A 55379-nucleotide genomic window follows, 5' to 3' on the forward strand; every position below is an offset into this window, starting at 1 on the left:
CCGGGTGATCTGCTGTTCTTCAGCACCAACGGTCGCGGCCGCGTCAGCCATGCCGGCATCTACCTGGGTGACAACCAGTTCATCCACTCCAGCAGCCGCCGCAGCGGTGGCGTGCGCATCGACAGCCTCGGTGACCGCTACTGGAGCAAGACCTTCATCGAAGCCAAGCGTGCCTTGGCCATGGCGCCGACCAACATCGCGCGCAACTGATGGCAAAATGCTGTACCCTGCCACGGCGGCGATGCTTTGAAAAAAGCTCGCCGCCGTGCGTATTTACAGAAAGCGTCTAATCTAAACTCTCAACTCTTTTTGGCTGCGGCGCAGCAATCTCAGACAGGATGTTCTGGCCATGGTAAAGATGGCGCGCTTCGCATTTCTCTCCCTGGCAGCCTTGCTGGCTGCTTGCTCTAGCCGTGCCCCTGCGCCGGCCCCTGTGGTTCAACCGCAGGTCACGTATAGCCAGCCCAGCCCTTCGCCGATTGCCGATGACGTGTTGATCCGAGCCATCGGCCTGGTGGGTACGCCCTACCGTTGGGGTGGCAATACGCCGGACTCCGGCTTCGACTGCAGTGGCCTGATCAAGTACGTCTACCGTGATGCTGCCGGCATCAGCCTGCCGCGTTCGACGCGGGAGATGATCGTCATGCGCGCACCTACGGTGGATGCCCAGTCGCTGCAGTCCGGTGATCTGGTGTTCTTTGCTACCAGTGGTGGCTCGCAGGTCAGTCATGCCGGCATTTATGTCGGCGAAGGGCGCTTCGTGCATGCACCTTCGACGGGGGGGACCGTGCGCCTTGACTACCTCTCCAACAGTTATTGGGCCAAGGCCTACCTGCAAGCCAAGCGCGTGATTCCACAAGGGCACCTGGCACAGAACCCCTGATCCGCTCCTACAGGGAGCCGCGATCAGGTTGAGGCCGGTACGGGCCTGATGCCAGCCCCTGCCGTCACGCTTGCTTGAGCAGCAGTGCCACCCCCGGGAAATACTGCCCCAGCTCGTTGTGCAAGTTGCGGTAGGCATAGGGGAAGTACCAGGCGATGGCGCAGGCGGTGTGTTTCTGCAGGTCGTCGACTAGGTCTTGCAGCTCCTCGGGGCTGGCATGCTGGCCTGCCTTCCAAGGGCTGATGAACAGCGCCCCGGCCTTCAACTGGCTGGGGTAGGCCACCTGGTGGGCGAGGGCAGCGGTTTGCTGCAGGGCGGCCGCCATGTCCAGCCGGGCGATTTTGGGCCAGCGCTGGCTGACACTGAGGTATAGCGTGTCGTCGGCGCTGCTGATCGACAGGTCGCAGCGCCCTTCGCATTCGCCTTCGTCGCGTTGCTTCTTGCCGGCAAACTGTTGCAGCGCCGCCAATTCGGCCTGCCACGCTGCCGCCGCCAGTAGCCCTGTGTTGGCCGCGGCACCCTGCCAATACGGGGCTTCGGCATCACCGGCAAACTGGTTGAAGCGGTCGATGCAGTCGACCCAGCGCTCCAGCACCGGGCCGAGGAACTCCAGGCGTGAGTTGTTGATGATCTGGCCTCGCATGCTGCGCTCTCCTGTTGTGGTTGTGGTCGCGTTCAGCTGAAGGTGATGGCCAAGTGATATTGCTGTGTTCAGTGTGGCACACGCTGGCGAATTGGTCATTGTGGCGGACAATGCCTGTTTGGCGGGTATGGCGCCTGCTTCGATTGACGCTCTGGGTACAACCCTCTAACCTTCGCGCGTGTTTCAGGTGCCCTGCCAGCCCCGACTGGGCAGGGTGAAACTGGGAAGCCGGTGGGCGCCAGCATGGCGCGATTCCGGCGCTGCCCCCGCAACGGTAGGTGAGTAGAAGGCCGCGCAGGGCCACTGGATGCCAGCATCCGGGAAGGCGCGCAGGCTGGGCCGAGGCCCGCTCACAAGCCCGGAGACCGGCCTGTTACTGCCAACGGCATCACGGAGGGTGATGCGCGGTGCACCGTGGCGCCCTGCCATGGCCTCTGCGCGTACTCCGTTTGCCTGCTTATTAACTGTCACCGTGCGTAGCCACGGTGCCAGCCAGCGGAGAACCCTGATGAGCGAATCCACCGAACGTGACGAACGCCACCTGGCGCGCATGCAGCGCAAGAAGGCGGTCATCGACGAACGTATCGCCAATTCCCCCAACGAATGCGGCCTGTTGCTGGTGCTGACTGGCAATGGCAAGGGCAAGAGCAGCTCGGCCTTCGGCATGCTCGCGCGCGCGCTGGGCCATGGCATGCAGTGCGGTGTTGTGCAGTTCATCAAGGGCCGCAATAGCACTGGGGAGGAGTTGTTTTTCCGCCGCTTTCCTGAGCAGGTGCGTTACCACGTGATGGGCGAGGGCTTCACCTGGGAAACCCAGGACCGCCAGCGTGACATCGCCGCCGCCGAAGCCGCCTGGGCGGTGTCGCGCCAGCTGCTGCAAGACCCTGATGTGCAGTTTGTGGTGCTGGATGAGCTGAACATCGCCCTCAAGCACGGTTACCTCGACCTGGACCAGGTGCTTTCAGACATCCAGGCCCGCCCGCCGATGCAGCATGTGATCGTCACGGGCCGTGCGGCCAAGCCTGAAATGATCGAACTGGCCGATACCGTGACCGAGATGGGTATGCTCAAACACGCCTTCCAGGCCGGCATTCGCGCACAGAAGGGCGTCGAACTGTGAGTCAATCGCGCCATTGCCCCGCCGTGTTGATCGCGGCACCCGCCTCTGGCCAGGGCAAGACTACCGTCACCGCCGCGCTGGCCCGCTTGCACCGTAACCTCGGGCGCAAGGTGCGCGTATTCAAGTGTGGCCCGGATTTTCTTGACCCGATGATCCTGGAGCGCGCCAGTGGCGGGCCGGTGTACCAGCTGGACCTGTGGATGATCGGTGCCGAAGAAAGCCGTCGCCTGCTGTGGGACGCCGCAGGCGAGGCAGACCTGATCCTGATCGAAGGGGTGATGGGGCTGTTTGATGGCACCCCGTCCAGCGCCGACCTGGCGCGCCACTTCGGCGTGCCGGTGCTGGCGGTGATCGACGGCACGGCCATGGCCCAGACGTTCGGCGCATTGGCCCTGGGCCTGGCGCGCTACCAGGCCGACTTGCCGTTTGCCGGGGTGTTGGCCAACCGGGTGGGCAGCTTGCGCCATGCGCAACTGCTGGAAGGCAGCCTGACCGAGGGCTTGCGTTGGTACGGCGGCTTGTCGCGCGAGCGCGGCATCGAGTTGCCCAGCCGCCATCTCGGGCTGGTTCAGGCCAGCGAGCTGAACGACCTGGATGCCCGCCTGGATGCAGCCGCCGAGGCGCTTGGCGCCAGCTGCGACGCAGCCTTGCCACCACCGGTGAGCTTTGCCGAGCCCGAAACACAAGCGTGTGCTGCTTCGCTGGCAGGGGTGCGCATCGGCGTGGCACGCGACGAAGCGTTTGCCTTCACCTACGGGGCCAACCTCGACCTGCTGCGCAACCTCGGGGCGCAGCTGGAATTCTTCTCGCCGCTGCACGACCGCAAACTGCCGTCGGTGGATAGCCTGTACCTGCCGGGCGGCTACCCCGAGCTGCATCACCATGCCCTGGCCGCCAATGCGCCGATGTGCGAGGCAATCCGCGCCCATCATGCTCAGGGCAAACCCTTGCTGGCCGAGTGCGGCGGCATGCTGTACCTGCTCGATGCCTTGACCGACGTGGCCGGCGAGCGTGCCGAACTGCTGGGCCTGCTGCGGGGTGAGGCGACCATGCAGAAGCGCCTGGCGGCCCTGGCGCTGCAGGCGGTAGAGCTGCCGGAGGGCACCTTGCGTGGCCATACCTACCATCACTCGCTGACCAGCACCGAGCTGGAACCGATCGCCCGTGGCCTTAGCCCTAATGGCGGGCGTGGCAACGAAGCGGTGTATCGCTTGGGCCGGTTGACGGCCTCATACGTGCATTTCTACTTTCCCTCCAACCCGGATGCGGCGGCGGCGCTGTTGCGGCCATGAGCGAACATGCCTTCAGCGAGGTCGAGCGCGCCGCGATCTACCGGGCCATTGGCGAGCGTCGCGACATGCGCCATTTTGCCGGTGGCCAGGTGGCGCCAGAGCTGCTTGCCCGTTTGCTGGCCGCCGCGCATCAGGCGCCCAGTGTCGGGCTGATGCAGCCGTGGCGTTTTATCCGCATTACCCGGCGTGACCTGCGCGGGCGCATCCAGGCGTTGGTGGAGGCGGAGCGGGTACGCACCGCCGAGGCATTGGGCGAGCGCTCCGATGCCTTCATGAAGCTGAAGGTTGAAGGCATCAACGACTGCGCCGAGCTGCTGGTCGCGGCCTTGATGGATAACCGGGAACCGCACATTTTCGGCCGCCGCACGCTGCCGGAAATGGACCTGGCCTCGCTGGCCTGTGCCATCCAGAACCTGTGGCTGGCTGCGCGTGGCGAAGGGCTGGGCATGGGCTGGGTGTCGCTGTTCGAGCCGCAGGCTTTGGCCGCTTTGCTGGGCATGCCGGCGGGCGCCAAACCGGTGGCGGTGCTGTGCCTGGGGCCGGTCACCGAGTTTTACCCGGTGCCGATGCTGGTGCAGGAAAACTGGGCCGAAGCGCGGCCCTTGAGCGAAATGCTTTACGAGAACCAATGGGGAGAGCGTCAATGAGCGTGGCCTTGCTGACCGTGGCCGGGGTAGCCCTGGACGCTTTGCTGGGCGAGCCGCAGCGGCGCCACCCGTTGGTGGCTTTTGGCAACATGGCCAGTAACCTTGAGCGCCGCCTGAATGCAGGCGGGCGCGGCTGGCGCAGCCATGGCGTGAGCGCGTGGTTTCTGGCGGTGGTGCCGCTGACCCTGGTGGCGCTGGTCCTGTCGTGGCTGCCCTACATCGGCTGGCTGGTGGATGTGCTGGCGCTGTACTGCGCCGTGGGGCTGCGAAGCTTGGGCGAGCATGTGCTGCCGGTGGCCAACGCGTTGCGCCAAGGCAACCTGGAAGAGGCACGTCGGCGCGTCGGCTACCTGGTCAGCCGCGAAACCCGCGAACTGGACGAGCCGGCAGTGGCCCGGGCGGCCACCGAGTCGGTGCTGGAGAACGGCAGCGATGCGGTGTTCGCCGCGCTGTTCTGGTTTGTGGTGGCTGGCGCGCCGGGTGTGGTGCTGTATCGCCTGAGCAACACGCTGGATGCCATGTGGGGCTACCGTAACGAGCGCTTCGAACGTTTCGGCTGGTGCGCGGCGCGTATCGACGACGTGCTCAACTACCTTCCCGCAAGGCTGGTGGCGCTGACGTATGCGCTGCTGGGCAAGACCCGCCTGGCCTTGGCCTGCTGGCGCAAGCAGGGCCCTCTGTGGGACAGCCCTAACGCCGGCCCGGTGATGGCTGCAGGTGCCGGTGCACTGGGCGTGGAGCTCGGTGGCCCGGCGGTGTACCACGGCGAGCTTCATGAGCGGCCGCGCCTGGGCGAGGGGCCAGTGGCCGATGCCGACGCCATCGAGCGCGGTTGGGCCCTGGTGCAGCGGGGTGTGTGGTTGTGGCTGCTGTTGATCTGCCTGGGGGCTTACATCAATGCTTGAACACGGTGGCCGCCTGCTGCGCGCAGTGCAGCAGTACGGCATTCCTCGCGAGCAATGGCTCGACCTGTCCAGCGGCATCGCGCCCTGGCCATTCCCGATCCCGCCGATTCCTGCAGATGCGTGGGCGCGTCTACCGGAGGTCGAGGACGGCCTGGAAGACGCTGCACGCGCGTACTACGGTGCCAGCCAGCTGCTGCCGGTAGCGGGCTCTCAGGCTGCGATCCAGGCGTTGCCGCTGCTGCGCGCCGCAGGCCGGACAGGGGTGCTGACGCCATGTTATGCCGAACACCCGTACGCTTGGCAGCGGGCGGGGCATCAGTTGGTCGAGCTGGACGAGGCACAGGTTGACGCAGCGCTCGATAGCCTTGACGTGCTGGTGCTGGTCAACCCCAACAATCCGACCGGTCGGCGGGTGCCGCGTGAGACGCTGTTGGCTTGGCATGCGCGCCTGGCTGCGCGCGGTGGCTGGTTGCTGGTCGATGAGGCGTTCATGGACAACACCCCGGCAGACAGCGTGGTGGGCTGCGCGGGTCGCAAGGGCCTGATCGTGCTGCGTTCATTCGGCAAGTTCTTCGGTTTGGCCGGGGTGCGGCTGGGCTTCGTCGCCGCTGAGCGCAGCCTGCTGTTGCGTTTGGCCGAGTTGCTAGGCCCTTGGACCGTCAACGGCCCGACCCGGGTGCTGGCCCAGGCAAGCCTGGCAGACGAAGCTGCGCAGCGCATGCAGACTGAACGTTGCGCCGCTGCCAGCCAGCGCCTTGCCACCTTGTTGGCGAGCACTGGCCTGGCGCCAAGCGGCGGTTGTGACCTGTTCCAGTACGTGCGCAGCGAGCGTGCCGCGCCGTTGCATGACTTTCTCGCCCGTCGCGGCATCCTGGTGCGCCTGTTCGACCATCCCCCGGCCGTGCGCCTGGGGCTGCCCGAGTGTGCGGCCGACGAACAGCGCCTGGCCCAGGCGCTGGCCGACTATCAAAAGGAATCGGCATGACCACCCTCATGGTGCAAGGCACCACCTCCGACGCTGGCAAGAGCACGCTGGTGACCGCACTGTGCCGCTGGTTGTTGCGCCAGGGCGTCGCTGTGGTGCCGTTCAAACCGCAGAACATGGCGTTGAACAGCGCGGTAACCGCCGACGGCGGTGAAATCGGCCGGGCCCAGGCGGTGCAGGCCCAGGCGTGCCGGCTGGCGCCGCATACCGACATGAACCCGGTACTGCTCAAGCCCAACAGCGACACCGGTGCCCAGGTGATCATTCATGGCCGTGCGGTCACTAGCATGAATGCGGTGGCCTACCACGACTACAAGGCCATCGCCATGCAGGCGGTGCTGGCTTCGCACCAGCGGCTGAGTGCCGCCTGGCCGGTGGTCATGGTCGAAGGCGCCGGGTCACCGGCAGAGATCAACCTGCGGGCCGGCGACATCGCCAACATGGGCTTTGCCGAGGCCGTCGATTGCCCGGTGATCCTGGTCGCCGACATCAACCGCGGCGGCGTGTTCGCGCACCTTGTCGGCACGCTGGAATTGCTTTCGCCCAGTGAGCAGGCGCGGGTCCAGGGCTTTGTCATCAACCGCTTCCGTGGCGACATCGCCCTGTTGCAGCCGGGGCTGGACTGGCTGGAGCAACGCACCGGCAAGCCGGTGCTGGGCGTGTTGCCTTACGTCACCGATTTGCACCTGGAAGCCGAAGACGGCATCGATGTGCGCCAGGGCGCCAAAAGCGAGCGTGTGCTCAAGGTGATCGTGCCGGTATTGCCGCGCATCAGTAACCACACCGACTTCGACCCGCTGCGCCTGCACCCGCAGGTGGACCTGCAGTTCATCGGCCCGGGCCAGCCGATTCCGCCTGCCGACCTGATCATCCTGCCGGGCTCCAAGAGCGTGCGTGGCGACCTGGCGCAACTGCGCGAGCGCGGTTGGGACAAAGCGATCGAGCGGCACCTGCGCTACGGCGGCAAGCTGATCGGCATTTGTGGCGGCCTGCAGATGCTGGGCCGTGAAGTACATGACCCGCTAGGCCTCGAGGGCCCTGCCGGGTCGAGCCCGGGGCTTGGCCTGCTGGATTACACCACGGTGCTTGAGGCCGAGAAGCAGTTGCGCAACGTTGCCGGGGTGCTGAACTTTGAAGCGGCGCCGGTTGCCGGTTATGAGATTCATGCAGGCGTCACCACCGGCCCTGCGCTGGAACAGCCAGCCGTGCAACTGGCTGATGGTCGTTGTGATGGCGCGGTGAGCGATGATGGGCAGATCCTTGCCACCTACCTGCACGGCCTGTTCGAGGGCAGCCACTCGTGCGCCGCGCTGCTGCGCTGGGCCGGCCTGGAAGATGCCCAGACCATCGATTACGAAGCCCTGCGCGAGCGCGACATCGAGCGCCTGGCCGACCTGGTGGAAAAACACCTGGACACCGCGCGCTTGCGCCAGTTCTGTGGGGTGGCCTGACATGCGCAGCTTGATCCTCGGGGGCGCCCGCTCCGGCAAGAGCCGCCTCGCCGAACAGTTGGCCAGTGCCAGTGGCCTGCCAGTGACCTACATTGCCACCAGCCAGCCGCTGGACGGTGAAATGAACGAACGTGTGTTACTGCACCGCCAGCGCCGCCCGGACGACTGGGGGCTGATCGAAGAACCGCTGGCCCTGGCTGCTGTGCTGCGCGCCGAAGCGGCCGAAGGCCGTTGCCTGCTGGTGGACTGCCTGACCCTGTGGTTGACCAACCTGCTGATGCTTGAAGATGACCAGCGCCTGGCCAAGGAGCGAGATGCCTTGTTGGCCTGCCTTGAGCAGTTGCCTGGCACCCTGATTCTGGTCAGTAACGAAACCGGCCTGGGCGTCGTGCCCATGGGCGAGCTGACCCGGCGTTATGTCGACCTGGCCGGCTGGCTTCACCAGGCCGTGGCCGAACGTTGTCAGCGTGTGGTGCTGACCGTGGCCGGCCTGCCCTTAATGCTTAAAGGACCTGCACTATGACACAAGCCTGGTGGCGTGATGCCTGCCAACCTCTCGACAACGCCGCCATGGACCAGGCCCGCGCCCGTCAGCGGCAGTTGACCAAGCCTGCCGGTTCGCTTGGCCAGCTTGAGGGGCTGGCCATTCAGCTGGCCGGGCTGCAAGGGCGTGAAAGGCCGGTGCTGGATCAGGCCGCCATCACCGTTTTTGCCGGTGACCACGGTGTGGTCGAGGAGGGTATTTCAGCTTACCCGCAGGCGGTGACCGGGCAGATGCTGCGCAACTTCGTAGGGGGTGGTGCAGCGATCAGCGTGCTGGCGCGCGAGCTGCAGGCCAGTCTCGAAGTGGTCGACCTGGGCACCATCGACCCTGATCTGGCGTTGCCGGGCGTGCACCACTTGCGCCTTGGGGCCGGTACGGCCAACTTCGCCCGGCAGCCGGCAATGACCGAAGGCCAACTGCAAGCTGCGTTGCAGGCGGGCCGCGACAGCGCGCTGCGTGCGGCCGAACGGGGTGCGCAGCTGTTCATCGGTGGCGAGATGGGAATAGGCAACACCACGGCCGCCGCCGCCTTGGCCAGCGTGCTGCTGGGCTGCCCGCCTGCTGAACTGAGTGGCCCGGGCACGGGCCTGGACAGCGCGGGTGTGCGGCACAAGGCCGAAGTCATTGAGCACGCCCTGCGCTTGCACAAGTTGCAGGCTGCGGACCCGTTGCAAGCCTTGGGTTGCGTCGGTGGCTTTGAGATCGCTGCGTTGGCGGGCGCCTACATCGGTTGTGCGCAGGCGGGGATCGCCGTACTGGTGGACGGCTTCATTTGTAGCGTTGCCGCGCTGGCGGCGGTGCACCTTAATCCGCAGTGCCGCGCGTGGTTGCTGTTCGCTCACCAAGGCGCGGAACCCGGGCACAAGGCGTTGCTCGAGGCATTGCAGGCCGAACCGCTGCTGGCGCTGGGCCTTCGTTTGGGCGAGGGCAGTGGTGCTGCGCTGGCCGTGCCGCTGCTGCGCCTCGCCTGCGCGCTGCACGGGCAGATGGCGACGTTCGCCGAAGCTGCGGTGGCGGACCGCTCGGCATGATCCTCGACTTGTTGCGCCATGGCGAAACCGAACAGGGTGGCCTGCGCGGCAGCCTTGACGATGCGTTGACTGACAAGGGCTGGGCGCAGATGCGTGGTGCCGTGGCCGGGGCGGAGTCTTGGGAGGTGCTGGTCAGCTCGCCGCTGCAGCGCTGCGCCCGCTTTGCCGATGAACTGGGGGCGCAGTTGAATCTGCCGGTGCAACGAGAACCCGGCCTTCAGGAGCTGCATTTTGGCGACTGGGAGGGCCGAAGCGCCGCGCAGATCATGGAAGACCAGGCGGATGCTCTGGGGCGGTTCTGGGAGAACCCTTACGCCTTTACGCCGCCCAATGGCGAGCCAGTCGAGGCGTTTGCCGAGCGTGTGCTGGCTGCTGTCGAGCGGCTGAGCCGTCAGTATGCTGGCAAGCGTGTGCTGCTGGTCACCCATGGTGGTGTGATGCGGCTATTGCTGGCCCGAGCCCGTGGCTTGCCGAGGGCGCAGCTGCTGCAGGTTGAAGTGGGGCATGGTGCGCTGGTGCGGCTGGTACCGGGTGTCGATGGCCAGTGGGTCGAGGCGTGCTGAGATGTTGCCATTCTGGATTGCCTTGCAGTTTCTCAGCAGCCTGCCCGTAAGCCTGCCAGGCATGCCGGCGCAACGGGAAATGGGGCGTTCTCTGCTGTTCTACCCGCTGGTCGGGCTGCTGTTCGGCTTACTGCTGTGGCTGGCCAGCCATCTGCTGCAGGGTACGCCAGCGCCGCTGCATGCGGCTTTGCTGCTGACGGTGTGGGTATTGCTCAGTGGCGCCTTGCACCTGGATGGTCTGGCTGACAGCGCCGACGCCTGGTTGGGCGGTTTCGGCGACCGTGAGCGCACCCTGCAGATCATGAAAGACCCGCGCAGCGGGCCGATTGCCGTGGTCACCCTGGTGTTGGTGCTGCTGCTGAAATTTTGCGCCTTGTGGGTGCTGGTGGAGCAGGGCATCGGAGCGCAATTGCTGCTGGCGCCCTTGATTGGTCGGGCGGCAATGTTGGGTCTGTTCCTGGGTACCCCCTACGTGCGCTCGGGTGGCCTGGGCCAAGCCCTGGCCGATCATCTGCCGCGCCGTGAGGCCTCTTGGGCTTTGCTGGGCAGTGCGGTCATGTGCCTGGTCGCAGGTGGCTGGAGCGTGTGCTGGATACTGTTGCTGGCACTCGCTGTGTTTGCAGGGCTGCGGCAACTGATGTGCCGGCGCCTTGGCGGGACCACCGGGGACACCGCTGGCGCGATGCTGGAGTTGCTTGAGCTTGCTGTGGTGCTGGGTTTGGCCGTGAGGCTCTGAGCGATCGGTTGCTGTCACCTCGAAGGCGAAATTTCTTGCAACACCTATGACGCGGGTATATACACGTATCCATGCTGACCAGTGAATGCATCTGTACCCATCTACGTCGCGCTGCCCGTGGGGTGAGCCGGCATTACGACGAAGCGCTTGCCGGCTTCGGGGTCAATGTCGCCCAGTTTTCCCTGTTACGCCATCTGCAGCGGCTTGACCGCCCCAGCATCACGACCCTGGCCGAAGCGATGGGCCTGGAGCGCAGCACCCTGGGCCGCAACCTGCGGGTGCTTGAGGCCGAGGGGCTGTTGGCCCTGGTGGATGGCGATGACCAACGCAATCGTGTAGTGCTGCTCACCGAAGCGGGTAAGCAGCTATTGTGTGACGCCCATCCCGCCTGGGAGCAGGCTCAAACGGAGCTGGTGGAGCGACTGGGGGCAGGGCAGCGGGATGAGCTGGTGCGTTTGCTGGGCCAACTCGCCTGATTTGATACGACTATAAGCGGGTATATACCCGTAAAAACCTTGCGATGTGCTGGAGATAACGACAATGACTTCGGTGTGGCGAACCAGCGGTTGGGTATTGGCGGGGGCGGCGTTGATCCTGGCGCTTTCCTTGGGTGTGCGCCATGGCTTTGGCCTGTTCCTGGCGCCGATGAGCGCCGACTTTGGCTGGGGGCGTGAGGTGTTCGCCTTTGCCATTGCCTTGCAGAACCTGATCTGGGGGCTGGCGCAACCGTTCGCCGGTGCCTTGGCCGACCGTTTGGGCGCGGCGCGGGTGGTGATCATCGGCGGCATTCTCTACGCCGTTGGCTTGATACTCATGGGTATGGCCGACTCTGCCTGGTCGTTGTCGCTCAGTGCCGGCTTGCTGATAGGCATCAGCCTGTCCGGTACATCGTTCTCGGTCATCCTTGGCGTGGTCGGGCGTGCTGTGCCTGCCGAGAAGCGCAGTATGGCGATGGGGATCGCCAGCGCTGCCGGTTCGTTTGGCCAGTTCGCCATGCTGCCCGGCACCTTGGGCCTGATCCAGTGGTTGGGTTGGTCGGCGGCGTTGCTGGTGTTGGGCCTGATGGTGGCGTTTATCGTGCCCTTCGTCGGCCTGCTGCGCGACCGTCCGCTGGCCAGCCATGGCGCGGAGCAGACACTGGGCCAGGCACTGCGCGAGGCGTGCTCGCATTCCGGCTTCTGGTTGCTGGCGCTGGGCTTTTTCGTCTGCGGCTTCCAGGTGGTGTTCATTGGTGTACACCTGCCGGCCTACCTGGTGGACCAGCACCTGGCTGCGACCACCGGTACCACGGTGCTGGCGTTGGTCGGCCTGTTCAATATCGTGGGTACTTTCACCGCTGGCTGGCTGGGTGGTCGCATGTCCAAGCCGCGCCTGCTGACCGGGCTTTACTTGCTACGTGCGGTGGTGATCCTGCTGTTCCTGTGGGCGCCGGTGAGCGAGTTCAGTGCTTACCTGTTCGGCATCGCCATGGGCCTGCTGTGGCTGTCTACGGTGCCGCTGACCAATGGCACCGTGGCGACGGTGTTCGGGGTGCGCAACCTGTCCATGCTCGGCGGTATCGTCTTCCTGTTCCACCAGCTGGGCGCCTTCCTGGGGGGCTGGTTGGGTGGGGTGGTGTATGACCGCACTGGCAGCTACGACCTGGTCTGGCAGATTTCCATCCTGCTCAGCCTGCTGGCTGCCGCCCTTAACTGGCCGGTGCGCGAGCGTCCGGTTGCCCGCTTGCAGGCCCAGGCCGCATGAACCGCTACCTGGCCCGTGGGCTGCTGGCCCTTGCTGCTTTGGCGCTGTTGGTGCTGGTGTGGTGGGGCTGGCATCAGGGAGGGATGGCGTTGATGCAACTGGGCATGGGTGTTTGTTAGGCGCTACCCTGCAAGCTCAAGGATTGTCTTGTGGGAGTAACGAATCATGCGTGCACATTGGTTGATGGTGCCGGTGCTGGCCCTGCTTGCCAGCACATCGAGCTGGGCTGCCGATTGCCCGGCCGTGTTGCAGGGTAGCCTGCCGGAATTGCGTGGGAAGGGTCAGGTCGACCTGTGCCAGCGCTTTGCGGGCAAGCCGCTGGTGGTGGTCAACACCGCCAGCTATTGCGGTTTTGCGCCGCAGTTCGAGGGGCTTGAGGCGACGTACAAGGAGTATCACGAGCAAGGCCTGGAAATGCTGGGCGTGCCGTCCAATGACTTCAAGCAGGAAGACGCCGACAGCGAGAAGACCGCCAAGGTTTGCTATGCCAACTACGGTGTCACTTTCACCATGACCAAGACGCAGCCGGTACGGGGCAAGGATGCGATACCACTGTTCGCTGAGTTGGCCAGCCAGAGCAGTGCGCCGAAGTGGAATTTCTACAAGTACGTGGTGGACCGTAAGGGTAAGGTGATTGGCAATTTCTCCAGCTTGACCAAACCGGATGACCCGGCGTTCAGGGCTGCTATCGAGAAGGCCATCGCTTCGCAGCAGTGATGCGGTTTGCTGACTGTGCTTGATGCTGAGGGCTGATAGCGAGAAGCGAGAAGCGAAACAGCGCTGGTTCTTGTATTGCGCAAAGTCCATTTGCTTTGGCGCCGCGGACTCACCTTTTCGCCCTTACGGCGAGTCACTTTTTGTCAAACGCGACAAAAAGTAACCAAAAAACTCTGCGCTCCTGTCATCCGGCCCCTGCGCTGCGCTCCGGGGTTCCCTCACTCCGGCCTTGCTCCCGGGAGGACCGCGCTGCAGGCCCCATCCTGGGGCCCAGCGCTTGACGGGCATCCATGCCCGTCACCTCCCTCCGCAAGGCCTGCGTTCGGCCTCCTGAAGTCGCAAAGATCAAGATCAAGATCAAGATCAAGATCAAGATCAAGATCAAGATCAAGAGCGGGGAGTCCGTCTGGTTCTCGGGCTACTTCAATTCGCATGCACCGTAATTGCCACCAGCCGCACCACTACCGGCCTCACCATCAACACACATACAAACGCCACTGGCATTGCCAATTGATAGGCCTTCAGCACATTGCTCAGGTATTCCGGGTTAACCCCGGCATTGGCCGCTGTGATAACGAAGCACATCAGCAGTGCCATGATCGACGACATGTAAAAGGCGAAAACGTAAGGCGTGGCGCCCGGGTGTAATTTGCGTCGGTTGCGCGACTGGGACAGGTTGCTCATGCGAACTCCTGAAAGGTGAGTGGAGGCGCAGGTTAGCAATGCATGCGCCTGCACCTGTAGACCCGCAGGATTGAGTTCTTTATAAAGAGATCCTTACGAATCCAGGGGCTCAAATGGACCTGCTCAACACCATCCGCAGCTTCATCAAGGTTGTCGAAGCCGGCAGCATTGCGGCTGGCGCCCGCAATCTGGGGCTCAGTCCGGCAGCGGTCAGCCAGAACCTGGCTCGGCTGGAGGGCCACTTGCAGGTGCGACTGCTCAGCCGCACCACACGCAGCATGGCTGTGACACCCGCTGGCGCCCAGTATTACGAGCGTGTGAAGCACATCGAACGTGACTTGGCGCTGGCTGAACAGGCGGTCACTACCCCAGACAGCGAGCCCCAAGGGCGGCTCTGCATTGCCTCGACTTCCGCCTTCGGTCGCCACGTCCTGGCGCCGCTGATACCCGCCTTCAGTGCCCGCTACCCGTTGCTTTCGATAGAGTTGGTAACGACTGATCGCCGGGTGAATCATGCCCGTGAAGACGTCGACGTGAGCCTGCGGATTGCCCCTCAGCTGGAAGACCAGCTAATGGCCCGGCACATTGCGCGTATCCCGTTCATCTGCTGCGCCTCACCCGGTTACCTGCAAAGCGCCGGCGTACCCGTCACGCCTGAGGCCCTGCGCGAGCACCGCTGCCTGGTGTTTCGCTATCCGGTGGACGGGCGCTTTCTGCGCTGGGGCTTCATGCGCGACGGCCTGCGCTTCGAGGCGGAGTTCGGCAGCGTATTGATCAGCGATGACATCGATGCCCTGACCCAGATGGCCCTGCACGACGGTGGCATCACCCGCCTGGCCGAGTTCATCGTGCGGCCTCACCTGGCCTCCGGCGCGCTGGTGCCCTTGTTTGAATACAGCGACAGCGGCCAAGCCTACGCCCAGACCGAGCCAATGGATATCTACTTGTGCCTGGCCGACCGTTTTGCCATGACCACCAAGGTACGCGTGTTCATGGATTATCTGCGCGAGTGCCTGGGTGACAGTTGGCAGGTGCAGGCATGAAAAAACCGCCACGAGGGCGGTTTTTTGTGTGTCGCGTACGAATCAGAAGCGGTAGGTGAGCGAAGCACCGATACCGTGGGCGCTGTTCTCGTACTTGGCCTGGTAGCTGCCCTTGGTTGCACTCGCCAGATTGACCTTGGTGTCTTCTTCCCACAGGTAGGAATAGGCCACGTCGATGGTCATGTCGTCGTTCGGGCTCCAGCCAGCACCCAGGCTGAACACTTTGCGGTCGCCAGTCGGGATACGTGGCGAACGGTCGTGGTTGTTGGTCGGCGACTGGTCGACGGTGAAGCCGGTACGCAGTACCCACTCCTTGTTGACCTTGTAAGACGCACCAATGGCGTGGGCCCAGGTGTCATGCCAGTTCTGTTCTTCGGTGATGGTGCCGAATAGCGCACCAGCTGCACCGCCGGACAGTTGGGCAGGCAGATCGTTGTTTACAGTGATGTCTTTCAGCCTGCTCCAGCGTGTCCAAGTACTGCCGGCGTACAAAGTCCACTGATCATCAAGTTCATGCGTGACCGAAAGGTCGACAGATTCAGGGGTCTTGATTTTCAGCGATGCATCGAATTTGCTGCCGCTGAAAGACTGTAGCAGTGGTGTACTTACCCGGGTTTTACCCTCAAGTTTGTAGTCAACCATCGAGTGATAGGTCAAGCCGATACGGGTCCGGTCGGTGGCCTGAACCAAAACACCGATGTTATAGCCTACGGCGGTATCGTCACCTTTGATTTTAACTTCCCCGTCCCTACCGCCTAGTGCAGCTGGGGTTGCCAGGTTAGAGCCCAGCTCACCCTTGATGCGGTTGATGGTAGGGCCGAAGCCGATCGAGACCTTGTCGTTGAAGGCATAGCTGACAGTCGGCTGGAAGGTGACAACCTCGACGTGGCTCTTCTTGCCCCAGTAGCGTGCGGCGTCATCGCTGCCGTAGTCGGTTACCAGGCCGAACGGTACGTAAACACCGAAGCCGACGCTCCAGTGGTCGTCGATCGGCTTGACGTAGTAACCCATCGGTACGCCAACGAAAGGCACCATGTCACCATCGGTTTCCCCCCCGAGGTTGCTGCCCGGGCCCGAGATGTCGGACTTGGCGATGACGGCAGCGCCGCCCACGGTGAATTGTTCACGTTTGAGGCGGGACATGCCTGCCGGGTTGCCAAACACGGTGCTGGCATCTTCGGCAGAAGAAGAACGTCCCGCGAAACCTGTCCCCATGCTGCTGATGCTCTGTTCGTTGAGCGCGAAGCCGCTGGCGAGCAGTTGGCTGGAAGCAAGAGCAACGGCTACGCCGAGGGAGGTTTTGAGCATTACTTTTTTCATTATTAGAAAACTCCTTGGGATCTCCGGGGCGAAACGCTACCAACAAATCACGCGCCGCGCCATAGTCTCAATCGCAGAAGATAGAGCGGTTTTGTAGGACAATCCGACCACAATTCCCTTTTTTCCGGTAATTTTGTAGGGCGTGTCTTACGATGCCTGTGGCAATCTCTGATCGATGCAGGTGTGCCAGGCTGAGGTGAAGTCGCGCAGGCGACCTTGGGGGTTGAATACCTGTCGCCAGATTCGTGCCAGCGCCAACAGGTCATCTGCGGCGGGCAGCGTTGTGGCCTGTTCTTCGACGAGCATCCAGGCAATGGCGGTGGAGTAGCGCAGGTTGACGGTGAGCTCCAGGTGCGGCCCGCCAAGGAAGGCGTGCTGGCTGGCCAGACCGCGGACCAGGCTGGCCAGGTCGGGATCCCGAGCCAGGTAGTCGTCCCAGAGCGCCTGATGGCGGTGTTCGCCAATGCGGTAAAGGCCGTGCCCACGTCGGTCGTGCAAAGCGGACCCGAGTGCCGATTGGCTGGCGGCGATGCCCAGCAACAAGGCCTCGGCGCTGGCGCAGTGACGGTTCAGGTAGACCAGGGTGGGTCGGATCACATACTGACACAATTCATTCGCCGCGATACCCATGATGCCCTCGAGCAGATAAGGGCCGGACGGGCGCTGGAGCTTGGCAGCTGGTGAATGATCAGGCCCGCCGGAAGCGGTAAGGACCGCTCGAGTTGAAGTGTAGTGTGATAATCGTGGTGTAAAGAGCTGTTTTTAAATCGTTTGCTGCCTGACGTACCGGGCTATATGCCCTAAGGCAATTACGTCGGGAATGTTCAGGCAGACTGGCGATGGGGAGATTCAGCGCTTGAATACCGCAGTATTCGCCGCTCACGCGGTAAGCGATTGGCGAGTACGGGCAATGACCGCCTGCAGCGGCTCGCTACGGCTGTACTGTTCCGGGTACAGGCGCTCGGTGTGGCAGGCGACGCCGTGTTCGTCTACCAGGGTGAAGCTGAAGCTGCCCTTGCGTGGGGCAACGATAAGGCACTTCAACGGCGAGAAGGCCTGGGAGAGGGTGCCAATGGCAGCCTGAATTTGATGATGAGTATGCATATTGTTGGAGGTTCCTGCTTTAAACACGGGGGTTATGATCCGTGCATGATAGAAACGTTCCAGTGACGCCTTTATTAAGGGACGAACGAACCTGACTGGAACAGGGCAGCCAGAGGGGGCGCAATCAAAGGTGGGCGCTTGGGCTGACTGGTAGGTACTTCGGAAGGCAGGCAGCACGCCGGGGCCAAGGTTCTAGGCCGTCGGGGTGGAATCCTGATCAATCTGTCACGTGATTCGTGCTTGAGCAGCCTGAGGCTGGCGAGGGAATCATCGATTGGGCCGGTCCTGCTTTCAGCAGCGCCACTCTTGGGAGGAGGGGGTTTGCAAGGACGCTTGCGGCCAGAATTGACTTTCAGCTTGGTACTAACGAGGCGCACCTTACTGGAAATGCAGGCGCTTGGCAAGCACTACGTTCGTTCAGGTTAGCCGCGCAGTATGGCGCGTATTTGCGTTGCTGTGAAGAGGGGGCAAATGGCCCGTATCCGGGCGGATGTGCCCATTTCGTGCACTCGAAGGGAGGTTTATGGTGCACTTGTTCACATTCGGGGCAGCGGTTGTAACAGCCCGGCAACACGCATCGACAGCCTCGCCAATGCCTTGACTGCGCGGTTAAGTCAATGAAAAAAAACACTATTTTTAGCTGGTGAAAAAATCGTCAGTTTGACACAAAGCCCCAATTTACGGGGCTTTGCGGTGTGTGCAAGGGGGTTGTCCACCGAGTTATCCACAGGAACTGTGGATTGTCCCGAGCGCTTGCTCTAGGACGGGCGTGCTAGCAAAGGCGTGAACTGTCCGACAATCGACATGCCTCGACAGACTGCTTGGTCATCCCCTCGTAAACGTCAAGAAAATATCATTTAAATTTTTTTCAATTCTCCAGAAATGGACAGGCCGGGGCGGTAAAAAAAGAGTAGAGTGGCGCGCCTTTCGAGTTGCCAAACCTGTTACTCATGAAGTTCCGCAGCAAACACCTCGCCAGCCCCGCGGCATCGACGCCTCCCCCCAAACGCTTTTCACTGAAAGTTGCCTTGTGGTTGCTCGACAGCCCGCGCCTGGGTGACAAGCCCCAGGTCAAGCACTTGGCCGGGCGCCTGCTGAAACAGCCGGCGCGCCAGGGCGTGGTGGTCGCACAAAGCCGCCTGGGGCAGATGCTGTGCCGTGATTGCGGCAATGCCCGTGACCGGCGGATTGGCCATGAACTGCTGCGTCAGGCCGCCCGCGCCGGTGATCGGCGGGCGCAACTGGAATATGCACGGTTGTGCCAGCACAGCGAGCCGGAGCAGGCGCGGTACTGGCTGGAACTGGCGGCGGGGCAGGGGTCACAGGAGGCGCGGCGGTTGCTGCGCCAGTGGTTCTCGGGCTGAGCACTCGAGCTGCAACAGGCAACACGCCCGCTGGGCTGATAAGCTGCGCATCAATCATCCAGGATCGTTCGGGGTAAGCATGACAGTGGATCTGGCCAGCATTCTGCTGGGCTTGGTGGCAGGCGCGTTACCTTGCCTGGGGTGGGTCATGCAGGTGCAGCGCCGCCAGGGCGCGCGGCAAGGTGAGCAGGCGTTGCTTGAAGAACGCCTCAACGCTGCCCAGCTGGCACAGGCTGGCCTGCAAGCGCAGCTGGAGGCGAGCCGCGACGAAGTCAGCGACCTCAGCGAAGCCAACACCGTCAAGCAGACCCAACTAGCCGCCCAGGGCCGTGAGCTGGAACTGTTGCAAGTCGACCGCGACAATGCCCGCGATGCCGCCCACGCCTGGAGCCTGGAGCGCGCCAACCGGGAGGCCGAACTGCGCCGCCTGGAGGCCCAGACCGCACGCCTGGAGGCCGAGCTGCGCGAGCAGCAGGAAAGCCATCAGCAACGCCTCGAAGACCTGCAGGAAGCGCGCGATACCCTGCGCGCCCAGTTCGCCGACATGGCCACCAAGATCTTCGACGAGCGTGAGCAGCGCTTCGCCCAGACCAGCCAGCAGCATCTGGGCCAGTTGCTCGACCCGCTCAAGGAGCGTATTCATGCCTTCGAAAAGCGCGTGGAAGAAAGCTACCAGCAAGAGGCCCGCGAGCGCTTCTCGCTAGGCAAGGAGCTGGAGCGCCTGCAACAGCTCAACCTGCGCTTGTCGGACGAGGCCACCAACCTCACTCAGGCCTTGAAGGGCCAGAAAACCCAAGGCAACTGGGGTGAGCTGATTCTTGAGCGGGTGCTGGAGCATGCGGGCCTGGAAAAGGGCCGCGAGTACCAGACCCAGGTCAGCCTGAAAAGTGCCGACGGCGAGCGTTTCCAGCCCGATGTGCTGATCATGCTGCCCGGCGACAAGCAGGTGGTGGTGGACGCCAAGGTCAGCCTCACGGCGTACCAGCAGTTCGTCGCCGGCAACGACGAGGCCGCGCTCAAGCAGCACGTGCAATCGCTGCGCAGCCACGTCAAAGGCCTGTCGAGCAAGGATTACAATCGCCTCGAAGGCCTGCACAGCCTGGATTTCGTGCTGCTGTTCGTGCCCATCGAGGCGGCCTTCTCGGCAGCCTTGCAGGCTGAGCCCAACCTGTTCCAGGAAGCATTCGACCGGCAAATCGTGATTGTCAGCCCCACCACCTTGCTGGCGACCCTGCGGGTAATCGACAGTCTGTGGAAACAGGAGCGCCAAGGCCAGAACGCCCGCGAAATCGCCGAGCGCGCCGGTTGGCTGTACGACAAGTTCGTGTTGTTCATCCAGGACCTGGACGAGCTGGGCAGCCGCCTGCAGCAGGTGGACAAGGCCTATGCCGCTGCCCGCAACAAATTGTGCGAAGGGCGCGGCAACCTGGTCAGCCGCAGCGAACAGCTGAAACTGCTGGGCGCTCGTGCCAGCAAGAGCCTGCCGGCAGACTTGCTGGAGCGGGCGCTGTCCGACGAGGTGCCGGATGCAGCGGTTACTGAACCAGGCTCAGATGGCGGTTGAGCATGGCGCGCAGGGCCGCCGGCTTGACCGGCTTGGCCAGGTAATCCAGGCCTGATGCATGCACCATGGCGATGGTTTCCTTGCTGCCGTCGGCACTGATTACCACCCCTGGCACCGGTTCACCCAGGCGCGCGCGTAGCCAGCCCATCAGCCCGATGCCGGTCTCGCCGTCATCCAGGTGGTAGTCCACCAATGCCAGGTGCGGGCGCATGCCCTTGGCCAGCAGGGCCTCGCATTCGGCCTGGTTACGTGCGGTCCATACCTGGCAACCCCATCGGCTGAGCAGGCTGTTCATGCCGATCAGGATGCTGTCTTCGTTGTCCACGCACAGTACCTGCAGCCCGGCCAGCGGTTGGCCACCCTGTTCCACCGGGGCGCTCGGCGCCGGTGCGGGCTGGCGGGCAATCGGCACGCAGACCCGGAACACCGTGCCTTTGCCCGGCCATGAGCGTACTTCCAGCGGGTGCCCCAGCACCCGGCACAGGCCGTCGGCAATCGCCAGGCCCAGGCCAAGGCCTTTTTCGGCGCGGGTTTGGTGGCTGTCCAGGCGTTTGAACTCCTGGAAGATCACCTGCAGCTTGTCGTCGGCAATGCCCGGCCCCCGGTCCCATACTTCCAGCCAAAGGCGTTCGCCCTGGCGGCGCGCGCCCAGCAGGATAGGGCTCTTGCCATAGCGCAGGGCATTGGTGAGGAAGTTCTGCAGTACCCGGCGCAGCAGCTTCATGTCGCTGTCCACCCGCAGGCGGCTGCCACGCAGGCGGAACTCCAGGCCTTTCTCGGCCGCCAGTACCTTGAATTCTGCCCCCAGGGTGTCGAACAGTTCGTTGAGAGCAAAAGGGTTGGCATCCGGAGTGATCTTGCCGTTTTCCAGGCGCGAGATGTCTAGCAGGTCGCTGATCAGCTCTTCGGCCGAGCGTAGCGAACTGTCCATGTGCTGCACCAACTGCTGGGCCTCTTCGTTCATGCCCTCGGCCTGCTGCGACAAGGCGGCGGAGAACAGCCGGGCGGCGTTCAGCGGCTGCATCAGGTCATGGCTGACCGCAGCCAGGAAGCGGGTCTTGGACTGGCTCACCGCTTCGGCATGGCTCTTGGCTTCGGACAGCGCCTGGTTGAGCTGCGACAGCTCTTGAGTGCGCTCTGCCACCCGTTGCTCCAGGCCTTCGTTGGCGTCGCGCAGGGCCTGCTCGGCCTCGCGGAACGGGGTGATGTCGGTGAAGCTCATGACAAAGCCGCCGCCCGGCATCGGGTTGCCGATCAGCTCGATCACCCGGCCATTGGGGAACAGCCGTTCGGAGGAGTGCGCACGGCCCTGGCGCATCCAGTGCAGGCGCCGCGCCACATGCACCTGGGCTTCGCCCGGGCCGCACAGACCGCGCTCGGCGTTGTAGCGGATGATGTCGGCAATGGGCCGGCCCACGCTGATCAGGCCGTCGGGGTAGTTGAACAGCTCCAGGTAGCGCCGGTTCCAGGCCACCAGGTGCAGGTTCTGGTCGACCACGCTGATGCCTTGGTTGATGTTCTCGATGGCGCCTTGCAGCAGGGCGCGGTTGAACTGCAGCACTTCGCTGGCTTCGTCGGCGATGCGCACCACATCTTCCAGCTGCATGTCGCGGCCTTCGATGGCGGCCTTGACCACGGCGCGGGTCGACGAGGTGCCCAGTACCCCGGCCAGCAGGCGTTCAGTGTGCTCGATCCAGTCGCCGTCGGCGTTCTGGTTGGGGTTGAAGCCCTTGCCCTGGCGGTAGGCGAAGCGGATGAAGCTCTGGCGTGCACGCTCTTCACCCACAAAGCGCGAGGCGAGGGTCAGCAGGTCGTCGATCTGCACCGCCAGCAGCGGCTTGCTGCTGGGCCGCGCGGTTTGCTGGCCAATGAAACGGCCGGCCTGCCAGTGCTCGGACACCCGCGTGCGCGAAAGCACCGAGACCCAGGCAAACAGGGTGAAGTTGCCCGCCAATGACAACACCACGCCCTGGGTCAGCGGGCTGATTGGCAGGTCCAACGGGTTGCCGTGCAGCCACGCCAGCCCCGGGAACAGTTGCAGCGGCCAGCCGAGGCTATGGGCGGCGATCGGCAGCACCAAGGTGTAGAACCACAGGAAGATACCTGCGGCCAGGCCGGCGAACACGCCGCGGCGGTTGGCCTGCTTCCAGTACAGCGCGCCAAGCATGGCCGGGGTGAGCTGGGTCACGGCGGCAAAGGCGATCTGGCCGATGGTCGCAAGGCTCGCGGTGGACCCCAGCAAGCGGTAGCTGACGTAGGCCAGCAACAGGATCACCACGATGGTTACCCGGCGCACCGAGAGCATCCAGTGGCGGAACGCCTCGAACGGCCGCTCGGCGTTGTTGCGGCGCAGCAGCCAGGGCAGCAGCATGTCGTTGGACACCATGGTCGACAGTGCCACGGCTTCGACGATGACCATGCCGGTGGCCGCCGAAGCACCGCCAATGAACGCCAACAGGGCCAGGCTCGGGTGCGCCTCGGCCAGTGGCAGGCTGATGACGAACGAGTCGGAAATCACCGTGCCCGGCAGCAACATCTGCCCGGCCAAGGCAATCGGCACCACGAACAGCGCGGCCAGTGCCAGGTACATCGGGAACACCCAGCGCGCCAGGCGCATGTCCTGGGGTTCGATGTTCTCTACCACGGTGACATGGAACTGCCGCGGCAGGCAGATGATCGCCATCATCGCCACGGCGGTTTGCACCACCATTGATGGCCAGTTGATGGTTTCTTGCCAATAGTCCTGCAAGTGGATCGACTGGCGGGCCTGGCTGAACAGGTCGTCGAAACCGTCATACAAGTTGAAGACGACGAAAATGCCCACGGCCAGGAAGGCCAGCAGCTTGATCAGTGACTCGAAGGCAATCGCCAGCACCATGCCACGGTGGTGCTCGGTCACGTCCAGGCTGCGGGTACCGAACACGATGGCGAACAGCGCCAGCACCAGCGACACTACCAGTGCGGTGTCCTGCACGCGGGTGCCGGTGGCATCGGCGTTGGCGCCGATCAGCAGGTTCACACCCAGCACGATGCCTTTGAGCTGCAAGGCGATGTACGGCAGCACACCGACCAGGCAGATCAGCGCCACCACGACCGCCAGCGTCTGCGACTTGCCATAGCGGGCGGCGATGAAGTCGGCGATCGAGGTGATGTTCTGCTGCTTGCTGATCAGCACCATCTTTTGCAGCACCCAGGGCGCGAAGATCAGCAGCAGCACCGGGCCCAGGTAGATCGGCAGGAACGCCCAGAGCTGTTCGGCGGCCTGGCCGACCGCACCGAAGAAGGTCCAGCTGGTGCAGTACACGGCCAGCGACAGGCTGTACACCCAGGCACGCAGTTTCGGCGGCAACGGCGTGCTGCGGCGGTCGCCATAGAAGGCGATGGCGAACATGACGGCCATATAGGCCAGGGCGACCACGGCGATCAGCCCGCTGGACAACGACATGAAGACTCCGAAGCAAAAAAGATAACGCGGTCCCGATCAATCAGTCTGGCACGCAGGTGCCGCTTCGTCAGCGCAGACCATGGTTGTAGGCGTGAACTTGCTCGCGATTGACCTGAAACAACACATCAACCTTTTCGGGTGCCCAACCCGTAAAAGACCCCCGCCAGTATCACCGACAATACCAACAGGTAGAAGATCGCCCCCGGCCACAGGTGTACCAGGGCAAACCCCACCATCACCGGCCCCAGTGCCGCGCCAAGATTGGACAGGTTCTGCGCGCCGTAATACACCCCGCGCAAGTGCTCCGGCGCAATCAGGTCAATGAACATGTACTCGGCGGGGATCACGATGATTTCGCCCAGGGTGAACACCAGCATCGCCAGGCACCAGGCCAGCACCGAGCCTGCCGACGCAAAGCCCAGCAGCCCGGCGATGAACAGGGCCATGCCGGCCAGCAACCAGGGCATCAGGCGCTGGCGGCTGATACGCCGGCCAATCAGGTACTGCAGGGCAATCACCGTTACGGCGTTGGTGGTCACCAGATAGCCCACCAGGCGCGCCGCCTCGGTCGGGCTGCTGGTGACGACCAGGTACTGCGACAGGTAGGCCGTGAACTGGCCAAACACCACCGCACTCAACACCCCGCCCAACGTGAAACACACCAGCCGGCGGTCACGCGCCAGCCCCAGCGCCACTTGGCCGAAACCGGCCGCAGGCTTGTCTGCACTTGCCTGCAGGCTGCGGTCGCCCAGGCGCCAATAGGCCAGGCACATGGCCAGCCCAAGCAGGGCAGAGGCGATGAATGGCATGTGGTCGTTCAGTTCCAGCATGGCCACGCCCAGTAAAGGGCCGGCGGCGTAACCAACGTTGCTCAGGGTGTACTTGATGGCGAACACCTCGGCCCGTTCTTCTACCGGCAGCAAGGCGCAAAAGCCGGCCTTGGCGGCGATATCGACCACCGTGAGGGCCAGGTTGATCAGTACCAGGCACAGAAAGAACAGCAACGCTGAACGGCTGGCGACCGCGCCGACAAAGGCCAGGGCGAACAACAGGGTGCTGGCGCTGACCAGGGTGTGGTTGCGCAAGGTGTCGACCAAGTGGCCGCCATACAGGCTCAGCAGCGAGGCGATGATCAGCGCGCCACCGATCAGCAAGCCGATCTGGCTGATCGGCAGTTGGAAATTGTCGGCCAGGTACACCACCAGGTAGGGCAGGGTGAGGGCACGGGCGACGGTGAGGGTGAAGGTGGTCAACAGCAACAGGCGTACGGTGTGCGGGTAGCGTTTGATGGCGGCGAGCATTGCCACGTCCTTGTTGTTCTGGTTTTCCCGGCCACAAGCATAAGCCAGGCACTGGTCCGGCGACAGGCGGAGGATTGACAGCCCGCCACCCACGGGGAATACTCTCGAAAAAATTCATATATATGTTTAGATAACAAGACGAGAGCGAGACCCATGCACCCACTGACCGGTGATGCTCGACTGCCCCGCTACCAACAATTGCGCGACCACATGGTCGAGCAGATTGCCAATAACCGCTGGCGCCCGGGCGAGGCGATCCCGACCGAAGCGGCCCTGGCCAGCGAATTCGATATGTCGGTCGGCACCGTGCGCAAGGCCGTCGACGTGCTGGTCGCCGAAGGCGTGCTGGAACGTCAGCAGGGTCGTGGCACCTTCATTCGCCGCCCGCAGTTCCAGTCTTCGCTGTTCCGCTTCTTCCGTTTCGAGGCTGCCAATGGCGAGCGTGTGGTGCCAGAAAGCCGCATCCTGTCCATCGAGCCGCTCGCAGCGCCATCGGCGGTGGCCGAGGCCCTGGGCCTGGCGGCGGGCGCCGAGGTGATCCGTATCATTCGTACCCGTCTGCTGGGTGCCCAGCCCGTCCTGGCCGAAGAAATCTGGCTGCCGCGCCAGACCTTCCAGCCATTGCTGGACGTGGAGCTGAATAGCAAGGGGCCGCTGCTGTACCCGATCTATGAAGCACTGTGCGGCCAGGTGGTCGCCTACGCCGAAGAGACCCTGACCGCCGAAGCGGTCGACGCACTGCATGGCCGCTTGCTGCAACTGCCGGCCGACAGCCCGGTGGTGGTGATCGAGCGTCTGGCCCGTGACTACGCCGGCAAGCCCCTGGAATGGCGCCGCTCGCGCGGCCATGCGCAGCACTTCCGCTACCGCATCGATATCCGCTAAGCCGGCTGCTTCACCCGTTTTACCCGTCTGCGCCGTGCTGCCACGGCGCAGTGGCTTCGCCTGCCCGTAACACACACGACCAAGAAGGATAACAATCATGTTCAGCTGGTATCGCCAGATCACCTCACGGGAACGCAAGACGTTCTGGGCCTGCTTCGGCGGTTGGTCGCTCGATGCGCTGGAAGTGCAAATGTTCGGCCTGGCCATCCCCGCGCTGATCGCTGCCTTCTCCCTGACCAAGGGCGATGCCGGCCTGATCAGCGGCCTGACCCTGGTGACCTCGGCGATCGGCGGCTGGCTGGGTGGCACCTTGTCCGACCGCTACGGCCGCGTGCGTACCTTGCAATGGATGATTCTCTGGTTCTCCTTCTTCACCTTCCTTTCGGCGTTCGTCACCGGCTTCTACTCGCTGCTGTTCGTCAAGGCCATGCAAGGCTTCGGCATTGGCGGTGAATGGGCGGCTGGCGCGGTGCTGATGGCCGAAACCATCAACCCGAAATACCGTGGCAAGGTCATGGGCACGGTGCAAAGCGCCTGGGCCGTGGGTTGGGGTCTGGCGGTGGCGCTGTTCACGCTGATCTACTCGCTGGTACCGCAGGAATTCGCCTGGCGGGTAATGTTCTTCGTCGGCCTGTTGCCATCGCTGCTGATCATCTGGGTACGCCGCAACGTGCCAGAGCCGGACAGCTTCCAGCGCCTGCAAAAAGAAAAGGCCATCCCCGCCAGCTTCCTGCAATCGATGGCTGGCATCTTCCGCCCGGAACTGCTGCGCGTGACCCTGCTCGGCGGTTTACTCGGCCTGGGTGCCCACGGTGGCTACCACGCAGTGATGACCTGGCTGCCGACCTTCCTCAAGACCGAGCGCAACCTCTCGGTGCTGAACTCGGGCGGCTATCTGGCGGTGATCATCCTGGCGTTCTGGTGCGGTTGCGTGGTCAGCGGCCTGTTGATCGACCGCATCGGTCGGCGCAAGAACATTCTGCTGTTCGCCCTGTGCTGTGTGCTGACCGTGCAAGCTTATGTGTTCTTCCCGCTGACCAACACGCAAATGCTGTTCCTCGGCTTCCCGCTGGGCTTCTTCGCCGCCGGTATCCCGGCCAGCCTGGGCGCGTTCTTCAATGAACTGTACCCGGCCGATGTGCGCGGTGCCGGGGTGGGCTTCTGCTACAACTTCGGCCGCGTGCTGTCGGCGGTGTTTCCGTTCCTGGTTGGCCACATGAGTGAGTCGATGTCGCTGGGCAGTGCCATCGGCATCGACGCCGGTATTGCCTATGGCGTGGCGGTGATCGCTGCCCTCTGCCTGCCAGAAACCCGTGGTCGCAACCTTGAATCTGCACCTGCGCCGGAAATGGCTGGCGCTGTCACCCAGTAACTTCACCTTGTTTGTATGAGAACCATGCCCGACGCTCCTGCTTTACACCTGACCGCCATCGACACCCACGCCCACGTATTCAGCCGCGGGCTGAACCTGGCCAGCGAGCGGCGTTACGCGCCCAGCTACGATGCGCCGCTGGGCGACTACCTGGGCCAACTGCTGGCCCATGGTTTCAGCCATGGCGTGCTGGTTCAGCCCAGTTTCCTGGGGACCGACAACCGCTACCTGCTCAACGCCCTGCAAACGTTGCCGGGGCAGTTGCGCGGGGTGGTGATGCTGGAGCGGGACGTCGAGCGTGAGACGCTGGATGAGATGGCCCGACTCGGCGTGAAGGGCGTGCGCCTGAACCTCATGGGCCAGGCGTTGCCCGACCTCACCGGTGCCCAGTGGCGGCCCTTGCTGGAGCGTATTGGCGAGCAGGGTTGGCACCTGGAGCTGCACCGCCAGGTGGTGGACATTCCAGCGCTGGTGCGGGCGCTTGAGCCGTATGGGCTGGACATCGTGGTCGATCATTTCGGCCGGCCTGATGCCCGCCGTGGTCTGGGGCAACCCGGGTTTGCCGAGTTGCTGACCCTGGGGGGGCGGGGCAAGGTATGGGTGAAGGTATCGGGTATTTATCGGCTGGAAGGCTCGCCGGAACAGAACCTCGCCTTCGCCCGGCAGGCGCTGTGTACGCTGGAAGCGCATTACGGCGCCGAGCGGCTGATGTGGGGCAGTGACTGGCCGCATACCCAGCATGAGTCGGCGGTGGGTTTCAGTACGGCTTTGGAACAGTTTGAGGCTTTGGGGTGTTCGGCAGAGTTGCGCCGGGCGCTGTTGGTGGATACAGCGCGAGCGTTGTTCGGTTTCGAATGAAGGGCTGTTTCTGAGACGACCTGGTCATTGTGGGTGTGAAGGTGCTTGCCAGTGCACGCATTTCCCATGCAGATTTGTGGCCTGACGTGCCCGGCGCGCCTCCAATTGAAAAGCCCTCAGGACCAAGGACGATGAGTCACTCCTCGCAATTCACCTTGCTCGGCAAGCGGCGCTTCCTGCCGTTTTTCATCACTCAGTCACTGGGTGCCTTCAACGACAACCTGTTCAAGCAGTCGCTGATCCTGGCGATCCTGTTCAAGCTCAGCCTGGGCGACGGTGACCGTTCGATCTGGGTCAACCTGTGCGCCTTGCTGTTCATCCTGCCGTTCTTTCTGTTCTCGGCACTGGGTGGGCAGTTTGGTGAGAAGTTCGCCAAGGACGCGTTGATCCGTGCGATCAAGCTGGCCGAGATCGTGATCATGGCGATCGGTGCGCTGGGCTTTATCACCAACCACCTGACGCTGATGCTGGTGGCTCTGTTTGGCATGGGCACTCATTCGGCGCTGTTTGGCCCGGTGAAGTACTCAATCCTGCCGCAGGCCCTGCGCGAAGAAGAGTTGGTCGGCGGCAACGGGCTGGTGGAAACCGGCACCTTTCTGGCCATTCTCGCCGGCACTATCGGCGCCGGGGTGATGATGTCGGCCGACAGCTATGCCACGGTGGTGGCGGGTGGGGTGGTCGGCACCGCTGTGCTCGGCTACCTGGCCAGCCGCTGGATCCCGCGGGCCGCTGCCGCTTCGCCGAACATGCCGCTGGACTGGAACATCTTCAAGCAGTCGTGGGCGATCCTGCGCATGGGCCTGGGCCAGCCGCCGGCCGTGTCGCGTTCGATCGTCGGCAACTCGTGGTTCTGGTTCGTCGGTGCAATCTACCTCACGCAGATCCCGGCCTACGCCAAGGACTGGCTGCACGGTGACGGCACAGTGGTCACCCTGGTGCTGACACTGTTCTCGGTGGGCATTGCCCTGGGCTCGCTGCTGTGTGAGCGGCTGAGCGGGCGCAAAGTGGAAATCGGCCTGGTGCCGTTCGGCTCGTTCGGCCTGACCCTGTTCGGCCTGTTGTGGTGGTGGCACTCCGGCGATGTGCCGGCTGCAGCGGCCCCGCACGACTGGCTGACGCTGCTGGGCATGGGGCAGGCCTGGTGGATCCTGCTGTCGATCGTTGGCCTGGGCGTGTTCGGCGGCTTCTACATCGTGCCGCTGTATGCGCTGATCCAGGCCCGCACGGCCGAGGACCAGCGCGCGCGGGTGATCGCGGCCAACAACATCCTCAATGCCTTGTTCATGGTGGTGTCGGCGGTGCTCACCATCCTCCTGCTGGGCCTGGCGGGCTTCACCATCCCGCAGCTGTTCCTGGTGGTGTCGCTGCTCAACATCGCGGTCAACGCCTACATCTTCAGGATCGTGCCTGAGTTCACCATGCGTTTCCTGATCTGGCTGCTCAGCCATTCGATGTACCGCGTGCAGCATCGCGACCTGGAGCGCATCCCCGATGAAGGTGCGGCGCTGCTGGTGTGCAACCACGTGTCGTTCGTCGATGCGCTGTTGCTGGGTGGGGCGATCCGTCGGCCGATCCGCTTTGTCATGTACTACAAAATCTACAACCTGCCGGTGCTCAACTTCGTGTTCCGCACCGCTGGCGCCATCCCGATTGCCGGGCGTAACGAAGACCTGGCCACCTATGAACGGGCCTTCGCGCGCATTGCCAAGTACCTGGCCGATGGCGAGCTGGTGTGCATCTTCCCGGAAGGCAAGCTGACCGGCGATGGTGAGATCGATGTGTTCAAGGGCGGCGTCAACCGCATCCTGGAGGAAACGCCGGTGCCGGTGATTCCGCTGGCCTTGCAGGGGCTGTGGGGCAGCTTCTTCAGCCGCGACCCGGCCAAGGGCTTTTTCAAGCGCCTGTGGTCGCGGGTAACCATCGTGGCCGGCGCCGCCATCCCGGTGGAGGCAGCGCAGCCAGAAGCATTGCGCGAGCAGGTTAGCCGCTTGCGCGGCAACCTGCGTTAGGGGAGAGGGTTAGCTGGCGCTGACTTTGAGGCCGACCAGGCCGCAGACGATCAGCGCCACGCTGACCAGCCGTACCAGAGCCATGGATTCGCCGAACAGGATGATGCCGGCGATCACCGTGCCGACGGCACCCACGCCGGTCCAGATGGCATAGGCGGTGCCCAGCGGCAGCTCTTTCATGGCCAGGCCCAGCAGGCCCAGGCTGATGACCATGGCGCCAACCGTAAGCACGGTGGGAATCGGCTTGCTGAAGCCGTCGGTGTATTTTAGGCCGACGGCCCAGCCGACCTCAAACAGGCCGGCGAAGAACAGGATGATCCAGGACATAGGTGTGTCTCCATCGTTTGAATGATGGGGCCGTCCCCGGAATGGTCACGCGGTGCGTCGTGAGGCCGTCCTCACAGTGGGCAATATAGTGCACATGTGCGGCCTTCCAGGCAACATCAATGCCAGGCTGGCTCACCACTTTCGGGCTCGCCTGCAGGCGCATCCATCCGCCGGAACCAGGTCGAAAGCAACGCCCCTGAAATGTTATGCGAAACACTGAACAACGCACTCGGCACTGCAGCCAGCGGCGAGAAGTGCGCTGCCGCCAGTGCCGCACCCAGCCCAGAGTTCTGCATGCCTACCTCCAGCGCCAGCGCCTTACGCTGGGCCAGCGGCAGCTTGCACAGCTTGCCGGTCAGGCACCAGGCCCAGCAGCGGCACGATAGCGACCTTGAGGGCGATGAACCATTGCGGTTGCAGGAAGGCCAGCACGGCAAATACCAGCACCCACAGGGCGAAGGTATTGCCGACGAAGCGGCTGAGGGCGGTACCGGCGAAAAATCACTTTCAGGCCAGCACCGGCATTTCAAGACACATCAGACCCCTTGCGGAATCTCCTCCCCACCCAGCGCCTCGAACAGCACCGGCAGGAACTCGGCAAAGGTCATCATCATCAGCTGGAAGCTGGCATCGAACTGCTGCGCCGCCTCATCACCACCATCCTGCTCGGCCTGTTCCTGCAGCAGCTCTTCGAACTTCAGGCGCTTGATTACCATCTTGTCGTCCAGGATGAACGACAGTTTGTCCTGCCAGGCCAGGGCCAGCTGGGTCACCACTTTGCCGGTGCTCAGGTGCAGCTGGATTTCCTCGCCGGTCAGGTCCTGGCGTTTGCAGCGCACGATGCCGCCGTCTTCTGCGGTGTCGCGCAGTTCGCACTCGTCCAGCACATAGAAGCCTTCGGCGGCCTGTTGCGACTTGACCCAGTCGGTCATGGTGGCAACCGGTGCAATTTTTACCGTGGCCGGGCGTACCGGCAGCGAGCCCATCACTTCACGCAGGGTCGACAGCAGGTCTTCGGCACGCTTGGCGCTGGCCGAGTTCACCAGGATCACGCCCTGGCGCGGGGCGATGGCAGCGAAGATCATCGAGCGGCGGATGAACGCGCGCGGCAGGAAGGCCTGGATGATCTCGTCCTTGATCTGGTCGCGTTCCTTTTTATAGACCTTGCGCATCTGCTCGGTCTCGATCTCTTCGACCTTTTCCTTGACCGCGTCGTTGACCACGCTGCTCGGCAGGATGCGTTCTTCCTTGCGCGCGGCAATCAGCAGGTACTCGCCGCTGACATGCACCAGGGGAGCGTCTTCGCCTTTGCCGAACGGCGCGACGAAACCATAGGTGGTCAGCTCCTGGCTGGCGCAGGGGCGGGCCGGCTTGCTGGCCAGGGCGGCTTCCAGCGCTTCAGGCTCGAACGGGACTTCCTGGGTCAGGCGGTAGGTCAGCAGGTTCTTGAACCACATGAGGGGCAACTCTCCTTAATGCATAAGGCGGGCATTATTCTCCGTGTAGTGATCTGAGGCCAGCCCTGTCACAGGGCCAGCAGCGGCTTCTGCTTCAAAGAAACACCCGACAACGCTAGGTCTTTGAAAGGCATGAAGTTTTTTTTGAAAAAAGTTTAAAAAGTGCTTGCCAGGGTGCAGGGTCGTCCGTAGAATGCGCGCCACACCGAGACGAAGGGTGATTAGCTCAGCCGGGAGAGCATCTGCCTTACAAGCAGAGGGTCGGCGGTTCGATCCCGTCATCACCCACCACTCGATGTATAGCGCAGCGGTAGTTCAGTCGGTTAGAATACCGGCCTGTCACGCCGGGGGTCGCGGGTTCGAGTCCCGTCCGCTGCGCCATATTCCACTTCCAGGGCCCACTGAACACCCGGAAGTAACAAAGAAAGCGACCTTAGGGTCGCTTTTTTTGTGCCTGAGATTCCAGCTTCAGCGCTCTTCCTCCCGCAACGTCAGCACTTCAAACCCGTCCTCGGTCACCGCCACCGTATGCTCCCACTGCGCCGACAGGCAGTGGTCGCGGGTAATCACCGTCCAGCCATCCTTCAACGTGCGCGTGCCACGCCCACCCTGGTTGATCATCGGTTCGATGGTAAACACCATCCCCGGCTTGAGCTTCATGCCCATGCCGCGCTGGCCGATGTGCAGCACCTCTGGCCCTTCATGCATCTGTTGGCCGATGCCATGCCCGCAATACTCACGCACCACGCTGTAGCCCGCGGCCTCGGCATGGGTTTGCACGGCATGACCGATATCGCCCAGCGTGGCCCCTGGGCGTACCTGCTCGATGCCTTTCCACAGCGCGTCATAGGTGGTGTCGACCAGGCGCCGGGCTTCGTCGCTGATTTTCCCGATGCAGTACATCTTCGACGAGTCGGCGATGTAGCCGCCTTGCTCCAGGGTGATGTCGACGTTGACGATCGAGCCTTCCTTCAATACTTCATCGGCTTTGGGTATGCCGTGGCACACCACGTGGTCCACCGAGGTATTGAGTGAGTAGGTGAAACCGTATTGGCCCTTGCTTGCTGGCCGCGCCTTGAGTGTGTCGACGATGAATGCATCGGCGCGGTCGTTGATTTGCATCGTGGTGATGCCTGGGCGGATGAAGCTGTCGAGGTCGGCGAACACCTGGGCCAGCAGCTGGCCGGCGCGGCGCATCAGGTCGAGTTGGGCGGGGGGCTTGAGGATCACCTGGGACATGGGGGGAGGGCAGTTGCTCATGCTGGAATGTGCCCCAGCATAGCGCCAGGGGGTACTAGGTTGCCACTGGATGGTGCGTAGCCTGTGCCGGCCCTTTCGCGGGCAAGCCCGTTCCCACAGGGATATCACAAGGCCTGAGGGCGGTGCCGTATCTGTGGGAGCGGGCTTGCCCGCGAAAGGGCCGGCACAGCTGGCCCATTAATTGCTGACTCATCACCATCCCGGGCTATCAACGTCGATAGCCCACAAAACCTCACGACAAAGGCGCCGTGTTGCCCCTCGCTTGCATCAGCAAGCCGGGGCAGCCGGCGCCTTTTTGCGTTCCCCCCAGGAGCCTGCCCATGGCCAACAGCGAAGTACGCAGCGTCTGCCCCTATTGCGGCGTCGGCTGTGGCATCGTCATGAGCGTTGCCGACGGCAAGGTCAGCAAGGTCAGCGGCGACAAGCAGCATCCCAGCAATTTCGGCCGCCTGTGCACCAAAGGCCTCACTGCGCACCTGCCGCTGACCGCCGCCGGGCGCATGGAAGACGCCTATGCACGCCAGCAGCGTAACCAGCAGCCGGTACGCACTAGCATCGATCAGGCCATCGCCGAAACAGCCACACGCCTGCGCGGCATCATCGACCAGCACGGTCCCGATGCCGTGGCGCTGTACGTGTCCGGGCAGATGTCGCTGGAGGCCCAGTACCTGGCCAACAAACTGGCCAAGGGCTTTATCCGAACCCGCCACATCGAGTCCAACTCGCGCCTGTGCATGGCCAGTGCCGGCAGTGGCTACAAGCTGTCGCTCGGGGCTGACGGCCCACCCGGCAGCTACCAGGATTTCGAACACGCCGACGTGTTCCTGGTGATTGGCGCCAACATGGCCGACTGCCACCCGATCCTGTTCCTGCGTTTGCTCGACCGGATCAAGGCCGGTGCGAAGCTGATTGTGGTCGACCCTCGGCGCAGCGCCACCGCCGACAAGGCCGACCTGTTCCTGCAGGTACGCCCCGGCAGCGACATGGCCTTGCTCAACGGCTTGCTGCACCTGCTACACCGCAACGGCCATACCAACCCTGACTTCATTGCCTGCCACACCGAAGGCTGGGATGAACTGCCAGCCTTTCTCGACGACTACCGCCCCGAGCGCGTGGCTGCCATCACCGGGCTGGCCGAGGCCGACATCATCAAGGCCGCCGAATGGATCGGCAGCGCCCGCAACTGGATGAGCTGCTGGACCATGGGCCTGAACCAGAGCATCCATGGCACCTGGCACACCAATGCGATCTGCAACCTGCACCTGGCCACCGGCGCCATCTGCCGCCCCGGCAGCGGGCCGTTCTCGTTGACCGGTCAGCCCAACGCCATGGGCGGCCGTGAGATGGGCTACATGGGGCCCGGCTTGCCAGGCCAGCGCTCGGCACTGGCGGAAAACGACCGCGCCTTTGTCGAACAGCAATGGCAACTGGCACCTGGCAGCCTGCGCAGCGAAGGCGGCGAGGGCACGGTGGCGCTGTTCGAACAGATGAAAGCCGGCGAAGTGAAGGCTTGCTGGATCATCTGCAGCAACCCGGTGGCCAGTGTCGCCAACCGCCAGCAAGTGATCGATGGCCTGCATAAGGCCGAGCTGGTGATTACTCAGGACGCTTTCCTCGACACCGAAACCAATCGCTATGCCGACATTCTGCTACCGGCCGCGCTGTGGGCCGAAGGCGAGGGCGTGATGATCAGCAGCGAGCGCAACCTTACCCTGATGCCGCGCGCCGTCGAGCCGCCAGGGCAGAGCCTGCCGGACTGGCAGATCATTGCCCGCGTGGCGTGCGCCATGGGTTATGCCGACGCCTTCGATTACGCCGATGCCGAAGCGGTGTACGAGGAAATCCGTCGCTTCCATAACCCTGCCACCGGGTACGACCTGCGCGGCATCGGTTATGCCGAACTGCGTGAGCAACCGCGCCAGTGGCCTTGCGCGCCTGGCCGTGACAGCGACCGCAGCCCATTGCGCTACCTGAATGACGGCAGCAGCCAGGTGCTGCTGCACGATGCCCAGGGCCAGCGCCCGGCGTTGGCCTTCCCCACCGCCAGTGGCAAAGCCCGTTTCTTCGCCCGGCCTTGGTTGCCGGCACCGGAGTTGCCGAATGACGACTACCCCATGGTGCTGAATACCGGCCGTGTGCAGCACCAGTGGCACACCCTGACCAAGACCGGCAAGGTGCCGGCATTGAACAAGCTGGAGCCCGGCCCTTTCGTCGAAATTCACCCCGAAGACGCCGCCAGGCTGGGCGTTGCCGAGAAAGACCAGGTGGCCATTCGGTCGCGCCGTGGCCAGGCCGTGCTACCTGCACGCATCAGCGACCGGGTCATGCCAGGCAACTGCTTCGCACCCTTCCACTGGAACGATGTGGTCGGCGTGCAACTGGCAATCAATGCCGTCACCTGCGATGCGGTTGACCCGCTGTCGCTGCAACCTGCGTTCAAACACTGCGCCGTGGCCCTGGAGCGGGTCGCAGGCGAACGCATCGATACCCTTGAGCTGAACACTGCCATTGCGGAGCCAGCCCGTATGCCAACTGCCACCCTGTCTCGTCTGCTTGGCCTGGACACCTTGCCGGCCCCGGTGCTGGCCGAAGAAGAACGCCATTACCTGCAAGGTTTCCTGCTGGGCCTGGACCAAAGCCGTGCCGAAGGCGTACCCAGCCTGCCGGCCAGTGCACCGCTGGCCGCCAGCCGTCGGTTGTTCGTCGACGGCTTGCTGGCCGGTCTGTTTGCCCAGCCTGCGGCGTTGCCCGCTGCGGCGTTGCCGGCGCCACTGCATCAAGTGCTGTGGGCCTCGCAGACCGGTAACGGCGAACTGTTGGCCGAGCGCTGTGCTGAGCGCTTGCGCGGTGCCGGCCTGGAGGTGCAGCTCAGTTGCATGGAGGCCGTCAGCCCGCGCCAGCTACAAGGCGCCGCCAGCGTGCTGCTGATCGCCAGCACCTTTGGCGATGGCGACGCGCCCGACAGCGCCGGGGCATTCTGGCAGGCCTTGCAGGGCGAGGAGGGCACCCTCTGCGCCGAGCTCCCCTATGCCGTGCTGGCCTTGGGTGACTCAAGTTACGACCAGTTCTGCGGTTTTGGCCGTAAACTCGACCAGCGCCTGGCCGAGCTGGGTGGGCGGCGCTTGTTGCAGCGGGTGGACTGCGAACCCGATTTTGACGCAGCGTTCGCCGGCTGGCTCGAAGCGCTGTTGCCTGCGCTGGGCACTGCTGCTGCCCCACAACCGGTCAATGAGCCTGCGCCGGTCACGATCTATGGCAAGCAGCAACCCTGGGCCGCCGCCCTGGTGGAAAACCGCCTGCTTAATGGGCCCGGTGCAAGCAAGGAAACCCGGCAACTGGTGTTCGACCTGAGCGGCAGTGGCTTCAGCTATGCAGCTGGCGATGCTCTGGGCGTATGGCCGCGCAATTGCCCGACGCTGGTCGATGAACTGCTGGCGCTGACGCAGCTCGATGGCCAGGCCATGGTCGAGTTGAAAGGCCAGCCTGCCATGCCACTGGCCGAAGCCCTGCAAGCGCATCTGGAGATTGCCAAGGTGACCCCGCAACAACTGCAGGCCTTTGCCGGCAGTGCCCCGGACCTGCAGCGCCTGTTACAGCCCGAGTGCAAAGCCGAGCTGCAGGACTGGCTGTGGGGCCGGCAGCTGGTAGATGTGCTGCGTGCTTTCCCTCAAAAACTGCCGCTGGCCAGCTGGCTCGACCTTCTCAAGCCGTTGCAGCCACGGCTTTACTCGATCAGCTCCAGCCCATTGGCGCATCCGGATCAGGTGCACCTGACCGTATCCACCGTGCGTTATGGCGAGCGCAAAGGTGTGTGTTCAAGCTTCCTTGCCGACCGTGCCCAGGCGCTGAAGGTGGCCATCTTCCCGCAGGTGTCGAAGCACTTCCGGCTGCCCGAGGACGACAGCGTGCCGGTGATCATGGTGGGCCCTGGGACTGGCATCGCACCGTTTCGTGCGTTTCTGGAAGAGCGGGAAGCGCGGGGCGCGAAAGGGGGCAACTGGCTGTTCTTTGGCGAGCAGTACGCGGCGACCGATTTCTACTACCAGGACCAGTTGCAGGCTTGGCAGGCAAGCGGTCATCTGCGGCTGGATACCGCGTTTTCCCGTGACCAGGCCGAGAAGATCTATGTGCAGCAGCGCATGCTCGAACAGGGCGCGCAGCTGTGGCAATGGCTGGAGGCAGGGGCGTACTTCTACGTGTGTGGTGATGCCCAGCGCATGGCCAAGGATGTGGATGCGGCGTTGCGTGAAGTCATTGCCGCGCATGGCGGTGTGGATGCGGATGCCTATATGGAGGCCTTGAGCAAGGCCAAGCGGTATCGGCGGGATGTTTACTGAAGTGCTCCAGGATGGGGAGCGTTGCACCTTGAATGTGCATTGCCTGTGCCGGCCTCTTCGCGGGTAACCCCGCCCCACAGGTAAGGTGCAAGTCTGCAGACCTGGGGAGATCCCTGTGGGAGCGGGCTTGCCCGCGAAGAGGCCGGTACAGGTAACGCAATTGGCACACTCCCTGCTTTACCCAAGCTACAACAAAGCCCACTGATCAACGGCGATCAACCCGGGCCACCTACCGTGATGAATACAGGCAAAGGCGCCTGGAGCTTCGGCTCCAGGCGCCTTTTTTTTGATCGAGGATCGGCTTATGAAGGCAACAGCGAGCAGCGGGCAACGAGAGCGACTGGTCATCGTCGGCAACGGCATGGTCGGCCACCATTGCGTCGAGCAACTGGTCAGCCGCGGCGCCCACGAGCGTTTCGAACTGCATGTGTTCGGCGAAGAGCGCCAACGCGCCTACGACCGCGTACACCTGTCCGAATACTTCGGAGGCAGCTGTGCCGAAACCCTGGCCCTGTGCGAGCACGATTTCTATACCGCCAACGGCGTGCACCTGCACCTTGGCGAATGCGTGCTGGAAATCGACCGCGAACGCTGCGAAGTGGTTACCGCCGAAGGCCGGTACGGCTACGACCAACTGGTGCTGGCCACCGGTTCGTACCCCTTCGTACCGCCGATCGAAGGCTCCAGCGGCAACGCCCGCCTGGTCTACCGCACCCTCGACGACCTTGATGGCATCCGGGCCGCCGCTGCCAGTGCCCGCCGTGGCGTGGTGGTTGGTGGTGGCCTGCTCGGCCTGGAAGCCGCCAACGCGCTCAAATCGTTGGGCCTGGAAGCCCACGTGGTTGAGTTTGCGCCACGCTTGATGCCGGTGCAGCTGGACGGCGAGGGCGGTGCCGCGCTCAAGGCACAGATCGAAGCGCTGGGCGTGGGCGTGCACCTGTCCCGCGCCACCCAGTCGATCAGCGATGGTGAAGCCTATCGCTACCGTATGAACTTCGAGGGTGGCGAGCACCTGGAAACCGACCTGATCGTGTTCTCTGCCGGTATTCGTCCGCAGGATGCCCTGGGCCGCACCAGTGGCCTGGACATCGCCGCGCGTGGCGGGGTGGTGATCGACAACCACTGCCGCAGCAGCGATCCGCGCATCTTTGCCATTGGTGAGTGCGCCTCGTGGAACGGCAGTGTGTTCGGCCTGGTCGCCCCGGGCTACAGCATGGCACGCAACCTGGCAGCGTTGCTGATGGGGGAAGCAGCGGTCGCGTTCACCGGTGCCGACATGTCGACCAAGCTCAAGCTGCTGGGCGTGGATGTCGGCTCGATCGGTGATGCCCACGGCGCCACACCAGGTGCGCGCAGCTACCGCTTCATCGACGAAGCCAACAGCGCCTACCGCCGGCTGGTGGTGGATGCCAGCGGCAAGCATGTACTGGGTGCGGTGCTGGTGGGCGACAACAGCTACTACGATACCTTGCTGCAGTATGCCCAGAACGGCATCGCCCTGCCGGCCGACCCGGCCGCGCTGATTCTGCCGCAAGGCGGTGGCGCGCCGGCCTTGGGCGCCGATGCACTGCCGGACAGCGCGACCATTTGCTCCTGCCACAACGTCAGCAAGGGGGCGGTGTGCGCCGCCATCGACAACGGCTGCAGCGACCTTGCCGCCGTCAAGGGGTGCACCAAGGCTGCCACGGGCTGCGGGGGTTGTGCCGCCTTGCTCAAGCAGGTGTTCGAGCATGAGCTGACGGCCCGGGGCGTCGCGGTGGACAAGAGCCTGTGCGAGCACTTCGCCTACACCCGGCAGGAGCTGTACGGGCTGGTGCGGGTGGAGGGCATCCGCACCTTCAGCGAACTGCTCGAACGCCATGGCAAGGGCCATGTGGGGTGCGACATCTGCAAGCCGGCAGTGGGCAACATCCTCGCTTCGTGCTGGAACCAGCCGATCATGGACCCGGCGCTGGTGCCACTGCAGGACACCAACGACACCTTCATGGCCAACATGCAGAAGAACGGCACCTACTCGGTAGTGCCGCGCATCCCCGGCGGTGAAATCACCCCTGACAAGCTCATCGTCATCGGCCAGGTGGCCAAGAAGTACGACCTGTACACCAAGATCACCGGCGGCCAGCGCATCGACCTGTTCGGCGCCCAGCTGCACGAACTGCCGCTGATCTGGGGGGAGTTGATCGAGGCCGGCTTCGAAACCGGCCACGCCTATGGCAAGTCGACCCGCACGGTGAAGTCGTGTGTCGGCAGCACCTGGTGCCGCTACGGTGTGCAGGACAGTGTCGGCATGGCCCTGCGCCTGGAAGACCGCTACAAGGGGTTGCGCAGCCCACACAAGCTCAAGTTCGCGGTATCGGGCTGCACCCGCGAATGCGCCGAGGCGCAAAGCAAGGACATCGGCGTGATCGCCACCGACAAAGGCTGGAACCTGTACGTGTGCGGCAACGGCGGCATGCGCCCACGGCATGCCGAGCTGTTCGCCACCGACCTGGACGACGAAACCCTCGTACGCCTGATAGACCGCGTGCTGATGTTCTACATCCGCACGGCCGACAAGCTGCAGCGCACTTCGGTGTGGCGCGAGAACCTGGAGGGCGGGCTGGATTACCTGAAGCAGGTGATCCTCGACGACAGCCTGGGGCTGGCCAGTGAGCTGGAAGCGCAGATGCAGCATGTGGTCGACCAGTATGAGTGCGAATGGGCCAACGCCCTCAACGACCCGGAGAAGCTCAAGCGCTTCCGCACCTTCGTCAATGACCGGCGTGCCGACCCGGACGTGCACTTCGTGCGCGAACGCGAACAGCGCCGGCCTGCTGCGCCGCTGCACCTGATCCCTACTGTCGAGGAGGCTGTGTGATGAACCTGTCCAATGCTGCTGTGAAAACCTGCGAGAACTGGCAGGCTGTGTGCCAGGCGCAAGACCTGGTAGCTGACTCTGGCGTAGTGGTATGGCTCGACGGGGCCCAGGTGGCGCTGTTCTACCTGCCGGGGCAGGCCCAGCCACTGTACGCGGTGGACAACCGCGACCCGCGCTCCGGTGCCAACATCATCGGCCGCGGGCTGGTGGGCAGTGTGCAGGGCGAGCTGGTGGTGGCGGCGCCGCTGTACAAGCAGCATTTCAGCCTGCAGAGCGGTGAATGCCTGGAAGATGCCGGGCAACGCCTGCGGGTGTGGCCGGTGCGCTTGAATGGTGAGGCGGTGGAGTTGGCCGTGGTCTGAAAGTTTTTATGCTCAGGGGTGTTCGCCGTCGGGTTTGCAGCGCCTGGGAGATCGAGCGCCGCCCGCGCGGCGCATCGCGAGCTGCGCTCGCTCCTACGTTTGTTTCGGGCCAGTAACGCCTGTGGAAGGCGCGCGCGACCGCCTTGTTGGTACGACGCGATATCATGTCAGCCGCCAAGGCGTACGCGCGCAAATCCCACAGGATTAATTGGCCCGAAACAAACGTAGGAGCGAGCGCAGCTCGCGATGCGCCGCGCGGGCGGCGCTCGATCTACGCCCCACCACAAATCCCAAGACAGCCACCACATGGGCAATACGGTAAGCTTCAGCCCATGAACCTCGACACCCGCATCAAATACCGCCACCTGCTGTGCTTTCTGGAGATTGCCCGACAGGGCAGCCTGGCCAGGGCTGCCGACGTGCTCGCCATCAGCCAGCCGGCCATTTCCAAAACCCTCAAGGAACTTGAAGACCTGCTGGAAACGCGCCTGTTTGCGCGCAGCCGACAGGGTGTCGAACTGACCCCGGCCGGTACGCGCTTCATGCGTTATGCCGGGCCCAGTGTGCAGGCCCTGCGCGATGGCGTCAGCAGCCTGCGTGGTGAGGCGCGGGCGCCGTCGCAGGTGCGCATCGGCGTGCTGTCGACGGTCGAGGGCCTGCTTATGCCCGAAGTGCTCTGCCGCCTGCACCAGCGCCATGAAGCGCTGGTGATCAGTGTGGTCACCGGGGTCAGTGCGCAGCTGCTGGGCCAACTGCGGCTGGGCGAGCTGGAGCTGGTGGTCGGGCGCATGACCGACAGCCCGCAGATCCAGGGCCTGTCGTTCGAGCACCTGTACAGCGAGTCGATGAGCCTGGTGGTACGCCCGGGCCACCCGCTGCTGGCCGGCACACCCGTCGAGCGGGCCCAGGTGGGGCGTTATCCGCTGGTGTTGCCGCCAGCAGGCACCACCATCCGCCAGCATGCCGACAGCCTGTTCGTGCAATGCGGCATCCAGATGCCGGCGCAGCGCCTGGAAACCCTGTCGCTGGCCCTGAGCCGGCGCTACCTGCTGGGCAGCGATGGGCTGTGGGTGGCGCCACGCGATGCGGTGCTGCTCGACCTGCGCCGTGGCGAGCTGGTCGAGCTAGACCTGGGCGTGCGGGAGCCGGGTGGCTCGGTGGGTATTTGTCGCAATGCCGCCTTGCCGCAGAGCCTGCCGGGGCAGTGGGTGTGCGAGGTGCTGCGTGAGGTGGCGGGGCAGTACCGCGAAGGTCACTACCCTTGAGTGCAGGCCTCCGGGCATTCAACGAAATAAATCCCCTGCCGAACCGGGCAAAACCGACACAACCGGGCAATACTGGCCAGTGGCTGCAAACGCATTGATGAATAAGCGTTTAACTACTGAACTTCCTTACCAAAACCCGCTCCTATGCCGGTAGCCATTGGTGATGGCCGCCTGCTAAGCTCGCGGCTTTACCCTGATTGCCCTTATGGCGCATGAACAAGGAAATAGCATGAAACAGCATCGTTTGGCGGCTGCGGTTGCCCTGGTAGGCTTGGTACTGGCTGGCTGCGACCAACAAGCTAGCAGCCCCGAGCTGAAGACTCCGGCAGAGAAAGCCTCCTACGGTATCGGCCTGAACATGGGCAAGAGCCTGGCTCAGGAAGGCATGGAAGACCTTGATTCGAAAGCAGTGGCACTCGGTATCGAAGACGCCGTTGGCAAGAAAGAACAGCGCATCAAGGATGAAGAACTGGTAGAAGCCTTCACCGCGCTGCAGAAGCGCGCCGAAGAGCGCCTGGCCAAGGCCAGCGAAGAAGCGGCCTCTGCCGGCAAGAAATTCCTCGAAGAAAACGCCAAGAAACCAGGCGTGGTCACTACCGCCTCGGGCCTGCAGTACGAAGTGGTCAAGAAGGCCGACGGCCCTCAGCCCAAGCCTACTGACGTGGTTACCGTCCACTATGAAGGCAAGCTGATCGATGGCAAGGTGTTCGACAGCTCCGTCGAGCGCGGCAGCCCGATCGACCTGCCCGTCAGCGGCGTGATCCCGGGTTGGGTCGAAGGCCTGCAACTGATGCACGTTGGCGAGAAGTACAAGCTGTTCATCCCGGCTGAACTGGCCTACGGTGCACAAAGCCCAAGCCCGCTGATCCCGGCCAACTCGGTACTGGTGTTCGATCTGGAACTGATCGCCATCAAGGACCCGGCCCAGCTGCAAGGCGCCGAGCCGGAAGCCGAGGCCCCGGCCGAAGCCCCTGCAGAAGCACCCGCCAAGTAATACTGGCAGGTTCTTGCAAAACGCCCCGTCCTGACGGGGCGTTTTCGTTTACGACGATTGGACGAACCTGTAACTGCTGATACTGTCCGAGGAAATGCAGCTTGTTGCTGTAGGATGTTTCTGGCGCAAATCGTTTGCGGCCAGCTACCCACGTATTGAAACGGCTGTGTAAAAAACGCCCGATCTGACCGGGGCCCTTGCCTGGCAGGCACCCGAGGTCAGAAACGTGGCCCTGTTCACAAGGTTATCCACAATAAATGTGGATAACCTGTTCCGCGTGGAGGCTCCATGAGCGCACCTTGGAATTTCGCCCGTTTCCTGCCCTTGGCCGAGCGCCTGCTCAGCCGTGGCCGGTTGCCGGCCCTGCTGTTCGCCGTGGCCCGCAAAGGCCCGCGCATCGGCCAGTTGCGCGAGGACGTGAAACTGCTTCAGTCGCTATGCCTGGCATGGTGGCGCGGCGAATACCGTGCCATCAGCCCCAAGGCCCTGGTCACCATCGTGGCCGGCCTGCTGTATTTCGTCAGCCCTATCGATGCCATCCCCGACTGGCTGCTGGGCGTGGGCTTCCTTGATGACATTGCTGTGCTGGGCTGGGTACTGAAGACCGTGGCCGATGAGCTGGCGCGCTTCCGGGCCTGGCGCGACAGCCAGGCACCCGAGCGGCTGCGTGTGGTCGAGCGCCTGCCCGCAAGCCCCGAAGCGCTGCGCCTGGAGCGCAATACGCAGTGAAAAACGCCTGAACTGCACCTCAACCGGACAGACCCCGGAGTTGGTAATATAATTGGCATAAGGGTTATGCCTACGGATTACATGCTGTAATCCTTTTTAAAGGGGTTTGTAATGGGTATTCAGGTCATCAGCCGGGACGGTCAACCCGAGTACGCAGTCGTTCCCTGGGAGCAGTACCAGGCGCTGCTCAAGGCTGCAGGGCAGGCACCTGCCGAGGCCGTTGTCGGCGAACCGGCCATGGCAGCCGCTGCGGCGCAATTGCCAGCATTCAGCGAAGTGGCACAGATTCGCCAGGCCAAGGGCATCGCCCCTGAGCAGCTGGCGCGCAACGTCGGGGTAAGCCCGGCCTACCTGGCCATGATCGAATCGGGCGAGCGCCAGCCGGATGCAGCCATCCGCCGCGCCTTGGCCTGGCACTTGGGGGTGGCTGGCTGGAGCGAGCCATCATGAGCCAGGTCAGGATCAGCCGTCAGCACTGGGACAACCTGCTGGGCGAGCTTGACCTGGCCCGCCGTCAACGTCACTTGCTGACCTACCGAGCACTGATCGAGCGCTTGCAACTGCCCAGCCCGGCCATGCAGACGCTGACCGCCGCGCTGGAATACCTGGCAGTGCTGGATGCCCGTGCCGAGCAGCCGCTTCGCAGCTCGCTGGTGATCAGCCAGGGCGCCAGCCGTTTGCCGCGTACCGGCTTTTTTGAATGTGTCGAACGGTTAGGGCGGTTTGCCGGGCCGGTGGATGGCATGGAGGCCGCTTCCTGGCATGCTTCCGAGGTGGTTCGGGTGTTTGAGTACAGCTACCCCGAAACAGCCTGATTGGGCCTCTTCGCGGGCAAGCCCGCTCCCACAGGTACACCACCATTCTTAAGTGTGGTGGAGATCCTGTGGGAGCGGTCTTGCCCGCGAAGAGGCCGGAACAGTCAACCTATCCCTGTGGATGAATCCACAGGCCCTGCCTTCAGCATCCACTACCTCCAACGCATCCAGATGCTGATGCCGCCCAAACAGCTCCAGCAACTGCCCAATGGTGGCATTCAACCGTACAGATGGATGCTCGGCCGGCGGCATACTCATCAGCGCCGGTAACGCACGCACCCCCAGCTCCTGCGGTCGCCCAAGCAGGTACCCCTGCACCAGGTCCACCCCCATCTCCTTCAGCACCGCCAGTTCCTCCGCAAGCTCGATCCCTTCGGCAATCACCTGCGCCTTCGAGGCCCGGGCAATCTGCAGGATCGAGCCAACGAACTCGCGCTTGAGCGGGTCGCGGTGGATACCGTCGATGAAGTGCCGGTCGATCTTCACGTATTCAGGGCGCAGCTCCGACCACAGCCGCAGGCTGGAATAGCCCGCCCCCAGGTCGTCGATGGCAATCGAAAAGCCCATGTCGCGGTAATGGTGCAGGGCATTGGACAAGAGCTGGAAGTCGTCGGTGGGGGTGTGCTCGGTCAGCTCAATCACTACCCGGCTGGGCGGCAGGCCGACCTGCTCCAGCAGTTTCAGGGTCAGGCCGGACGGGTAGTGTGGCTCCAGCAGCGATTCTGGCGAGATGTTGAGAAACAGCTTGCCCTGCAATTGCTGCTCGCTGAAGCGACGGCAGGCGCTTTCCCGGCAGACGGCTTCCAGTTCGGTCAGGCGGCCAGCCTGGCGGGCGATGGTAAATAGGTTCAACGGCGCGTGCAGCGGGCTGTTGGACGGGCCGCGGCTCAGCGCTTCATGGCCGAACACCCGCTGTTCGCTCAGGCACATGATCGGCTGGAACAGACTGTGAATATTGCGTTGAGCCAGGATGGCACTCAAGGCACTGAGCTGTTCGGCAACGGTCATGACGTATTCCTGAAAATGAAAGGGCCGGGCATCTGCATGCCCGGCCCTCGTATTTCACGACAGCGCGATGACTGTTTGATGACAGGTCACATTATTCTGCCATCATCGTTGCAGCGCCTTACTTCTTGGCCACCTTGGTGCTGGCACTGAGGTAGTCGATCAGGATGCGACCGGTTTCCGACAGGTAGGCGTCGTCTTCCGGCTTGGTGTTTTCATCCTCGGTCGGCAGCGCGTCCTCGTCTTCTTTCTTCAGCTCTTTCAGCGGCTCTTCACCCTTGGCCTTGCGGCGGATGTTTTCCAGTGCCAGCTGCTTGGCCTCGATGTCATCGTGGCGCGCACGGCGCTCCTGCTCGTTGAGGCTGACGGTTTTCTCGTTCATGAGCTTCTGGGTCAGGGCCAGGCGGGCGCGGATGTAGGTGAACTCGGCATCCTTGTCGCTGCGCGCTTCATGCTGCGCCTTGAGCTGGGCCAGGAACGGCTTGAACGGGTCGGCCGCAGGCTTGACCACCGGGCGGATGGTGTCCCATGGCATGGCCTCTGGCAGGGCGCTCTCGCCGATTTCCTTGGTGTCGATGATCGACGGGTAGTCGATGTCCGGCAGCACGCCCTGATGCTGGGTGCTCTGCCCGGAAACCCGGTAGAACTTGGCCAGGGTCAGCTTCAGCTCGCCATGGTTGAGCGGCTGGATGGTTTGCACGGTGCCTTTGCCGAAGGTCTGGCCGCCGATGATCAGCGCGCGGTGGTAGTCCTGCATGGCACCGGCGAAAATCTCCGAAGCCGAGGCCGACAGGCGGTTCACCAGCAACGCCAGCGGGCCTTTGTAGAAGGCGCCCGGGTTTTCATCTTCCAGCACGTCGACGCGGCCGTCGCTGTTGCGCACCAGCACGGTCGGGCCTTTTTCGATGAACAGGCTGGTCAGCTCGGTGGCTTCCTGCAGCGAGCCGCCACCGTTGTTGCGCAGGTCGATGACCACGCCGTCGACTTTCTCTTTCTGCAGTTCGGTGAGCAGCTTCTTCACGTCACGCGTGGTGCTCTTGTACTCAGGGTCACCGGCGCGGTAGGCCTTGAAGTCCAGGTAGAAGGCCGGGATCTCGATGATGCCCAGCTTGTAGTCTCGCCCGTCCTGCTTCAGCTTGAGCACCGACTTCTTGGCCGCCTGCTCTTCAAGCTTCACGGCTTCGCGGGTAATCGACACGATCTTGCTGGTCTGGTCGCTAGGTGCATTGCTGGCCGGGATGATCTCCAGGCGCACCACCGAGCCTTTCGGGCCACGGATCAGCTTGACCACTTCGTCCAGGCGCCAGCCGACCACGTCGACCATTTCCTTGTTGCCCTGGGCCACGCCAATGATCTTGTCGGCCGGGGCCACCTGCTTGGTCTTGGCTGCCGGGCCTGCCGGTACCAGGCGCACGATCTTGACCTGGTCGTTGTCGCTTTGCAGCACCGCACCGATGCCTTCGAGCGACAGGCTCATGTTGATGTCGAAGTTTTCGGCGTTGTCCGGCGACAGGTAGTTGGTGTGCGGGTCGTAGGACTGGGCGAAGGTGTTGATGTAGGCCTGGAAGATATCCTCGGCACGGGTCTGGTCCAGGCGCGCCAGCTGGTTCTTGTAGCGTTTGGTCAGGGTTTCCTGGATCTGCTTGGGTTCCTTGCCGGCGATCTTCTGGCGCAGCACCTCATCCTTGACGCGTTTGCGCCACAGGTCGTCGAGCTCGGCCTGGTCTTTCATCCACGGTGCGTCCTTGCGGTCGATCAGCAAGGTTTCCTTGGTGGTGAAGTCGATCTTGTCCACGCCCTTGTTCAACTCGGCCAGGGCGAAGTCCAGACGTTGCTTGACGCGGTCGAGGTAGCGTTTGTAGATGGTGAAGCCCGGGTCCAGGTTACCGCTTTTGAGGAAATCGTCGAATTGCGTTTTCCACTTGTCGAACTCGGCAATGTCGGCAGCGGTAAAGTAGCTGCGTGCCGGGTCCAGCAGCTTGATGTAGCTGTCATAGATGATGACCGAACGGGCATCGTCCAGCGGCGGCTTGCTGTAGTGGTGGCGCTTGAGCAATTCCACCACGTTGAGGCTGGCGACGATCTCGTCGCGGTCTGGCTGCAGGCTGTCCCATTTGTTGGCGGCCGTCGCATTGCCGCCGAGCGTGAGGCTGCCAAGGCCGATCATGACGGCGAGGGCGGTGCTTGGGAGGAAATGCTTCATGCTGATTCGACGTGGAGGCAATTGATCACGCATAGTAGGCCGTCTTTTCCGTTGCCGGTTCCATGGAGCCGGGCAAATACTGCAAAAAGCCTGAGGTAAGCAACCCCAGGCCCAGTCATGATTCAACTATGGAGGCACTGTGAAGGCATTGCAAGGCGTTGACGGACATGTGGAGTGGGTCGAGGCCGAACGCCCGGCCTGTGACGCGGGCCAAGTGCGCATTCGCGTGGCTGCTGCGGGCCTGAACCGCGCCGATCTGCTGCAGATGAAAGGTTTGTACCCGCCACCGCCGGGCGCCAGCCCGTACATGGGCCTGGAGTGTGCCGGGGTGGTTGAGGAAGTGGGCGCCGGTGCCGACTGGCGCGTGGGCGACCGTGTGTGCGCGCTGTTGGCCAGTGGCGCCATGGCCGAGGAAGTGGTGGTCGATGCGCGTCACGTGCTGCCTGTGCCCGAGGGCCTGAGCCTGCATGAAGCCGCGGCGTTGCCGGAGGTGTATGCCACTGCCTGGTTGAACATCTTCCAGCTCGGTGCTGTGAAGGCTGGCGAGAAAGTGCTGGTGCATGCTGGCGCCAGTGGCGTGGGCTCGGCCGCTATCCAGTTGTGCAAGGCGTTTGGCAGCCCGGTGTGGGTCAGTGTCGGTTCGCAGGACCGCCTGGCTTATTGCGAAGCGCTGGGCGCGACAGGGGGCGTGGTACGTAACGAAAACCTGGACGCGCTGGAAGGCTTTGGCCCGTTCGACGTGATTCTCGACCCGGTGGGTGCCAGCTACGGTGAGCTAAACCTCAAGCTGCTGGCCCGCGACGGGCGCTGGGTGATCATCGGCTTGATGGGTGGGCGCAAGTTCGAGCTGGACCTGGCGCAGGTGCTGGGCAAGCGCCTGGAGATTACCGGCTCCACGCTGCGCAACCGCGATGACGGCTTCAAGGCGGAGCTGCTGCGTGAGTTGCAACAGCAGGTGTGGCCGCTGTTTGCCGAAGGGCGGTTGTCGCCGCAGCTGGTTGACACCTACCCGGTGGAGTTTGCCCAGGCGGCGTATGCCGAGCTTGAGACTAATCAGGTCTCTGGCAAGCTGGTGATGGTGATTGACCCTAGCCTGGTGTAAGCAGGCCTGGCCCTTTCGCGGGTAAACCCGCTCCTACAGGATCACCGCAGATTCGAAATTTGTGCGATCCCTGTGGGAGCGGTTTACCCGCGAATAGGCCGGTTCAGGCAATAAATTACTCTCAGGTCCAGCTCAAAATCGGCCAGCGATTGATCTGGGCATGCTCCCGCAATACCGCATCCGGGTTCACCACATGCGGATGGTCCACTTTCAACAACAACGGCAAATCATTCCGTGAGTCGGAATAGAAACTCGCCCCCTCCAGATTTTCTTGTTCCTGATCCAGCCACTCCAGCAGCCGCGTAATCTTGCCTTCACGATACGTCAGCACCCCGTGGGTCTTGCCGGTATACACTCCGTTCACCGCCTCCAGTTCGATCGCCAGGTATTCGTCCACCCCCAGGCGAGCCGCAATCGGCCCAACCAGGTGCGTACCCGAAGCGGAAATGATCAGGATGCGGTCCCCGCGCTTGCGGTGTTCGGCAATGCAGCGGCAGGCGTCGCCGTAGATGATCGGCTCGATCACCTCTTCAACCCACGGCTCAACCAGGTGCTCGACTTCTTCCAGGGTTCGCCCGGCCATCGGCTCCAGACTGAAGGCCATGTAGTCCTCCATCTGCAGGTGGCCCTTGCCGTAGGCCTCCATCAGCTCATGGTCGCGGCGCAGAAATTCCTTGCCGTCGACCCAGCCCAGCCGGGCCATCTGTTCGCTCCACAGCGAAGCGCAGTCGCCGTGGATCAAGGTTTCGTCCAGATCGAAAATTGCCAGTGCCATTGTGCTGAATCTCCTTAGGCCACTTCCCGCAGCGCCGTGGGGTCGATCGACAAGCTTACCCGTTTTCCGTCCGCGTGCAGGTCGGCCGGCGAGCGGTTGAGCACGTCGACCACCAGCTCCACGTCGCGCACTTGCACGCGGTAGCGGATCACGTTGCCCAGCAAGCTGTGGCTGCTTACCTGGGCGTCCAGTTCGCCGTGTATGCCCAGTGTGATCGACTCCGGGCGGATCGCCAGGCGGCTGGCCACTGGGCGTTGCAGCAGGCGGCTGGCGCTGTCGGCATCGAGCAGGTTGTAGTTGCCGATGAAGCCGGCGGCAAACAGGTCCACCGGTGCGGTATAGAGGGTTTCGGCATCGCCGCTCTGGACGATGCGCCCCTGGTTCATCAGGAAGATGCGGTCGGACATCGTCAGCGCTTCTTCCTGATCGTGGGTGACGAAAATGGTGGTCAGCCCTAGCTCACGCTGGATGGCCCGGATCTGCTCACGCAGGTGCTTGCGAATACGTGCATCCAGTGCCGACAGCGGCTCGTCGAGCAGCAGCAGGCGAGGGCGGGTGACCAGCGAACGGGCCAGGGCCACGCGCTGGCACTGGCCGCCAGACAACTGGTGCGGGTAACGCCCGGCAAAGCTGCCCAGCTCCACCAGGTCCAGCGCCTCGCGCACCCGTACCTGGCTTTCGTCGGCCTTCACCTTCTGCATGCGCAGGCCAAAGGCCACGTTCTGCTCCACGGTCATGTTGGGGAACAGCGCATAGCTCTGGAACACCATGCCGATGCCGCGCTTTTGCGGGCTCACGGGCACGATGTCGTGGCCGTCCAGCAGGATCTGCCCGCTGTCCACCGGGGTCAGCCCGGCGATGCAGCGTAGCAGGGTGGACTTGCCGCAACCGGACGGGCCCAGCAGGGTAACGAACTCGCCGCGTTCGATGTGGCAGTCGATGTTCTCGAACACCGGGCTGCCGGCGTAGCTTTTTTGCAGTTTCTGTACGCTGACGAAGCTCATGTCAGGTCTTGTCCTTGTTCAGGCGGTTGGCGATCCAGGTCAGTACCAGCACGAAGGCGAAGTAGGAGATCACCAGCGCACTGTTGAAGTGGCCGCTGCTGTTACGCATGTTGTTCAGGTACACCTGCAGGGTTTCGTAACGGGTGCCGACCAGCAGGTTGGCGAACACAAACTCGCCAAACAGGAACGAAAACGACAGCAGCAACGCCACCATCAGGCCCTTGCGCAGGTTCGGCAGCACCACCAGCAGCGCGGCCTGCCAGGTGCTGGCGCCCAGCAATTGGGCAGCGTCCATCAGGTCGCGCAGGTTGATGGCTTGCAGGTTGTTGGTGATGGCCCGGTACATGAACGGCAGGGCGATGGTGAAGTAGCAGCCGATCAGGATCCACGGCGTGCCGACCATGGCCATCGGCCCGCTGCCGTACAGCTGCAACAGCCCCACCGACGACACCACTGGCGGCACCGCGAAGGGCAGCAGGATGAGAATGTTCATCAGCGCGTCCAGCCTGGGGAAGTGGTAGTGCACCACGAACAGCAGCGGCAGAATCAGCACTATCGACAGCAGCAGTGCGCCCACGCACACCAGCAACGACTGGCCGAAAGCGGCCAGGAAGCGTGGCTCGCTCCACAGCGCCGCATACCATTTCAGGGTCAGGCCGCTGGGCAGCAGGCTGGCCGACCAGCTGGTGGCCAGCGAGTAGAGCAGGGTGCCGGCCAGTGGCAGCAGCAGAATCAGGAACAGCAGGTAGACCACGGCGCGGTGGTACCAGCCGCTGGAACGGGCGTCAGCGCGCATGGTAGCTCCTCTTCAACAGCCATTGGTGCACCACCGTGACCAGCGTCATCAGCCCCACCAGCACCATCGCAAGGGCGCTGGCCAGGTTCGGGTCGAGGCTGATGTCGCCAGCCACCAGGCCGGCGATGCGGATCGGCAGTACGTTGAAATTGCCGGTGGTCAGCGCGTACACGGTGGCATAGGCACCGAGCGCGTTGGCCAGCAAGATGACGAAGGTGCCCAGCAGTGCCGGAGTGAGTACGGGTAGACCAATGTGCCGCCAGAACTGCCAGTGGCTGGCGCCCAGCAGCGCGGCCGACTCGCGCCAGTCTTCACGCAGGGCGTCGAAGGCGGGGTACAGCAGCAACACACCCAGCGGGATCTGGAAGTAGGTGTACACCAGGATCAGCCCGCTTTTGGAGTAGATACTGAAGTCTTCCAGCAGGCCGATCTGCTTCAGCAGCAGGGTCAGCGCGCCGTTGAAACCGAGCAGGATGATGAAGGCGAACGCCAGCGGCACCCCGGCAAAGTTACTGGTCATGTTGGCGAAGGCGCTGACGAAATCGCGCAGTTTCGAGTCCACCTGGCGCAGCGAGTAGGCGCCGAGGGTGGCGATGACGATGCCGAACAGGCTCGACCAGAAGCTGATTTCCAGGCTGCGTTGCAGCGCTTGCAGGTAGAACTTCGAGCTGAAGACCTTGCTGAAGTTTTCGACGCCCCAGCCGGCTTCCGATTGCAGGCTGTTGATCGCCACCCAGGCCAGCGGGGCGACCTGGAAGATGACGAAGAACACGGCGAACGGCAGCAGGCAGAGCAGGGCCAGATAGCGGCCACGGTTCACTTGAGCAACTCCCGGCACACCGTCTTGTCGTGCGCGGCACCCAGCAGTTCACAGATGGTCCCGCACAGCTCGGTCTGCAGCGGCTTGGCCGCCGGGTCCAGGCTGAAGGCGTCGCCGAAGACGAACAGCGGCACTTCGCGCTCCTCGGTCAGCAGCCCGTTGTGCGAGCGGTCGTTGTTCATACCGTGATCGGCGGTGACCAGCACCTGGTAACCCTCTTCCAGCCAGCCTGGCAGGTAGTCGGCCAGCAGGATGTCGGCGCTGCGTGCGGCGTTGCGGTACTGGCTGCTGTCCAGGCCGTGGCGGTGGCCGACGTCGTCGATGCTCATCGGGTGCACCAACAGGAAGTTGGGTGCGTGGCGGCGGCGCAGGTACTCACCGTCGGCCAGCAGGTGCGAATCGGGGTAGCGGTCGTCCCAGTAGAACAACCCATGCTGGATCGGCAGCTTCGGCGCGTGGGTGTGGCGGTCGCGCTGCGGGTCGAAGGGTGAGCGGTTATACAGCTCGCTCATCCAGTGATAGGCCGCTGCTGCGGTGCCCAGGTTGGCCTCGCGGGCGTAGTGGAACACACTGCGCTGGTTGGACAGGCGGTTGACGTTGTTGTGCACGATGCCGCTGTCGATGGGGGGCACGCCGGTGAGGATGCACTCGTACAGCGGCCGCGACAGCGACGGCAGCTCGCATTCCACGCGGTACAGCGCGGCGCGGTCGGCCTCGACGTAGGCGTGCAGGTGGCCCATGGCGTGGTGGGCGACCTGGTAGTTGAGACCGTCCAGCAGGACCAGGATGACGTTGTGTTGCATGATTGCTCCAGTCGTAAACCGCGTTGGCTTCTTCGCGGGTAAACCCGCTCCCACAAGTACTGCACTAGGCTCAGGACCTGTGCTGTACCTGTGGGAGCGGGCATGCCCGCGAAAGGGCCGGATCAGACACTACAGAAATGAGCCCTCACTCCATCTCGATGATCACTTGCTCTTGCCACATCTGCGGCAGTTTCTTCGAGGTGGCTTCCCAGGCTTCGGCATTCTTGATCGGTTGCGCGGCCTTGTACTGCTCGTTTGGCAGCAACTTGGCCTGCACATCCGCCGGCAGCGTCAGGTGCTCGGCACGGATCGGCCGGGCATGCCCCTTGGCCAGGTTTATCTGCCCGGCATCGCTGAAGATGTATTCACGCGTCAGCTTGGCCGCATTGGGGTGCTTGGCGTATTTGTTGATGATGGTGGTATAGCCGGAGATCACCGTGCCGTCCGACGGGATCAGCACTTCGAAACGCTTGGGGTCGATCTGCTCGCGGTAGCTCAGGCCGTTGAAGTCCCACACCACGCCGACCTCGACCTCGCCTTTCTCGATGGTCTGGATGGTCGGGTTGGCCAGCGACAGGCGCTTCTGCTGGGCCAGTTTGGTGAACAGCTGCAGGCCCGGCGCCACGTTGGTTTCGTCGCCCTTGTAGGCAATGGCCGCCGCCAGTACACCGTTGGCGGCTTGTGCGGCGGTGCCGACGTCACCGATGGCGACCTTGTACTTGCCTTTTTCCAGGTCATGCCAGGAGGTCGGGCGTTCGCCTTCCTTCACCAGGTCCTTGTTGATGATGAACGCAATGGTGCCGGTATAGGCCAGCGCCCAGTGCCCGTCCTTGTCCTTGGCCCACTCCGGTACCTGGTCCCAGGTGCTGGGCTTGTACGGCTGGCTGACGCCCTTGGTCACGGCGATGGGGCCGAAGGCGGCGCCCACGTCGCCGATGTCGGCGCTGGCGTTGTCCTTCTCGGCTTCGAACTTGGCGATTTCCTGCGCCGAGCTCATGTCGGTGTCACTGTGCTTGAGGCCGTACTTGCTGGCCAGGTCTTCCCAGGTGCCTTTCCAGTTGGCCCAGGCATCGGGCATGCCCACGCTGTTGACGGTGCCTTCCTTGCGGGCGGCGTCTTCCAGGGCCTTTAGGTCTGCGGCCATGGCCGAGGTGCAGAACGCGATGGCCGAACCGAGCAGTGACGCCATGAACAACTTTTTCATCCGTAGCTCCTTGGGTGGGTGCCTTTTTACGATCGTTGTTATGAGTGAAGCCGTTGCCTGGAACCTTTGGTCTAGGTCAGCAAACCTTGAGCCAAGGTAGGCCGCTTGCGTGACAGTTTGATGTAGGGGAGGGCCTGTACAGGTAGCGTCGAGCCCTTGGCAGTACAGCGTAGACCATGCCACAGCCCCGGTTTTTCTGGGCTGGCCCGATTCTGGCAACAGTATGGTTGCAGCGTTGTCACGGGATGTTCATCAGCCCTGCCTAGGCTTGCACTATTCTCCAAGTGCCCTGTTCTGGGGCTGGACTAGTCCAAATAGGTAACCTTTGATGCAGTCGATGCCACCGCGTGCGGTAACAGCCATCTGCCATGCCCTGCAGGAGCAGATCGAGCACGGCCTGCTGGCCCCGGGGGGCAAGCTGCCGGCCGAGCGCAAACTCAGTGAGGTGTTCGACACGACGCGCATCACCCTGCGTGAGGCGCTGGCGCAGCTGGAGGCCCAAGGCCTGATCTACCGTGAAGAACGCCGCGGCTGGTTCGTTGCACCCGAGCGGCTGACCTACGACCTGATCGAGCGCAGTCACTTCCATGCCATGGTGCGCGACCAAGGGCGGGTGGCCAGTACCGAGCTGCTGTCGGCGCGCTTGCAGCCAGCCTCGGCGGCCATCTGCGCACGCTTGCAGCTGCCGGCCTTGTCCAGTGTGGTGCGTATCTGCCGGTTACGGCGGATTGATGGGCGGGCGGTGCTGTATGCCGAGCATTACCTGAACCCCCGGTACTTTCCGGGGATTCTCGAACAGGAGCTGGCGCAATCGCTTACCGAGATATATGGGCGGGTGTATGGCATCCGGTACGGGCAGGTGTGCTTCGAGATCCTGCCGACGGCGTTGCCGGTAGAGGCGGCGGGGGCGCTGAAGGTGTCGACGGGCAGCCCGGGGCTGCACATCACGCGGGTCAACAGTGATCAGCATGGGCACCTGATCGACTGTGACCTGGAGTATTGGCGGCATGATGCCATTCGTATTCGTGCCGTGGCGGGTTAGGGCCTAGCTGGAG

53 protein-coding genes, 2 tRNA genes, 1 pseudogene and 1 riboswitch (2 of these 57 only partly in view) are annotated in these 55379 nt (G+C 63.4%); of the genes and pseudogenes, 36 read left to right on the forward strand and 20 right to left on the reverse strand.

The window, feature by feature from the left end:
• Positions 1-210 carry the final stretch of a C40 family peptidase gene (locus ACF8MI_RS10210; RefSeq protein WP_200928741.1) on the forward strand. It extends 429 nt beyond the left edge of the window, so 210 of the gene's 639 nt are visible here — the last part of the coding sequence; its start codon lies beyond the left edge, outside the window; it ends in the stop codon at positions 208-210.
• A gap of 139 nt (positions 211-349) precedes the next feature.
• On the forward strand, positions 350-883 hold the full coding sequence (locus ACF8MI_RS10215) for a C40 family peptidase (RefSeq protein WP_104834115.1): 534 nt from the start codon (positions 350-352) through the stop codon (positions 881-883).
• 64 nt (positions 884-947) lie between these two features.
• Here the strand turns inward: ACF8MI_RS10215 and ACF8MI_RS10220 are convergent, their stop codons facing one another.
• Positions 948-1526 carry a hypothetical protein gene (locus ACF8MI_RS10220; RefSeq protein WP_060500781.1) on the reverse strand — a complete coding sequence of 193 codons (579 nt, stop codon included), beginning with the start codon at positions 1524-1526 and terminating at the stop codon, positions 948-950.
• A 168-nt stretch (positions 1527-1694) separates the two neighbouring features.
• A riboswitch (cobalamin riboswitch) is annotated at positions 1695-1915 on the forward strand.
• Positions 1916-2034: 119 nt separating this feature from the next.
• Between ACF8MI_RS10220 and cobO the strand changes: the two genes are divergently transcribed.
• The 15 genes from cobO (at position 2035) to ACF8MI_RS10295 (ending at position 13703) form a co-directional block, all read left to right on the forward strand.
• Complete coding sequence (cobO, locus tag ACF8MI_RS10225) at positions 2035-2646, forward strand: cob(I)yrinic acid a,c-diamide adenosyltransferase (protein WP_016715469.1); 612 nt, start codon at positions 2035-2037, stop codon at positions 2644-2646.
• Positions 2643-3938 carry a cobyrinate a,c-diamide synthase gene (locus tag ACF8MI_RS10230; protein WP_104834116.1) on the forward strand — a complete coding sequence of 432 codons (1296 nt, stop codon included), beginning with the start codon at positions 2643-2645 and terminating at the stop codon, positions 3936-3938. Before cobO ends, ACF8MI_RS10230 begins: the two co-directional genes overlap by 4 nt.
• On the forward strand, positions 3935-4585 hold the full coding sequence (gene bluB / locus ACF8MI_RS10235; RefSeq protein WP_060500777.1) for a 5,6-dimethylbenzimidazole synthase: 651 nt from the start codon (positions 3935-3937) through the stop codon (positions 4583-4585). Before ACF8MI_RS10230 ends, bluB begins: the two co-directional genes overlap by 4 nt.
• Positions 4582-5490, forward strand: a complete 909-nt coding sequence (gene cbiB / locus ACF8MI_RS10240) for an adenosylcobinamide-phosphate synthase CbiB (protein ID WP_016715472.1) — start codon at positions 4582-4584, stop codon at positions 5488-5490. Before bluB ends, cbiB begins: the two co-directional genes overlap by 4 nt.
• Positions 5483-6475 carry a threonine-phosphate decarboxylase CobD gene (gene cobD, locus ACF8MI_RS10245; RefSeq protein ID WP_104834117.1) on the forward strand — a complete coding sequence of 331 codons (993 nt, stop codon included), beginning with the start codon at positions 5483-5485 and terminating at the stop codon, positions 6473-6475. The genes cbiB and cobD overlap by 8 nt, the downstream gene beginning before the upstream one ends.
• Positions 6472-7926: a cobyric acid synthase gene (locus ACF8MI_RS10250; RefSeq protein WP_060500774.1), complete on the forward strand. Its 1455-nt coding sequence runs from the start codon at positions 6472-6474 to the stop codon at positions 7924-7926. The genes cobD and ACF8MI_RS10250 overlap by 4 nt, the downstream gene beginning before the upstream one ends.
• Before the next feature lies 1 nt (position 7927).
• Positions 7928-8449 (forward strand): bifunctional adenosylcobinamide kinase/adenosylcobinamide-phosphate guanylyltransferase, encoded by a 522-nt coding sequence (gene cobU, locus ACF8MI_RS10255; RefSeq protein WP_060500772.1) that lies wholly within the window; start codon positions 7928-7930, stop codon positions 8447-8449.
• Positions 8446-9501, forward strand: a complete 1056-nt coding sequence (gene cobT / locus ACF8MI_RS10260) for a nicotinate-nucleotide--dimethylbenzimidazole phosphoribosyltransferase (RefSeq protein WP_200928740.1) — start codon at positions 8446-8448, stop codon at positions 9499-9501. Before cobU ends, cobT begins: the two co-directional genes overlap by 4 nt.
• The gene (locus tag ACF8MI_RS10265) at positions 9498-10064 is read left to right on the forward strand and encodes a histidine phosphatase family protein (RefSeq protein ID WP_060500769.1); all 567 of its coding nucleotides are present in this window, start codon (positions 9498-9500) and stop codon (positions 10062-10064) included. Before cobT ends, ACF8MI_RS10265 begins: the two co-directional genes overlap by 4 nt.
• Position 10065: 1 nt before the next feature.
• Positions 10066-10800, forward strand: coding sequence for an adenosylcobinamide-GDP ribazoletransferase (locus tag ACF8MI_RS10270; protein WP_060500768.1), 735 nt, complete (start codon positions 10066-10068; stop codon positions 10798-10800).
• A gap of 71 nt (positions 10801-10871) precedes the next feature.
• Entirely contained in the window at positions 10872-11276 is a 405-nt protein-coding gene (locus tag ACF8MI_RS10275; RefSeq protein WP_060500766.1) for a MarR family winged helix-turn-helix transcriptional regulator, read from the forward strand.
• Positions 11277-11340: 64 nt separating this feature from the next.
• On the forward strand, positions 11341-12543 hold the full coding sequence (locus ACF8MI_RS10280; protein WP_392517479.1) for an MFS transporter: 1203 nt from the start codon (positions 11341-11343) through the stop codon (positions 12541-12543).
• Entirely contained in the window at positions 12540-12662 is a 123-nt protein-coding gene (locus tag ACF8MI_RS10285; RefSeq protein ID WP_256219344.1) for a hypothetical protein, read from the forward strand. The genes ACF8MI_RS10280 and ACF8MI_RS10285 overlap by 4 nt, the downstream gene beginning before the upstream one ends.
• Positions 12663-12708: 46 nt before the next feature.
• A complete protein-coding gene (locus ACF8MI_RS10290; protein WP_019099289.1) occupies positions 12709-13260 on the forward strand; it encodes a glutathione peroxidase in 552 nt (183 codons plus the stop codon).
• Between the two features lie 290 nt (positions 13261-13550).
• Positions 13551-13703, forward strand: a complete 153-nt coding sequence (locus ACF8MI_RS10295) for a hypothetical protein (protein WP_392517480.1) — start codon at positions 13551-13553, stop codon at positions 13701-13703.
• Here ACF8MI_RS10295 and ACF8MI_RS10300 read toward each other — a convergent pair.
• Positions 13684-13944, reverse strand: coding sequence for a DUF2798 domain-containing protein (locus ACF8MI_RS10300; protein ID WP_104834122.1), 261 nt, complete (start codon positions 13942-13944; stop codon positions 13684-13686). The genes ACF8MI_RS10295 and ACF8MI_RS10300 overlap by 20 nt on opposite strands.
• Before the next feature lie 113 nt (positions 13945-14057).
• Here ACF8MI_RS10300 and ACF8MI_RS10305 point away from each other — a divergent pair, with 113 nt between their 5' ends.
• Positions 14058-14987, forward strand: a complete 930-nt coding sequence (locus ACF8MI_RS10305; protein WP_060500760.1) for a LysR family transcriptional regulator — start codon at positions 14058-14060, stop codon at positions 14985-14987.
• A 42-nt stretch (positions 14988-15029) separates the two neighbouring features.
• Here ACF8MI_RS10305 and ACF8MI_RS10310 read toward each other — a convergent pair whose 3' ends face one another.
• The 3 genes from ACF8MI_RS10310 to ACF8MI_RS10320 all read right to left on the reverse strand — a co-directional run bounded on the left by ACF8MI_RS10310 (position 15030) and on the right by ACF8MI_RS10320 (position 17411).
• Positions 15030-16307 (reverse strand): OmpP1/FadL family transporter, encoded by a 1278-nt coding sequence (locus ACF8MI_RS10310; protein WP_060500758.1) that lies wholly within the window; start codon positions 16305-16307, stop codon positions 15030-15032.
• A gap of 147 nt (positions 16308-16454) precedes the next feature.
• Complete coding sequence (locus tag ACF8MI_RS10315) at positions 16455-16937, reverse strand: hypothetical protein (RefSeq protein ID WP_060500756.1); 483 nt, start codon at positions 16935-16937, stop codon at positions 16455-16457.
• 249 nt (positions 16938-17186) lie between these two features.
• Positions 17187-17411, reverse strand: a complete 225-nt coding sequence (locus ACF8MI_RS10320) for a hypothetical protein (RefSeq protein ID WP_016715487.1) — start codon at positions 17409-17411, stop codon at positions 17187-17189.
• Between the two features lie 950 nt (positions 17412-18361).
• Between ACF8MI_RS10320 and ACF8MI_RS10325 the strand changes: the two genes are divergently transcribed.
• Positions 18362-18775: a tetratricopeptide repeat protein gene (locus tag ACF8MI_RS10325; protein ID WP_060500754.1), complete on the forward strand. Its 414-nt coding sequence runs from the start codon at positions 18362-18364 to the stop codon at positions 18773-18775.
• Between the two features lie 193 nt (positions 18776-18968).
• Positions 18969-20339, forward strand: coding sequence for a DNA recombination protein RmuC (gene rmuC / locus ACF8MI_RS10330; protein WP_164525269.1), 1371 nt, complete (start codon positions 18969-18971; stop codon positions 20337-20339).
• Here the strand turns inward: rmuC and ACF8MI_RS10335 are convergent.
• Entirely contained in the window at positions 20311-23784 is a 3474-nt protein-coding gene (locus ACF8MI_RS10335) for a hybrid sensor histidine kinase/response regulator (RefSeq protein WP_104834125.1), read from the reverse strand. The two genes, rmuC and ACF8MI_RS10335, sit on opposite strands and share 29 nt — an antisense overlap.
• A gap of 125 nt (positions 23785-23909) precedes the next feature.
• Positions 23910-25085 (reverse strand): MFS transporter, encoded by a 1176-nt coding sequence (locus ACF8MI_RS10340; protein WP_060497606.1) that lies wholly within the window; start codon positions 25083-25085, stop codon positions 23910-23912.
• A 153-nt stretch (positions 25086-25238) separates the two neighbouring features.
• On the opposite strand from ACF8MI_RS10340, the gene ACF8MI_RS10345 reads away from it, so the two are divergent.
• The 4 genes from ACF8MI_RS10345 to ACF8MI_RS10360 all read left to right on the forward strand — a co-directional run bounded on the left by ACF8MI_RS10345 (position 25239) and on the right by ACF8MI_RS10360 (position 30209).
• The gene (locus ACF8MI_RS10345; protein ID WP_060497605.1) at positions 25239-25970 is read left to right on the forward strand and encodes a GntR family transcriptional regulator; all 732 of its coding nucleotides are present in this window, start codon (positions 25239-25241) and stop codon (positions 25968-25970) included.
• A gap of 97 nt (positions 25971-26067) precedes the next feature.
• Complete coding sequence (locus tag ACF8MI_RS10350; RefSeq protein ID WP_060497604.1) at positions 26068-27342, forward strand: MFS transporter; 1275 nt, start codon at positions 26068-26070, stop codon at positions 27340-27342.
• A gap of 24 nt (positions 27343-27366) precedes the next feature.
• Positions 27367-28200 carry an amidohydrolase gene (locus ACF8MI_RS10355; RefSeq protein ID WP_200928739.1) on the forward strand — a complete coding sequence of 278 codons (834 nt, stop codon included), beginning with the start codon at positions 27367-27369 and terminating at the stop codon, positions 28198-28200.
• 131 nt (positions 28201-28331) lie between these two features.
• Positions 28332-30209 (forward strand): 1-acyl-sn-glycerol-3-phosphate acyltransferase, encoded by a 1878-nt coding sequence (locus ACF8MI_RS10360; RefSeq protein ID WP_060497602.1) that lies wholly within the window; start codon positions 28332-28334, stop codon positions 30207-30209.
• A gap of 9 nt (positions 30210-30218) precedes the next feature.
• Here ACF8MI_RS10360 and sugE read toward each other — a convergent pair whose 3' ends face one another.
• From sugE to rdgC, 3 genes and pseudogenes are all read right to left on the reverse strand, one after another.
• Positions 30219-30536: a quaternary ammonium compound efflux SMR transporter SugE gene (gene sugE / locus ACF8MI_RS10365; RefSeq protein ID WP_012270979.1), complete on the reverse strand. Its 318-nt coding sequence runs from the start codon at positions 30534-30536 to the stop codon at positions 30219-30221.
• Positions 30537-30652: 116 nt separating this feature from the next.
• Positions 30653-30895, reverse strand: a pseudogene (locus ACF8MI_RS10370) (bile acid:sodium symporter family protein); the annotation flags it as partial.
• Between the two features lie 177 nt (positions 30896-31072).
• Positions 31073-31993, reverse strand: a complete 921-nt coding sequence (rdgC, locus tag ACF8MI_RS10375) for a recombination-associated protein RdgC (protein ID WP_016715497.1) — start codon at positions 31991-31993, stop codon at positions 31073-31075.
• Between the two features lie 215 nt (positions 31994-32208).
• On the opposite strand from rdgC, the gene ACF8MI_RS10380 reads away from it, so the two are divergent.
• Positions 32209-32284, forward strand: a tRNA-Val gene (locus ACF8MI_RS10380).
• Positions 32285-32297: 13 nt separating this feature from the next.
• Positions 32298-32374, forward strand: a tRNA-Asp gene (locus ACF8MI_RS10385).
• An 87-nt stretch (positions 32375-32461) separates the two neighbouring features.
• Here ACF8MI_RS10385 and map read toward each other — a convergent pair.
• Positions 32462-33253: a type I methionyl aminopeptidase gene (gene map, locus ACF8MI_RS10390; RefSeq protein ID WP_192576890.1), complete on the reverse strand. Its 792-nt coding sequence runs from the start codon at positions 33251-33253 to the stop codon at positions 32462-32464.
• Between the two features lie 320 nt (positions 33254-33573).
• On the opposite strand from map, the gene ACF8MI_RS10395 reads away from it, so the two are divergent.
• The 8 genes from ACF8MI_RS10395 (at position 33574) to ACF8MI_RS10430 (ending at position 44612) form a co-directional block, all read left to right on the forward strand.
• Complete coding sequence (locus ACF8MI_RS10395) at positions 33574-37590, forward strand: bifunctional nitrate reductase/sulfite reductase flavoprotein subunit alpha (protein WP_200928737.1); 4017 nt, start codon at positions 33574-33576, stop codon at positions 37588-37590.
• A gap of 304 nt (positions 37591-37894) precedes the next feature.
• Positions 37895-40447: a nitrite reductase large subunit NirB gene (gene nirB, locus ACF8MI_RS10400; RefSeq protein ID WP_200928736.1), complete on the forward strand. Its 2553-nt coding sequence runs from the start codon at positions 37895-37897 to the stop codon at positions 40445-40447.
• Positions 40447-40809 carry a nitrite reductase small subunit NirD gene (nirD, locus tag ACF8MI_RS10405; protein ID WP_182408492.1) on the forward strand — a complete coding sequence of 121 codons (363 nt, stop codon included), beginning with the start codon at positions 40447-40449 and terminating at the stop codon, positions 40807-40809. The genes nirB and nirD overlap by 1 nt, the downstream gene beginning before the upstream one ends.
• 332 nt (positions 40810-41141) lie before the next feature.
• A complete protein-coding gene (gene pcaQ / locus ACF8MI_RS10410) occupies positions 41142-42074 on the forward strand; it encodes a pca operon transcription factor PcaQ (protein WP_060497591.1) in 933 nt (310 codons plus the stop codon).
• Between the two features lie 229 nt (positions 42075-42303).
• On the forward strand, positions 42304-43068 hold the full coding sequence (locus ACF8MI_RS10415; protein ID WP_016715510.1) for an FKBP-type peptidyl-prolyl cis-trans isomerase: 765 nt from the start codon (positions 42304-42306) through the stop codon (positions 43066-43068).
• Between the two features lie 288 nt (positions 43069-43356).
• The gene (locus tag ACF8MI_RS10420) at positions 43357-43797 is read left to right on the forward strand and encodes a YkvA family protein (protein WP_104834133.1); all 441 of its coding nucleotides are present in this window, start codon (positions 43357-43359) and stop codon (positions 43795-43797) included.
• 111 nt (positions 43798-43908) lie between these two features.
• Complete coding sequence (locus ACF8MI_RS10425) at positions 43909-44247, forward strand: helix-turn-helix transcriptional regulator (RefSeq protein ID WP_060497589.1); 339 nt, start codon at positions 43909-43911, stop codon at positions 44245-44247.
• The gene (locus ACF8MI_RS10430) at positions 44244-44612 is read left to right on the forward strand and encodes a hypothetical protein (RefSeq protein WP_016501064.1); all 369 of its coding nucleotides are present in this window, start codon (positions 44244-44246) and stop codon (positions 44610-44612) included. Before ACF8MI_RS10425 ends, ACF8MI_RS10430 begins: the two co-directional genes overlap by 4 nt.
• Positions 44613-44660: 48 nt before the next feature.
• Here the strand turns inward: ACF8MI_RS10430 and ACF8MI_RS10435 are convergent, their stop codons facing one another.
• Complete coding sequence (locus ACF8MI_RS10435; RefSeq protein WP_200928735.1) at positions 44661-45620, reverse strand: EAL domain-containing protein; 960 nt, start codon at positions 45618-45620, stop codon at positions 44661-44663.
• Positions 45621-45738: 118 nt separating this feature from the next.
• Complete coding sequence (locus ACF8MI_RS10440; RefSeq protein ID WP_200928734.1) at positions 45739-47820, reverse strand: carboxy terminal-processing peptidase; 2082 nt, start codon at positions 47818-47820, stop codon at positions 45739-45741.
• A 139-nt stretch (positions 47821-47959) separates the two neighbouring features.
• Between ACF8MI_RS10440 and ACF8MI_RS10445 the strand changes: the two genes are divergently transcribed.
• Positions 47960-48922: an NAD(P)H-quinone oxidoreductase gene (locus ACF8MI_RS10445; protein ID WP_060497586.1), complete on the forward strand. Its 963-nt coding sequence runs from the start codon at positions 47960-47962 to the stop codon at positions 48920-48922.
• Between the two features lie 121 nt (positions 48923-49043).
• Here the strand turns inward: ACF8MI_RS10445 and ACF8MI_RS10450 are convergent, their stop codons facing one another.
• From ACF8MI_RS10450 to ACF8MI_RS10475, 6 genes are all read right to left on the reverse strand, one after another.
• Positions 49044-49697, reverse strand: a complete 654-nt coding sequence (locus tag ACF8MI_RS10450) for an HAD family phosphatase (protein ID WP_060497585.1) — start codon at positions 49695-49697, stop codon at positions 49044-49046.
• Between the two features lie 14 nt (positions 49698-49711).
• Positions 49712-50701, reverse strand: coding sequence for an ABC transporter ATP-binding protein (locus ACF8MI_RS10455; protein WP_060497584.1), 990 nt, complete (start codon positions 50699-50701; stop codon positions 49712-49714).
• 1 nt (position 50702) lies between these two features.
• Positions 50703-51497: an ABC transporter permease gene (locus tag ACF8MI_RS10460; protein ID WP_060497583.1), complete on the reverse strand. Its 795-nt coding sequence runs from the start codon at positions 51495-51497 to the stop codon at positions 50703-50705.
• Positions 51487-52317 carry an ABC transporter permease subunit gene (locus tag ACF8MI_RS10465; RefSeq protein WP_060497582.1) on the reverse strand — a complete coding sequence of 277 codons (831 nt, stop codon included), beginning with the start codon at positions 52315-52317 and terminating at the stop codon, positions 51487-51489. Before ACF8MI_RS10465 ends, ACF8MI_RS10460 begins: the two co-directional genes overlap by 11 nt.
• The gene (locus ACF8MI_RS10470) at positions 52314-53120 is read right to left on the reverse strand and encodes an alkaline phosphatase family protein (RefSeq protein WP_027609476.1); all 807 of its coding nucleotides are present in this window, start codon (positions 53118-53120) and stop codon (positions 52314-52316) included. Before ACF8MI_RS10470 ends, ACF8MI_RS10465 begins: the two co-directional genes overlap by 4 nt.
• A 145-nt stretch (positions 53121-53265) precedes the next feature.
• Positions 53266-54324 (reverse strand): ABC transporter substrate-binding protein, encoded by a 1059-nt coding sequence (locus ACF8MI_RS10475; protein WP_016715521.1) that lies wholly within the window; start codon positions 54322-54324, stop codon positions 53266-53268.
• A gap of 328 nt (positions 54325-54652) precedes the next feature.
• Between ACF8MI_RS10475 and ACF8MI_RS10480 the strand changes: the two genes are divergently transcribed.
• On the forward strand, positions 54653-55366 hold the full coding sequence (locus ACF8MI_RS10480) for a UTRA domain-containing protein (RefSeq protein WP_060497581.1): 714 nt from the start codon (positions 54653-54655) through the stop codon (positions 55364-55366).
• A 3-nt stretch (positions 55367-55369) separates the two neighbouring features.
• Here ACF8MI_RS10480 and ACF8MI_RS10485 read toward each other — a convergent pair whose 3' ends face one another.
• Positions 55370-55379, reverse strand: the 3' end of a protein-coding gene (locus ACF8MI_RS10485) for a mechanosensitive ion channel family protein (RefSeq protein WP_104835419.1). It continues 2144 nt past the right edge of the window; only the last 10 of its 2154 coding nucleotides appear in the window; its start codon lies beyond the right edge, outside the window; its stop codon occupies positions 55370-55372.

It is taken from the genome of Pseudomonas sp. yb_9 (assembly GCF_043103635.1).
GTDB classification, from domain to species: Bacteria; Pseudomonadota; Gammaproteobacteria; order Pseudomonadales; family Pseudomonadaceae; genus Aquipseudomonas; species Aquipseudomonas monteilii.

What these genes read in the sequence shown, in the direction of transcription:
- ACF8MI_RS10215 (WP_104834115.1), top strand. Translation starts at nt 350, where the DNA reads ATGGTAAAGATGGCGCGCTTCGCATTTCTCTCCCTGGCAGCCTTGCTG.
- ACF8MI_RS10220 (WP_060500781.1), bottom strand. Translation starts at nt 1,526, where the DNA reads ATGCGAGGCCAGATCATCAACAACTCACGCCTGGAGTTCCTCGGCCCG.
- cobO (WP_016715469.1), top strand. Translation starts at nt 2,035, where the DNA reads ATGAGCGAATCCACCGAACGTGACGAACGCCACCTGGCGCGCATGCAG.
- bluB (WP_060500777.1), top strand. Translation starts at nt 3,935, where the DNA reads ATGAGCGAACATGCCTTCAGCGAGGTCGAGCGCGCCGCGATCTACCGG.
- cbiB (WP_016715472.1), top strand. Translation starts at nt 4,582, where the DNA reads ATGAGCGTGGCCTTGCTGACCGTGGCCGGGGTAGCCCTGGACGCTTTG.
- cobD (WP_104834117.1), top strand. Translation starts at nt 5,483, where the DNA reads ATGCTTGAACACGGTGGCCGCCTGCTGCGCGCAGTGCAGCAGTACGGC.
- ACF8MI_RS10250 (WP_060500774.1), top strand. Translation starts at nt 6,472, where the DNA reads ATGACCACCCTCATGGTGCAAGGCACCACCTCCGACGCTGGCAAGAGC.
- cobU (WP_060500772.1), top strand. Translation starts at nt 7,928, where the DNA reads ATGCGCAGCTTGATCCTCGGGGGCGCCCGCTCCGGCAAGAGCCGCCTC.
- cobT (WP_200928740.1), top strand. Translation starts at nt 8,446, where the DNA reads ATGACACAAGCCTGGTGGCGTGATGCCTGCCAACCTCTCGACAACGCC.
- ACF8MI_RS10265 (WP_060500769.1), top strand. Translation starts at nt 9,498, where the DNA reads ATGATCCTCGACTTGTTGCGCCATGGCGAAACCGAACAGGGTGGCCTG.
- ACF8MI_RS10270 (WP_060500768.1), top strand. Translation starts at nt 10,066, where the DNA reads ATGTTGCCATTCTGGATTGCCTTGCAGTTTCTCAGCAGCCTGCCCGTA.
- ACF8MI_RS10275 (WP_060500766.1), top strand. Translation starts at nt 10,872, where the DNA reads ATGCTGACCAGTGAATGCATCTGTACCCATCTACGTCGCGCTGCCCGT.
- ACF8MI_RS10280 (WP_392517479.1), top strand. Translation starts at nt 11,341, where the DNA reads ATGACTTCGGTGTGGCGAACCAGCGGTTGGGTATTGGCGGGGGCGGCG.
- ACF8MI_RS10285 (WP_256219344.1), top strand. Translation starts at nt 12,540, where the DNA reads ATGAACCGCTACCTGGCCCGTGGGCTGCTGGCCCTTGCTGCTTTGGCG.
- ACF8MI_RS10290 (WP_019099289.1), top strand. Translation starts at nt 12,709, where the DNA reads ATGCGTGCACATTGGTTGATGGTGCCGGTGCTGGCCCTGCTTGCCAGC.
- ACF8MI_RS10295 (WP_392517480.1), top strand. Translation starts at nt 13,551, where the DNA reads ATGCCCGTCACCTCCCTCCGCAAGGCCTGCGTTCGGCCTCCTGAAGTC.
- ACF8MI_RS10300 (WP_104834122.1), bottom strand. Translation starts at nt 13,944, where the DNA reads ATGAGCAACCTGTCCCAGTCGCGCAACCGACGCAAATTACACCCGGGC.
- ACF8MI_RS10305 (WP_060500760.1), top strand. Translation starts at nt 14,058, where the DNA reads ATGGACCTGCTCAACACCATCCGCAGCTTCATCAAGGTTGTCGAAGCC.
- ACF8MI_RS10310 (WP_060500758.1), bottom strand. Translation starts at nt 16,307, where the DNA reads ATGAAAAAAGTAATGCTCAAAACCTCCCTCGGCGTAGCCGTTGCTCTT.
- ACF8MI_RS10315 (WP_060500756.1), bottom strand. Translation starts at nt 16,937, where the DNA reads ATGGGTATCGCGGCGAATGAATTGTGTCAGTATGTGATCCGACCCACC.
- ACF8MI_RS10320 (WP_016715487.1), bottom strand. Translation starts at nt 17,411, where the DNA reads ATGCATACTCATCATCAAATTCAGGCTGCCATTGGCACCCTCTCCCAG.
- ACF8MI_RS10325 (WP_060500754.1), top strand. Translation starts at nt 18,362, where the DNA reads ATGAAGTTCCGCAGCAAACACCTCGCCAGCCCCGCGGCATCGACGCCT.
- ACF8MI_RS10335 (WP_104834125.1), bottom strand. Translation starts at nt 23,784, where the DNA reads ATGTCGTTGTCCAGCGGGCTGATCGCCGTGGTCGCCCTGGCCTATATG.
- ACF8MI_RS10340 (WP_060497606.1), bottom strand. Translation starts at nt 25,085, where the DNA reads ATGCTCGCCGCCATCAAACGCTACCCGCACACCGTACGCCTGTTGCTG.
- ACF8MI_RS10345 (WP_060497605.1), top strand. Translation starts at nt 25,239, where the DNA reads ATGCACCCACTGACCGGTGATGCTCGACTGCCCCGCTACCAACAATTG.
- ACF8MI_RS10350 (WP_060497604.1), top strand. Translation starts at nt 26,068, where the DNA reads ATGTTCAGCTGGTATCGCCAGATCACCTCACGGGAACGCAAGACGTTC.
- ACF8MI_RS10355 (WP_200928739.1), top strand. Translation starts at nt 27,367, where the DNA reads ATGCCCGACGCTCCTGCTTTACACCTGACCGCCATCGACACCCACGCC.
- ACF8MI_RS10360 (WP_060497602.1), top strand. Translation starts at nt 28,332, where the DNA reads ATGAGTCACTCCTCGCAATTCACCTTGCTCGGCAAGCGGCGCTTCCTG.
- sugE (WP_012270979.1), bottom strand. Translation starts at nt 30,536, where the DNA reads ATGTCCTGGATCATCCTGTTCTTCGCCGGCCTGTTTGAGGTCGGCTGG.
- rdgC (WP_016715497.1), bottom strand. Translation starts at nt 31,993, where the DNA reads ATGTGGTTCAAGAACCTGCTGACCTACCGCCTGACCCAGGAAGTCCCG.
- map (WP_192576890.1), bottom strand. Translation starts at nt 33,253, where the DNA reads ATGAGCAACTGCCCTCCCCCCATGTCCCAGGTGATCCTCAAGCCCCCC.
- ACF8MI_RS10395 (WP_200928737.1), top strand. Translation starts at nt 33,574, where the DNA reads ATGGCCAACAGCGAAGTACGCAGCGTCTGCCCCTATTGCGGCGTCGGC.
- nirB (WP_200928736.1), top strand. Translation starts at nt 37,895, where the DNA reads ATGAAGGCAACAGCGAGCAGCGGGCAACGAGAGCGACTGGTCATCGTC.
- nirD (WP_182408492.1), top strand. Translation starts at nt 40,447, where the DNA reads ATGAACCTGTCCAATGCTGCTGTGAAAACCTGCGAGAACTGGCAGGCT.
- pcaQ (WP_060497591.1), top strand. Translation starts at nt 41,142, where the DNA reads ATGAACCTCGACACCCGCATCAAATACCGCCACCTGCTGTGCTTTCTG.
- ACF8MI_RS10415 (WP_016715510.1), top strand. Translation starts at nt 42,304, where the DNA reads ATGAAACAGCATCGTTTGGCGGCTGCGGTTGCCCTGGTAGGCTTGGTA.
- ACF8MI_RS10420 (WP_104834133.1), top strand. Translation starts at nt 43,357, where the DNA reads ATGAGCGCACCTTGGAATTTCGCCCGTTTCCTGCCCTTGGCCGAGCGC.
- ACF8MI_RS10425 (WP_060497589.1), top strand. Translation starts at nt 43,909, where the DNA reads ATGGGTATTCAGGTCATCAGCCGGGACGGTCAACCCGAGTACGCAGTC.
- ACF8MI_RS10430 (WP_016501064.1), top strand. Translation starts at nt 44,244, where the DNA reads ATGAGCCAGGTCAGGATCAGCCGTCAGCACTGGGACAACCTGCTGGGC.
- ACF8MI_RS10435 (WP_200928735.1), bottom strand. Translation starts at nt 45,620, where the DNA reads ATGACCGTTGCCGAACAGCTCAGTGCCTTGAGTGCCATCCTGGCTCAA.
- ACF8MI_RS10440 (WP_200928734.1), bottom strand. Translation starts at nt 47,820, where the DNA reads ATGAAGCATTTCCTCCCAAGCACCGCCCTCGCCGTCATGATCGGCCTT.
- ACF8MI_RS10450 (WP_060497585.1), bottom strand. Translation starts at nt 49,697, where the DNA reads ATGGCACTGGCAATTTTCGATCTGGACGAAACCTTGATCCACGGCGAC.
- ACF8MI_RS10455 (WP_060497584.1), bottom strand. Translation starts at nt 50,701, where the DNA reads ATGAGCTTCGTCAGCGTACAGAAACTGCAAAAAAGCTACGCCGGCAGC.
- ACF8MI_RS10460 (WP_060497583.1), bottom strand. Translation starts at nt 51,497, where the DNA reads ATGCGCGCTGACGCCCGTTCCAGCGGCTGGTACCACCGCGCCGTGGTC.
- ACF8MI_RS10470 (WP_027609476.1), bottom strand. Translation starts at nt 53,120, where the DNA reads ATGCAACACAACGTCATCCTGGTCCTGCTGGACGGTCTCAACTACCAG.
- ACF8MI_RS10475 (WP_016715521.1), bottom strand. Translation starts at nt 54,324, where the DNA reads ATGAAAAAGTTGTTCATGGCGTCACTGCTCGGTTCGGCCATCGCGTTC.
- ACF8MI_RS10480 (WP_060497581.1), top strand. Translation starts at nt 54,653, where the DNA reads ATGCAGTCGATGCCACCGCGTGCGGTAACAGCCATCTGCCATGCCCTG.